The following is a 57,671-nucleotide window of genomic DNA, read 5'->3' on the forward strand; positions in this document are numbered from 1 at the left end:
TGTTACTGAGCTAATGAAGCAGAAACAGTACGCGCCAATGTCTGTAGCTGAAATGGCGATTATGCTATTTGCTGCAAACGAAGGTTATCTAAAAGACGTAGCCGTAGAAAAAATTGCTGCTTTCGAGTCTGCTATTCTTTCTTACGCCCACGCTGAGTTCAAAGACCTAGTTAATCTTATTAACGGTGCCGGTAAATTTGGCGACGACGAGAAGAATGGTCTGAAAGACTTACTTGAGAAATTTAAGGCCACTCAAACCTACTAAGCTTCGGCTTAGTCGGTTCGCCGAGTAGATAATAGGGGCAGTCATATGGCAGTCGGAAAAGAGATTAAGCAGAAAATCGGCAGTATTAACAATACGCGTAAGATTACATCTGCAATGGAAATGGTAGCAGCATCGAAAATGCGTAAAGCGCAGTCTCGTATGTCAGCAGGCCGTCCATATGCGGAAAAAATCCGTGCGGTAGTCGGCCATGTGGCCAGTGCTACCAGTGAATACCGTCATGCCTATCTGCAAGAGCGAGAAGTAAAACGCGTTGGTTACATCGTAATTACTTCTGACCGTGGCCTATGTGGTGGTTTGAACACCAACTTGTTACGTAGCTTGATGAAAGACATGAAACAGTTCCGCAGCGATAAAATCGAAGTGGATATTTGTGCCATTGGCCAAAAAGGTGTTTCGTTCTTCAAGAGCTTCGGTGGCAATGTTGTTGCTGCTAAAACACATTTAGGTGATGCGCCAGCAGTACATGATTTAATCGGTAGCGTTAAGGTGATGCTAGATGCATTTGATAGCGGAGATATTGACCGCTTGTATATAGTGGGTAACGAATTCGTTAACACCATGACGCAAAAACCAACCGTTAGACAACTTTTACCGCTTGAAGCTAAGCAAGACAAAGCATTAAGTGGCCATTGGGATTACATCTACGAACCTGACGCTGAGCTATTGCTTGACGATTTATTGGTTCGTTACATGGAATCACAAGTGTATCAAGCCGTTGTGGAAAACACAGCGTGTGAGATGGCTGCGCGGATGTTGGCGATGAAAGCCGCAACCGATAATGCGGGTGACTTCATTAAAGAGCTGAACTTGTTGTACAACAAAGCTCGTCAAGCGGCAATTACACAAGAGATCTCTGAGATCTGTAGTGGCGCAGCAGCGGTATAGGCTTGCAGATTAAAGGTTTATAAGAGGATTTAACAATGAGTAGCGGAAAGATCGTACAGATCATCGGCGCTGTAATCGACGTGGAATTCCCACGTGATTCAGTACCAAAAGTATATGACGCGCTTAAAGTTGAAGGCGGAGAAATTACGCTAGAAGTTCAACAACAGCTAGGTGATGGTATCGTACGTACCATCGCGATGGGTTCTACAGAAGGCCTAAAGCGCGGTTTAACAGCTGAAAATACTAACGGCCCAATTCAAGTACCAGTTGGTCTTGAAACATTAGGTCGTATCATGGACGTTCTAGGACGTCCAATTGATGAATGTGGCCCTATCGGTGAGAAAGAAGTTGCTTCTATTCACCGTAAGCCGCCTACATTCGCAGAACAATCCATGTCTTCAGATTTGCTAGAGACGGGTATCAAAGTAATCGATCTAGTTTGCCCATTCGCTAAGGGTGGTAAAGTAGGTTTGTTCGGTGGTGCTGGTGTTGGTAAAACTGTAAACATGATGGAATTGATCAACAACATTGCAAAAGCGCACTCAGGTTTATCTGTATTCGCTGGTGTTGGTGAGCGTACTCGTGAAGGTAACGATTTCTACTACGAAATGGCTGAGTCTGGTGTTGTTGATCTAGACGACAAAGTTAAGTCAAAAGTAGCGATGGTTTACGGACAAATGAATGAGCCTCCTGGTAACCGTTTACGCGTTGCGTTGACGGGTCTTACTATGGCTGAGAAATTCCGTGACGAAGGTAAAGACGTTCTACTTTTCGTAGATAACATTTACCGTTACACCCTTGCGGGAACCGAAGTATCTGCACTGTTAGGCCGTATGCCTTCAGCGGTAGGTTACCAGCCAACTCTTGCAGAAGAGATGGGTGTGCTTCAGGAACGTATTACGTCTACTAAGACGGGTTCTATCACCTCTATCCAAGCGGTATACGTACCGGCGGATGATATGACGGATCCAAGCCCAGCGACAACATTCGCTCACTTGGACTCAACGGTATCTCTGTCTCGTGACATCGCTTCTAAAGGTATTTACCCTGCAATCGACCCTCTAGACTCTACCTCTCGTCAGTTAGATCCTCTAGTAATCGGTCAAGAACATTACGACATCGCTCGTGGCGTTCAAACCGTATTGCAGCGTTATAAAGAACTGAAAGATATCATTGCCATTCTAGGTATGGATGAGCTATCTGAAGAAGATAAGCAAACTGTATCTCGTGCACGTAAGATTGAGCGTTTCTTGTCTCAGCCTTTCCACGTGGCAGAAATCTTTACAGGCGCACCTGGTAAGTACGTATCGTTGAAAGAAACGATTCGTGGCTTTAAAGGTATTCTTGAAGGTGAATTTGATTCTCTACCAGAGCAAGCGTTCTACATGGTAGGTACAATCGAAGAAGCAATCGAGAAAGCTAAAACCTTCTAATAGGAGAGTAAGCTATGGCAATGACGGTTCACTGCGATATCGTTAGCGCTGAAGAGGCTATCTTCTCTGGCTTGGTTGAAATTGTGATTGCATCAGGTGCAAACGGCGAGCTAGGTATCTTACCTGGCCACGCGGCTCTGATGACATCACTTGAGCCAGGCCCCGTTCGTGTTAAAAAACAGAACGGTGAAGAAGAAATCTTCTACGTATCAGGTGGCTTCTTAGAAGTTCAGCCTAACTCTGTGACTGTACTAGCAGACACAGCGTTACGTGCTGACAACATCGATGAAGCAGCCGCGCTTGAAGCGAAAAAACACGCTGAGCAAGCACTAGAAAATCAAAGCGGTGATTTTGATTATTCTCGTGCGGCCTCTCAGCTTGCGGAATCCATTGCACAGATTCGCACTCTGCAGCAGATCCGCGAAAAATTGGGTAAGCGTTAATCTTTTAAGGTTAAAGTTTATTTAGATAAGAAACCTGCATTGGCTTTATAGCTAGTGTGGGTTTTTTTTGTGCTTATTAAAAAGTGCTTATGTGCATTAATGAGGGGTAATGTACTAGGTGAAAGTTCTACTGATAAAATAGGCCGTGTTGGAGCGTATGAAATTATAGTCTAATCATGCTTAGGCCAAATACAGCACCTAAGCATAACTATTTATGATTACTAGTTTGAAACGTAGCCGTCTACTTCAATAGTATTATAAACTACCTTCAGTGTAGTCACTTTTGATACAGGTAGAACAACTCCACCTGTGAACGACTCTGATTTAGAGCAGGTCTCTGCGTTTAACTCATATATTTCAGCAGTATTAGTACTAAATACAGTTCCTTTGGCAGCCGTGTACACAGCTGTTTCACCGATGAATAAAAGATTAGAATCAAGTGTATTCGCAACTGTGGTAAACAAAGCTGTATTACCATCACCTGTTCTAATAACATGAACTGGATTTTGGCAATTTGAATCGGAATATTTTACATAAAAACCATCAGTGTCATTTTTGTATATAGGATCGTATGGTGCTAATACATATCTATTATTATACCCTCCTTTGACGGATGTAATACCATAATCAGTTTTTAGCATGATAGCTGGTTTGTAAAATGTGGCTACAACTTCGTTAGTGTAACCAATAAGTTCTCCGTCTCCTCTTACAGGGATTGTAAACTCATCATCAGTCTTAGCGCTTTGATTTTCAAGTGCTGAGACTTTATCTTCCAGCGCTTTTATCAAAGCAGCTTGTGCAATTGTATAAGCTTTAAGGTTAGAAAAGTTTGTATTCACTTCAGCCGCTTTGGCTGGTGTACCCGCTGTAAATGCAGTTAGTTCTGGTGCTTGCGCTTGTACAAAACAGGTGGTTAGAGTAATGACTGATGCAAAAATCAGCTTAGTTCCATTCAATTTCATTCCAGTTTCCTTCGTCCCAATTATTGTTTTTAACGGCTGTTTTAGTTGTCTCTTTTTCTTTTTTGCTGCTATCACTTGAGCCACAGCCAATTAATAAGGCTGAACAAAATATGAATAGTAAAATGTTTTTCATAAATTTAATCTCATGTTTTTATGTGTACTAATACAAAATGAGCGTAATAAAAATGAAACAGAGTGAAAGTAAAAAATCCTCAGTTTCTTTGAAATAGCTAGAGTATTAATTAGGAGTGGAATAACCCTCAATGGTAATTGTTGAATAAGTACTTTTTAATCCATGGCTTTCTTGGCTGACCTTAACAAGCGGAGTAACTAAAGAGCTAGCAGGAATAGCCTGTTGCGAACAGGAATCGTCATAAATATTGTAATTATATAAGTTTTTTTCAGATGTGGTTTTAGTAAAAATTGTACCAGCAGCAATTAAGTATGTTCCTTTGCCGCTATCATGGATGAAGTTATTTTTATCTATGGTGTTTGCGACCTTAGTAAAAACAAGCTGAGGCAAACCGTCATCAGCAATGACTCTAGATGGATTTTCAGTACACATTGCATCGGAGTAATATACATAACCATTAGCGCGGGCGCTTTCTGTTAATTCGTCATAACCGTCGAGGTAATAACTGTTTTTTTCATAGACACCTCTTATGGTTGCCATACCATGAGTTGTTTTGATTTGGATAAAAGGTTTATCTGTATTGTGTAAAACTCGGTTGGTATGACCAATTAGCACTCCATCCCCTTTTACTTCAATTGTAAATTCATCATTAGAATCAGGGGTTGAGTTTTCAAGAGCATTTATTTTTTCTTCTAAGGTTTCAATCAAGGCGGCCTGAGCATCAATTACACTGCTTAACTCATTACCATGGTTCCTAAGGGTAGTAAAGTTGGCATTCACTTCTGCAGCTTTTGCTGGCGTGTTTGCTTTAAACGTGGTTAGCTGAAGTGGCTGAGGGTTTTCAGCTTGAGTTATGCTAGTAGCTAATACGATTGCTGATGCTAAAAGCAGCTTAGTTCCATTCAATTTCATTTCAGTTTCCTTCATTCCAATTATTACTTTTGACAGCTACATCTGGTGTTACTTTTTCACTTTGTGAATTGTCAGTGTTTCCGTCACTTAAGCCACAGTCAGCTAATAAACCTGGGTGAAATATGACCAGTCAAATATTTCTCATAGATATCTATATGTCCGTGCGCGCGCACATCATACAAGGACAATAAATTGCATCAAGATCAAAAAGATATAAGAGAATATAATGATTAAAATTCACACATTATTTTGAATACACATGCCCTTTAGATGTGATTTTTATTACAATGTGTGCAAACCTGAATAATTGAGCTCATCGTGCAAAAACTCAAACATACCCTCTTAACGCTTTTGGCCCTATGGGCATTCGTCATCATGCCGGATGTTATTTACGGCTTGTTCAATCACAACTACTTAGCGGGTTATGACTTCAAAAGCATCGTTATTACCTTGGTGTTGATGGTCTTCATGCTGTTAAGCCGAACGCCTAAACTTAATAAGGCCGTATTACTGATACTGGCTTTGATGCAGGCCACTGAGCTGATGTATTTCCAATACTTTGGCGGCTTTTACAGTGCTTTTGATATGGTGCTGATGATGGGCGAAATGCACGATGCCTTGATTGGTTTTGCTGATGGTTTGAAATTTATGTTGCCAGCGTTCTGTTTATCTATGGCATTTTATGGGTTGGCTTATTTCACCTATAACAAATATCACAAAACCAGTTTTACGGTGCCTTATATCTGGGTGCTGTTTGTATTGCTGCTCACACTACCCTTTTTACAGTCTTTGCGTTCCGATGCTTCTCAAAAATACCAGCCAAATATCGCGCACTCGGCCATGAAAAATGGTTTATACAGCGTGTCATTTTTTACTGCTCGCCAGTTAAAAATTATTGTGGGCTTGCGTAAGGCAATGCCGAGTTATCAGCCTTATGAACTAACAAAGAGCCAGCCAGTAGATGCAAATGTTGTGATCTTGATGGGTGAGAGTTTGAGTTATTTTAATATGGGATTATATGGTTATGAGCGAGATACAACCCCAGATTTAATGCCGTATAAACAGGACTCGAATTTCTTTTTCTTACCAGCAATCTCAAGTGCTGTTTCGACGCGAGTGTCTCTTAGCTTATTTTTTAACACCGTATATGAGCCTAATAATACGGCCCATATCAGTAAAATGGATACAGCTTTATTCCGTTTAGCAAAGCGTCAAGGGTTTGAAACTCACTATATAACCACGCAAAAAAATGCAGGTGGCTTAACCTATGCTTTCTCTTTAGGGGACATTGATACTTGGAAAGAAGATAAGCATCTAGATCAGTTCGATGGAGACTATGACGATCGCCTATTACTCAAGCTTAAGTCCATGAACCTAGATTACGATAAGCCTCAATTTATTACATTACATATGCGCAGTGCTCATGCACCTTATGTGGCTAATTACCCTAAAGACCAAGAAGCGTATCCGGTTGATGGGCAGCCCTATGAAAAGTACATGCTTAATAGTTACGATAACTCAGTACGGTACACACAAAAAGTGATAGCGGACATTTATGAATTCTTTAAAGAGTCAGGTAAGCCTACTTATATATTTTTTACGCCGGACCATGGTGAACTCACAGGCCAAGGTGGTCGCTTTGGACACAATGCGGTTGATCTTGATATGGCCCGTGTACCGTTTATGTTTTATGGCGTTGATATTCCAACCGATGAAATAACCCGACTTAAAAAAGAGTTAGGTTGTATGCCCAACCATTATTTAATCAGTCAGCAAGTGGCTAAAGTATTGGGTTACGACATTCAAAACCCCAATGAAGAAAAGGGTCAGTATTATTTGAACGGCACAGATGTATTTGGGGAGGCTGGCTTTATGCAGTACGACTTAAAGCAAATTCAAGATGAAACGTGTCCTGTGTTTTTAAAATAGATGTAAACTATTTAGCCGCTCAATGAGCGGCTTTTGCGTTTAATAACGGCTTATAATTTGAATATTAGTGAGGTTAAAGCGCTGCCCATAACGTGTCGAACATCATCTGTTGTGTGCCTGCAATGGCATCACTGTCAATGACGACTACAACAGGGTAGTTATTATCTGCGAGGCTTATCATCGCCACCTTTGGCGGGTAAATAGCAATATAAGACGCATCGCCCTTCCCTTTAAGCCATTTGCGCTCAGCCAGCTCGGCCTCATCACCCCCATCACCAATTGCGATTACACGAACCTTGATATTCTTCGCAACGCGCTGCTTAGTGAACGTTGGGAAGGGTCTGTATAGGTGCTCACGCAGTGCTTGTGTGGATATCACGCTGTACTGCTTTTGTTTACTCCTATCCACACTGCTTAGAATATCTCGCAGCACGAGCTCTACCCCATCATCCCCTTCATAGAAGCGCACATTACCGGCCACCATGTCGGTTTTAAGGTGCTTGAGCCCTGGAATAATATCGGTTTTAAGCTCTAGCAATGTTTGCTCTAAGCTTTGTCGCTTTTGTTCAGCCAGATCCAGTAAGCGCTCAGGGTCTTCGGCTTGAAACACGCGACGCTTGCCTTTTGGCAGGTAGTTAACAATGCCCTTGCTGACTAATATCTTGAGTGTTTCGTAAGCAGTGCCACGGTTCAATTGGGCTTTATCGGCCAAATCACGAATGGAGGCTGGTCCAAGTACGAGCAAACTATGATAAACGGCGATCTCGCGTTCCGTTAATCCCAGTTGTTTTAGGCTATTTAATTGCATTGTTGTCATTTATTTTGTGACAAAGTGGATTGTAAATCCTAACAAACTCAATAGACTGAGCAACCTTTTTTATTTAGTGTCAGACAAGATTTGACATTGGCCTAATAGAATGGATTGCCTAGAGTCGTTATTATGACAGCTTTAAGGCACGGCCTTTAACGGAAGATAGAGATACATAGATGATTGATGTAGTGATTTTAGCCGCGGGACAAGGGTCCCGTATGAAATCGGATTTACCGAAAGTGTTACACCCAATTGCTGGTAAGCCTATGTTAGGCCATGTGATTGATAGCGCGCGTAAAGTCAGTGCGAACGCCATGCATGTGGTGGTTGGCCATGGCGCAGAGCAAGTGAAGGCTCAATTTGGCGAAGAAACGGACATACAGTTCGCTCTTCAGAGCGAGCAAAAAGGCACAGGTCATGCGGTTATGATGGCCCTTGATAATCTAGCTGAGACCGGCGTTACCTTGATTTTGTATGGCGATGTCCCCTTGATTCAAAGCGACACTCTAGATGCTCTTATTAAAATTACCGAGCACGGTAATGTGGGTTTACTGACGGTCAATATGGACGATCCAAGCGGTTATGGTCGAATCGTGCGCGATGCCGGCCACAAAGTGAAAGCCATTGTTGAGCATAAAGATGCGAACGAATCTGAGCTTTCCATTGAAGAAGTGAACACGGGCATTTTGTCTGTTCCGACTGAAAAGCTACACGAGTGGTTGCCTAAGCTGTCAAACGACAATGCTCAAGGTGAATACTATTTAACAGACGTGATCGCCATGTCGGTTGCCGCTGGTATTGAGGTCGAAACGTTACAACCGGAGTTTGCCGAGGAAACATTTGGTGTCAATAATCGCGCGCAACAAGCTGAACTTGAGCGTTGGTATCAAGCTCGCTTAGTTCAAGACTTAATGACTCAAGGTGTTACTGTACTCGACCACTGCTCGCTTGGATATTCGCCCTGGGCAAACAATGGGTGTGAGTGTAGGCCGTGATGTGGTGATCGATGCAAACGTTATTCTAGAGGGCCAAGTGGTTTTAGGTTATGGCGTGAAGATAGAAGCCAATTGCATCATTAAAAATTCCTCTATTGCCGCTGGCACCACTGTGAAAGCGTTTAGTCATTTAGAAGATGCGGATGTAAAACAGGGTTGTGATATTGGCCCTTATGCTCGTTTACGCCCTGGTTCTGTTCTAGAAAACGGCGCAAAGGTTGGTAACTTCTGTGAAGTGAAGAAATCCATTATTGGTGAAGGTAGCAAGGTTAATCACCTAACCTATATTGGCGATGCGGTGATTGGCAAGGGTGCAAACATTGGTGCCGGCACTATCACGTGTAATTACGATGGTGTGAATAAGTTTAAAACGGAAATTGGTGATGGTGCATTTATTGGTTCAAACTCATCACTAGTAGCCCCCGTCAAAATAGGTGCCGGTGCAACCGTTGGTGCTGGTTCAACCATTACCAAAGAAGTTGAGGCGGATAAGCTGGCAGTTGCTCGTGGTAAACAAGTGAATTTGAACTGGCAGCATCCAACGAAACGTTAGACGCTGGATGGGAGACGATAGATGCAAAAAACAACTTTGATGCATTAGGCTCCTAACAAATAATTTAGCAAAAGAATAAAAAGGAATACGAGAGAGTAAGGATGACTTTAGAGCGTCTCTCATATCTCGTCTCCCATTAAGCAAGGAATAAAACATGTGCGGAATTGTAGGCGGTATCGCCCAACGTAATGTAAATGAAATATTGTTAGAAGGCCTGCGTCGTCTTGAATATCGTGGCTATGACAGCGCAGGTTTGGCTGTATTAAATGACGCCAACGTGATCGAACGTTGTCGTCGTATGGGTAAAGTGAAAGAGCTAGAAGATGGTATCGAAGCCGCGCCGTTTTTTGGTAAAACCGGTATCGCCCATACTCGCTGGGCAACTCATGGGAAGCCATCAGAAGAAAATTCACATCCGCATATGTCAGGTGAGCGTTTGGCTATTGTGCACAATGGCATCATTGAAAACTATGAAGATTTACGCGACGAATTATGTGATAAAGGTTATGAATTTTTATCGCAAACTGATACAGAAGTCGTCGTGCATATGCTGCATTATAACTTACAAAAAACGTCTTCATTGACCGATGCTGTCAAAGAAACCATTAAGCGATTAGACGGTGCCTATGCACTAGGTGTTATCAGTGCCGATCATCCGGGTAAATTAGTGGCTGCCCGCCAAGGTTCACCACTGGTTATTGGTGTGGGCAGTGGCGAACATTTTATTGCTTCGGATCAGCTTGCGTTATTACAAGTAACCGACCGTTTTATTTTCTTAAACGAAGGTGATGTGGCCGAACTCACCACAGATCATGTACACGTATGGGATAAAGACAACGCCGAAGTGGTACATAATGTGAGCGTGTTTGAACATAAAATGGATGTGGCTGATAAAGGCGAATACCGTCATTACATGATGAAAGAAATCTTTGAGCAACCACAAGTGATTCGCAATTGTCTCGAAGGCCGCATCAGTAAAACCCATTTGCTTGAGCAAGCGTTTGGCATAAAAGCCAAAGACGTATTTGATAAAACCGAAGCGGTTCAAATCATCGCCTGCGGTACTTCTTATCATTCCGGTATGGTTGCTAAGTATTGGATTGAAAGCTTAGTGGGGATTCCATGCCAGATTGAAGTGGCCAGTGAATACCGTTACCGTAAAACCGTGGCACTGCCTAACAGTTTGTTTATTACTATTTCACAATCGGGCGAAACGGCGGATACATTAGCGGCATTACGTAAAGCCAAAGAAATTGGTTTCACGGCAAGCTTAAGCATTTGTAACGTGCCGGGTTCTTCCCTAGTGCGCGAATCAGATCTGGCGATTATGACCAACGCAGGTCCTGAAATTGGCGTGGCATCTACTAAAGCCTTCACTTCTCAGTTGGTTGCATTAATGATGCTAACCATTGCCCTTGGTCGTCGTCACGGTATGGTACGTCAAGTGGAAGAAGAGATTGTGGCAGACTTACTTAAGCTGCCAGAGCTGGTTGAAAAAGCACTGGCAATGGACAGTGACATTGAAATCATGGCGCAAGATTTTGCGGAAAAACATAACGGCTTATTTTTAGGTCGTGGTGTCATGTACCCTATCGCAATGGAAGGTGCATTAAAGCTGAAAGAAATTTCTTACATTCATGCCGAAGCCTATCCTGCCGGTGAATTAAAACATGGTCCATTAGCGCTTGTAGATAAAGACACGCCAATTGTTACCGTCGCGCCGCAAAACGAATTATTGGATAAATTAAAATCTAACCTTGAAGAAGTACGTGCCCGTGGCGGTGAGTTATTTGTTTTTGCCGATGAAAAATCAAAAGTGAAAAGCACAGATAACATGAAGGTACTCAACATGCCGTCGTGCAGTGATTTGATGGAGCCGATTTTATACATCATTCCATTACAGCTATTAAGCTATCACGTCGCGGTTTTAAAAGGTACAGATGTGGATCAACCAAGAAATTTGGCCAAGTCCGTAACAGTAGAATAATGAAAAAATAAAGTTCTGATATTAAGCAATAAAAAAGCCTGACTGTGTCAGGCTTTTTTATTACTTTTTAATCGGTCGATATGAAAACAGTTTTATCGACTCGATTTCCGGTGATAATACCGCTGTTAAAATTAGGATTTAATTGACCAACTTGTGCTTTTACTATTTCAATATTGGTATTGCAGCTGCCACTTGCCCGCCTGGTAAAATCGGTCGCGGGTAAAACATATGAACCTGTATCAGCCAGCCCAATAATATCATGGGTGTCGTTGATACTATTTAAACAGGTGGTAAAAATACTGATATTAACGGAGTGATTATCATCATTAGTCTGCCAGTTTATTTGTAAATCATTGCTTCTACTGTGCGTTTCATTACTCAATGGCGCGGTTATAGAAAAAATATCAGGCAATGTAACATAACTACCCACAGCATCTTGAAAAGAATTCCGTAGTAGTGATACATAATAGGTGTCGTTATTAGAAGTAGGAATAAAGCCTGAATACCAAATATCACCCTGAATTCTAAAACCTAAAAAACTATAAAAAAATGTTCCGCCTTCTTTTACGTTTGTAGAATTATTGGCGACATAACTTAGCTCTGAAAAAAGATCGCCTGAATCCCCAGAAAAATCAGAAGGGTCATAGTTGTATGCCCATAACGTATCGCCATCACTTAGTTTTATGTTCGTTGTAGACGCAGGTCCATCAGGCTTTAGCTCGATATTAATATATGCCTTTCCAGTATTACCGGCTGTAATGTGAATATTGGCATGAGTATTCGTAGTATTTACGATATCTGAATTGACAGTATCATTATCACTGCCGCAGCCCACAAGCGCTAAACCTGTAATTAATACAAAGTATATATACATTTTTTTTAAAATATTTATTTTAAACATCATTTAAAATGCTCTCTGTAAACCAATTGTAAAGTGTTTTAAGTCTTGATCTAAAATATTTTTGGTGACGCCGGCATTGATAGTGAAGCCCCATTTACGTTTTAATGGAAACCATAAGCCAGCACTTAGTCCAAAGGTGGTGTCATGCTTGTCAGAAAATTTGGTACTACCATGGTGAGCACTGGCATCATAATAAACAGCGCTCGCCCCAACCAATAGTTCAGGCCAGCCAAGATCCAAATGACCATTTATAGAAAAACGACCTCCTTTTAATTCTATATAGCTGTTTGAATGGCTTTTAACTTTAAAATCTTCAAAATTTATATACGCTAACTCTAAAGAGATATATTCATAACGTTGGCCAAGCCCGAATATTGAAGTGGTACTTTCCTCATAGTCATTATTAGGGGCTTGAGTTTCACCTAGCTTAATCGATACATAATTTTCTTCTGCATAGGCGGGAGGAAATACAAATAATAAGATGAAGAGTAATGTGAATCGCATTATTAGACCAATTGCTATTAATAGTAAAATGCGCGTATTTGTCTCAAAATACCTATATAAAGAAGGATACAGGATCAAACGGCCGCATTATTTGCACGGATTGTAACATCATATTAGTGGCGACAGATGGTTCTAGATTTTATTTACCCCCCTATTTTTATATCAGTTATAATCGCTTCAAGATAAAACAATGAGTGCCATAAACAGTATGTCCGTCCCTATACCTCAGCATATTGCCTTTTTTCGTTTATCCGCTCTTGGGGATGTGGTATTGGCGATCCCCATGATTCGGGCTTTGCAAAAAGCATGGCCGAGTTGCAAAATCACCTGGATCACAAGTTCTGCAGTTTATCCCTTACTTGAAGGCCTTGATGGTGTTGAGTTTTTAGTGATTCAAAAGCCGCAAAAAATTAAAGACTATCTATCGCTGCGTAAGCTATTTAAGCAATACGAGTTTGATATTTTAATTGCAGCGCAAGCCAGCTTTCGTACCAACCTGATTTATCCTCACATTAACGCCAAGCGTAAAATTGGGTTTGATAATGGCCGAGCCAAAGATTTACATTCATGGTTTGTAAAAGAGCAAATACCAGGAGCTAACGAACATTTAGCAGAAGGTTTTATGGGCTTTGCAAAATACTTAGGGGTTGATACACCAAAAACAAAGCAAGAGTTCGATTGGCAGCTTTACACCAGTGAAGCAGATCAAGCTTGGGCTCGTGCCACTAGAAATAATGGGTCGGATAAAAAACAAAAGTATATTGCAATCAATGCTGCGGCGAGTAAAGCCGAGCGTACTTGGAAAGCAGAGCACTACGCTCAACTCATTGATTTAGCCGTGGCCCAATACAATTGCCAAGTGGTACTAACGGGCGGCCCAGCAGAAAATGAAATCAAATTGGCTAATGATATCGAAGCCTTAGTGAAAACGGATATCGATAATCGAGTGGGTAAAACCAAACATAAACAAATAGCGGCCTTACTGGGCGAAGTAGACTGTTTAATCGCCCCCGATACTGGCCCTGTTCATATTGCCGTAGCCATGAATACGCCTGTGATTGGTTTATATGCAGTGGCTCGCTCTGGTCTATCTGGCCCGTATCAAAGCCCAGATTATACAGTGGATGCTTATCCCCTAGCAGTTGAGGCATATTTAGGTAAGCCCTATGATAAGGCTAGCTGGCATGAACGGGTACATCATCAATATGCTATGGATCTCATTACAGTGGATGATGTTTTAGAGCAGCTTTGCCAGATTTGCATAAAATAAATAGATACTCCATGTGACAAAAAAATGTTTTACAATTTTCTAAAAACCATATAATTGCCGGCCTTTTTTCTGCTAATAAATCAAATGGAGTATGTAGATGTATTTAAAGGCAATTGGATTAGTGGCTATAATTAGTTTAAATGGATGCGGCGGTTCAGGTGGTGGTACACCTAGTGGAGCGTCTGGCACTAAAGAAGTGACTCACAATGTTGTCTTAAGTACCAACGGGGCAGTAATTTCATCAAGTTATAACGATGTTTCTTCAAAATATATTGCTGATGGTGATAGCACAACGTCTAACTTTTGGGCAGGAAATATCCCTGGTGATAACCTAGTAATTGATTTTGGGCAAACAGCTAAGCTTAGTGATGTTTCTGTTTATACAAGCAACACATCTTACAACACATCGAACCCAGCCATTAAAGTAGAGTTGTCTACAGATAAGCAAACGTGGAAACGAACCATGAACCCATACGGTGCTTCAGATGTTTCTTGTTCTACATGGGCGGCGGGAGAGGGAAAATTATTTTGCGTATTTTCAGCTGAAGAAAGTGCTCGATACATGCGTGTGATCACAAATGATGGCAGTGTTCGCATTCATGAAGTAGAAGCGACAGGTACAGTAAAAGTATCGTCTAATTAAGACCATAGCCATCAACCGTAGTTGGGTTGATGGCTACAGCATGCTTATCTTTTTGTTATAAACTGACCTCTGCAAAGAAATATCTTCATTAATGCCTCATAGATACAGCGGCTTGATATTTTTAAAAGAGTGTCATGACGTATTTATCATATTTGACTATTCATATCGCAAAAACCATTCGCTGAAGCTCTGTTGATACGAGTGAGTACATCATGCAGATGCAATGAATTTAATTACAGTTGATGATGTGTGGTGCTAACTGAAGCACATTTTGATTTAAACAACTCTAAAAGCAGCGAATGGTCACATTTAGCTGGCTAAAAATTATTTATAATCACTCTTTGTTGAGCTGTCTCGTTTACATATAGATTCAGATGTTACTGGGAATGGAGAGTGAAATGTATTTAAAATTGATAGGCCTAGCGCTGCTGCTTAGTGTTACTGCATGTGGCGGTGGTGGTGATAATGATGGGTCTCGCTTTAAAAAAAATAATAATACCAAAGAAGTAAGTCAAAATGTCGCACTTGCTTCTAATGGTGCATCAATCCAATCAGCGACTTATGATTCAAACGCAGCTAAATACGCGATTGACGGCGATACAACCACATCAAATTACTGGGCAGGAAACACAGCTAATGAAAATTTTGTCATAGGCTTTCAAGACTCGGCAGAATTAACAAAAGTGGATGTATATACCAATATTTCAACGGGAGATCAAACCAGCCCCCCTATTACCATTGAGATTTCGACAAACCAAAGAACTTGGAGAACGTTGGTTGGTACGGCTAACAATGGTGGTATTCAATGCAGCAATAGTGGGTTTTCAGGTAATAAATTTCTTTGCTTTATTGCAAATGAAAACGCTCGCTATATACGCATCGGTACAAATAGCGGTAATGTGAACATTTATGAAGTAGAAGTAACAGGCACTGTAACCGTTCCTCTTAATTGACTTATTATGCCGTCAATCCATGTTTGATAGACGGCATCCTTTCAGTGTCTATTTTTTTATATATTGTCCCTTCTTTCATTACCAGTTTCAAAACCCTGCAACTCAACAACATTACTTTACAATTAGAACTGGTTAAAATTGATACAGTAGCGCACCATTTTACGGGAGCGTTATATGAAGTATTTAGTTTTAGCAGCCTTATCGGTTTTATTAACGGCCTGTGGCTCAGAGAGTGATAAGACAACAACCTTCTTAGAGGGCTCATGGCGTTCAGAGCAAACAGGATGTGTTGATTATGATGACGACTTCACTGTATTTGGTTATGCGGTATTCAGCTTTAATGGCAACGCAGTACAGATTACTGGATATACATTTGCTGATGAAGATTGTACACAAGCAAGATCAAAGACAGTGTCGAAGGGCACATTAGCCGTATTTAATGATGTAATCCTAGCGTCAGGTGAAACGGTCACTCAGATTCAAACAACCTTAACCAGTTCACAAGAGACCCTTTATTTGGCATCAGCAGTAGAGACATATAATACCGATGAAGAGTGTGGATTTACGAACTGGGAGATAAACGTTAGCAAGGATACTTTGGCTTGCGTATCTACAGAGCTATTTAAGGATATCGCTAAGATAGAAGGTAACCAGTTGATTTTTGGTGATGAGGATTACTTAGGAGAAGACGGGTATCCAACTCAGCTATATAGTGATTCACCATGGTATAAGCAGTAACGCAATATATGTAAATAAATGGCCGATTAATTCGGCCATTTATTTTTTAAGAAGAGTATTACTTAATGCTTGGTATCACTTGGCGGCATAACATCAAATATTTTAATCGCTTGCTCACCTTCATCTCGAATGGCTTTGCCTTCAGGGGTGACCCGAGTTTGTAGCTCCGCCGCTTTGGCATCGGCTACCATTTCTTCTTCGCTTTTCATGATGTCACTGTAGTCGCAGGCTACGCATTCACGCACATCACGGCCGTCTTCGTTTTTATACATTACGAGCTTGTCCATTTCAGCACACTTTGGGCAAACAGCTCCCGCGATAAAACGCTTGGTTGCTTTGAACATGATGGTCTCATTTGAGTAGAAATTACCGGCCATTATAGCGGATTAAGGTTATCACTTATAGGAGTCGAGTGCCCAATGCACTCTCAGCACTCGTGAGGTATACAGCTCAGCTCTCCATATCAAAAATTGTGATACTAAAAGCAGTAAAGGGTGTGTGTCCCCATTGAAGAAACACATCCTTTAATTACTAACTGGTATTTAGAGTGGCGTTAAGCTGCCTTAATCCCAGAGTGACGCAATAGTGGCTCCACGCTTGGTTTACGTCCACGAAAGTTCTCAAACAAAACCGCAGCGTCATCTTCACCGCCACGACTAAGAATTTCATTAAAGAAAGACTGGCCCGTTTCTTTATTAAAGATCCCCTCTTCCTCAAAGCGACTGAAGGCGTCTGCGCTTAATACTTCTGCCCACTTGTAGCTGTAATACCCAGCAGCATAACCGCCGGCAAAGATGTGGCTAAAGCTGTGCTGGAAGCGGTTGAATTCAGGGGCTTGCACCACGGCCACTTTTTCACGAACGGCATTGATAACGTCTTGAATTGGCTGAGGGTTTTCTGGGTTGTATTCAAGGTGCATTTTGAAATCAAACAACGAAAACTCTAACTGGCGCATCATCATCATGGCGTTTTGAAAGTGCTTAGCGGCTAGCATCTTATCCAATAATTCTTTTGGTAATGGCTCGCCCGTTTCAACATGACCAGAGATAAAGGCTAACGCTTCTGGCTCCCAGCACCAGTTCTCTAAGAACTGGCTTGGTAGTTCAACGGCGTCCCAAGCGACACCATTAATGCCACTGACCGCAGCCGTGTTCACCTTAGTAAGCATGTGATGTATCCCATGGCCAAATTCATGGAATAACGTGGTGAGCTCATCGTGCGTCAATAATGCAGGCTGGTCACCCACTGGCGCAGTGAAGTTACACACAAGGTAGGCAACAGGCACTTGTTGTTCGCCATTAGCCTTAGTGCGGCGAACACGGCATTCATCCATCCATGCGCCACCGCGTTTTTTGGCGCGGGCGTATAGGTCGAAATAAAATTGTGCGATAAGGACACCGTCTTTTTTGATGCTAAATAATTGGGCATCTGGGTGATAAAGATCACCGTTTTCGACGCTAGCACTGGTGACCTCTTCGATGGATACACCAAATAAACGGTTAGCCACTTCAAATAACCCAGCCAGTACTTTAGGTGCTGGCAAGTATGGCCTGATTTCTTCTTGGCTGACACTGTAGCGATCTTGTTTTAGCTGTTCGCCATAATAGGTCACATCCCATGGATTTAAATCGTCAGTGCCGCTTTGCTCTTTCGCAAACGTTTTTAGCTCTGCGTATTCTTGTTCGGCTTGTGCTTTTGATTTAACGGCTAGGTCTTCTAAAAAGCCGACCACTTGTTCAGGGGAGTCAGCCATTTTACTGGCCAGTGAATAATGAGCGTAGCTGTCAAAACCTAATAAATGAGCAAGCTCATGACGCAGTTTTAGAATCTCGGCCATGTTGCTTGAGTTATCAAACGCTCCTGCATTAGGACCTTGATCAGATGCACGGGTGGCAAACGCGGTGTACATTTCTTCGCGTAGTTCACGGTTGTCACAGTACGTCATGACAGGCAGGTAGCATGGGAAGTCTAGGGTTAATAGGTAACCGCTTTTATCTTGCGCTTTCGCGGTTTGCTCAAAGCCGGCCAGTGAACTCTCAGGAATACCGGCTAATTCAGTTTTGTTGGTAATCAGTTTTTGCCATTTGCTCGTGGCGTCTAATACATTCTCCCCAAATTTACTGGAAAGCTCACTTAGGCGGGCTTTAATTTCGCCGTAACGCTTTTTCTTCTCGGCGGTTAAGTCAACACCGGCTAAGTGAAAATCGCGTAAAGCATTATTAATGGCTTTTTGCTGGGCACGGTTAAGAGATGTAAATTCAGGGCTGTCTTTAATGGCTTGATAAGCTTGCTGTAAGTCTTTGTTTTGCCCGACCTCAGTGCTGTAAGCCGAAAGCTTAGGCAGGCATGCATTGTAGGCAGCCCGAAGCTCATCATTGTTCATGACACTGTTTAAATGGCTAACAGGGCTCCATGCTTTGCTGAGAGTGTCATCTAGTTCTTCGAGTACCTCGACTAAGCTTGCCCAGCTAGGGTTTGTCTGTTGGCTTAGGGTTTTGATGGCGTCGAGGTTGGCATCTAAATGTTTGGTAATGGCGGCTTCAATCTTATCCACAGGGATTTCATTAAACTTAGGTAACGCTTGGGGATTGTTTAGGGTCTGTGTCATGGTTGCCATCGGTGATTGATTCATTAAAGTGTCTAAGTTACAAGGTTGGGCCGCTTGCCAGTATTTCAAGGTGCTTCAACCTAAATGACGCATAAAGGTCTATGAAGTATAAAAGGAAAGCACATGAGTTCAATTCGCAGCTTTAAAGGCATGACCCCTAAATTGGGCAGAAAAGTATTTATTGATGATAGCGCAGTGGTGATTGGTGATGTGGAACTTGGTCAGGATGTATCTGTTTGGCCAAATACTGTGATTCGTGGCGATATGCACAGCATCAAAATCGGTGAGCGCTGCAGTATTCAAGATGGTTCCATTTTACATATTACCCATGCGAGTGATTATAACCCTGGAGGTTATCCGTTGACGTTAGGTGACGATGTGACTGTGGGTCATATGGCCATGTTACATGGCTGCACCATTGGTAATCAGGTATTAATTGGTATGCAGGCCATGGTGATGGACGGCGCGATTATAGAAGATCAAGTGGTGATTGGGGCTGGTTCACTTGTACCTCCTGGCAAAACCTTGAACAGTGGACACCTTTACGTGGGTAGACCAGCAAAGGCGGTGCGCATTCTTAATGAAAAAGAGCTTAGCTATTTTAAATACACGGCCGCAAATTATGTGAAGCTAAAGGACGAGTATTTAGCCGAGTTGTAATAAGTAGATTAATTGGCATTTTAAATGTGACGCAGTGTTGATAAAGGACAGCTAATACCATCAGCCTATTTAAATCTGCTGCTTGTTTGTTATGGTGGCGCTTCTGGAAGTATCTTCTGTGTTCAGGATGAACGATGTCACAAGCAATAATTATCTTTTGCTTGGTAATGTGTCTGTTATTACCAAGTCTTCTTTATGCAAAAAACCAATTTACCCCTCTTGTTTTAGCTAAGCACTTTAATGGCGCGATGCAGAGCCCTGCTTATTGGAGCAGTGAGAAACTAGACGGAATTCGCTGCTATTGGGATGGTAAACAGCTATTAACTCGTAATGGTAACGCTATACACGCCCCCACTTGGTTTACCCAGTCATTACCTAAGCAGGCGCTTGATGGTGAATTATGGGCGGGTCGTAATGGTTATCAAACGGTTAGCAAAATTGTCTTGGATCAAACACCTGATGATCGCCAATGGCGTAAAATTAGCTACCAAGTCTTCGATTTACCACAAAGTAATGCCCCTTTTGAGTTACGCCAGAAAATGCTAAAAGGATTGCTAGAGAATGAATCGTCTAAGCATGTTTATTGGGTTGAGCAGACTAAGTTAGAAAGTTTGGCCGCTATCGAAAAAGCATTAGCCAAGATAGTTGACCAAGGCGGTGAGGGTTTAATGCTGCGCACACCTGGCAGCTTATATGAAAGTGGGCGAAGCGAGCATTTATTAAAATTAAAGATTCGGCAAGATAGCGAGGCACGGGTTATTGCGTACCAAGCTGGTCGCGGTAAATATGAAAACATGCTCGGTGCGGTTTGGGTTGAGCTAGAGAATGGAAAGATGTTTAAAATTGGCACAGGCTTTAGTGATGCTGAACGTAAAACCCCGCCGCCCATTGGCAGTGACATAACATTTTCCCACCAAGGGTTTACTGAAAAAGGTCTACCAAGGTTTGCAAGCTTTGAGCGTGTTAAAGTAAAAGAATAAATATTTGTATCGGATCAATAAAAAAGTGACTCATGCCACTTTTTATTTTTGTTTAACCTCTTAAGTGAGAGCCCAATCAATACCCGCGGCTTTTCCCATACAGGGCCACTCTTGCCATATTGATGTTGTGTTGCCTTTTTCTTTTTTTACAAAGTCTTTGAATCCAGCACTTTCATAATGCCGCTCTGCAGGCATCATCTTATTGACAGTATTGTAGACTAAAGCATCTAATCGATTACCGAGATCTTCCCCGACTAATTGATGGGCTACTACATTTGCCAACGTCATATCCCAAGGAATAAGCGGCATGCCGACACGGCTAATATAACGGTCGTTTAATTCTTCAAATAAACGGTGTGCCAAATAGGACTCATCCATCATCGCCATTAAGCCAACATGATGATTAGGTAAATTCGGTGGTGAAATAAAATATTTCTCAGCAATGCGTAAAAATGGAAACACATGATCTTCGATGCCGGCTTTTTGTGATGCCTCTTTTAGAGCGTCTAAGAATTCCGGTACGTGATGAATGTACTCCATAGCAAAGTGCTTGAGAGATTCTAGTTCATTGTCTTTTTCGATTTTTAGGCGGTCATGTAAGGTTTCAATATGAAACGTTAAGTGGCGTTCTAGGCTGTGCGTCCGTTCTTCATGATAAAAGGCGTTGCTAATAATGGAGCGTAATGTATCAACTCGCATTGTTGTCTCCTTGCAAACAGGTGGCTTATTTTTAAGGGCCTAATTTGCTCAATTTTTTAATTTTTATTATCGAATATATTCTTTTTATTGTTCTCGATTGACGTGTTTAAGTTACGAAAAATACGAATTATTAACAATGGCAATTACGCCCATTTTTAGAAGATAAATCCATAAGAATATATCTGTCATTCGTTTTTATTGTTAGCACTGAGTTGATGCAGTTAAGCCTAGTACAAGGTGAGTCGAATGCGAGAAAAAAGTGCATGAGTCGATTATTCTGTGAGAAGGTTGGCATTATGTTGCATGATTTTAGGCAGCACGACTAATTGCCAGACAGCACGACCAATCAAGAAGGCAAATAAGGCTGACCATAATCCATGTATTGGCCAGTGATCTAATAGGGCTTGTAGCGGAAGAAACAAACCAAATACTCCAAACAATACGCTGTTGCGCATGGCTTTACCCGCTGCTAAGCCAATAAATATGCCGTCTAACCAATAACAGGCAAAACCAGCGAGCGGTAAAAAGATTAACCAATAATGCAACTGGTTTAATATTACAAGAACATCGCCTTGGCTGGTGAGCAAACCAATAATTAAATCATTGGCTATCCATAATACGAACGAAAACCCAATAGCAAATATAAAAGACCATAATCCACTGGCTGCGATCACTTGTTTAATGCGATGCAGTTTTTTATCGGCCAATGCTTTTCCTACCAACGATTCTGATGCAATTGCAAAGCCATCTAATGCGTTACTAATAAACATGAGTAAATTAATTAAAATAGCATTGGCACTTAATAGCGCCGTACTGTGCTGAGCACCTTTTGTCATAAAAAATGCGAATGTAAATAATAAGAAAAATGTACGAATAAATAATTGAATATTAAGTTGTAAAAATCCACTGAAGAAGGTTTTTACAAACGCAAAAGATGGGCCATTAAATAATTTTGGTTTAATAAAATACGTCGCAAGGGTGAGCTGTACCGTTTCAGCGATATTACTGGCATAGGCAACACCCGCACTATTGAGGTTCAACCCATAAACAAAGCCATAATTTAAACTGCCGTTTAATATATTGGTGATCACTAAGATCACTAATGTTTCACGGGTTCGCCCAAGACCGATTAAATATCCTAGTGCTACGTAATTGAGCAAACTAACCGGTGCAAAGTAAAAACGGATATTTAAATACTGCTCACTTAAGGGCGTGATATCGGCAACCGCGTCTACAATATGGAGCATAAAACCAATTAACGGATTGGCAATGATCATTAGCAATAGACCAATTGAGCAGGCCAGTAACACTGCGCTTTGAAGTACGCCGTTCAATTGCAGTGGATGTTGATAATGTTTGGCCACCATGGCGGTTGTGCCCATGCGTAAAAATGCAAAACTCCAAAAAACGAAGGTAAACAAGCTGGTGCCCATGGCAACCGCCGCTAAATAACGGCTATCGTCTAGATGACCTAATATCGCGGTATCGACTAATCCTAGTAACGGCACGGATATATTCGACAGCATTACTGGAATGGCAAGCTGCCATAATTGTCGATGTATTGGGTGAGAGGAATTCAATAGGATTCACTGTTTCATGAAAGTCGATAAAATTAAGCGATAGAAGTCAGAAACCACTACATATCGGTGACGGTTGTTGGCATTATGTGGCGACTCAACGGAGAACATTATGCGTCAGCACTTATTAATTGTCTTGTGTACCTTATCTTTGGTTTTGGCCGGTTGCAGTGAACCTATGCCAGAAAGTTATCAGCCCCTGCCGCAGAGTATCAAACTGACAGGTGTAAACTTGTATGACCAAAACGGACAAACCATTCATGAGCAAAATTTCGAAGGCAGATGGAGCTTAGTCTTTTTTGGTTACACTTATTGCCCAGATGTTTGCCCAACGACGTTAGCTGAGTTAAATCGAGTGGCGAGCAAGGTCACGAGCCCTGATCTTCAAGTAGCCCTTGTATCAGTTGACCCAGAAAGAGATACGCCCACGCAGCTTAAAAGCTACATCGAATACTTTAATCCTAAGTTCCAAGCGTGGAGCGGTGAGATCAATAACATTGAGATGTTGGCTCGCCAAATGCACATTTTCTTTCAAAAACAGCCCCACGGCGAAAGCTATTTGATGGATCATAGCTCTCAGGTGGTATTGGTAAATCCACAAGGTGAATACGAAGGCTTCTTTACTGCGCCGTTAAATCCTCAAGATATGAGTGATTACTTGAACAGTAAAATTTAATGGCCGCTTTTTATTAAGGCTGTTTTATGAGCCGATAGCCGCTTTGACTTAATAAAAAGAAAAACGCGCTGGTCAGTACAATGCTTGGGCCAGCTGGTGTATCAAAGTAATACGATAATCCTAATCCCATGGCCACGGCCAACATACTGATAATGGTCGCTAAGGCGGCCATTTGTTTTGGCCCTTGGCTTAATGGGCGTGCGGCAGCGGCAGGAATGATCAGCAATGCTGTAATCAGTAATACGCCGACCAATTTCATCGCACCGGCAATCACAACAGCCAATAACACCATAAACAATAAGCGTAAGCGCGCTACTTGATAACCTTCAACCTGTGCTAACTCTTCTGACACACTGGCGGCTAATAAGCCTTTCCACATGCGCGATAACACCAGCAGCACCAAGGCGCTGCCAATGGCTAAGGTGATCAAGTCTTCACGGTTGACGGCCAATAAATCCCCAAATAAATAGGCGTTAATATCAATGCGCACCGTGTCCACAAGGCTCAGCGTGACGAGCCCGGCTGCCAGTGTGGTATGGGCCATTAACCCTAGCAAGGTATCGCTGGGGATAAAGTGCTGGCGCTGTAGGCTGGCTAAAATTAAAGCGACAAACACGGCGCACAATACGATGGCTAAGTTCAATTGCACATCAAACATGAACCCCAGTGTAATGCCCAATAGTGCACTGTGGGCAAGAGTGTCGCCAAAGTAGGCCATACGACGCCAAACGATGAATGAACCAAGTGGCCCGCTCATTAAACTGAGTAACCAGCCTGCTAATAGTGAATCCAGCAACCACATCATGTTAGTGCGCTCCTTTGTCGTCGTGAGCGTGATCATGAGAGCAGTGCTCGTCATGGGTGTGGTCGTGATGATGGGTATAAGGCACTAAATGAGCTGGCATCGAACGCCCAAATAACTCTAAGTAACTTGGGTCGTTTTGCACGGTTTGCGGATGCCCCTCACAACAAATGTGGCCATTTAAGCAAATCACTTTATTGGTGGCGGCCATTACTAGGTGCAAGTCATGGCTAACCATAAGTACGCCGCAGTTAAGCTCATCTTTTAAATCGCTGATAAGGTGATACAGCTCAGCTTGGCCGCTCACGTCTAGCCCTTGTACGGGTTCATCAAGTACTAGTAATTCTGGGTTGGATAATAGCGCACGGGCCAGTAGGACTCGCTGTAACTCCCCACCTGATAATTTTTGCATGGGGCGTTTAAGCAAGTCAGTAATACTGAGGCGTTCACAAACACGCATTAATTGGCTTTTATGATAGCGCTTGGCCAGCTCTAAAAAGTGTTTAACGCTTAATGGGAGAGTGTCAGGCAGGCTCATTTTTTGGGGCATGTAGCCAATTCGCAGGTCGGGCAAACTGATGCGTTGACCGCTGCTGAGGGTCTCTAGGCCAAGTGCGAGTTTCAGTAATGAGCTTTTACCCGCCCCGTTTGGGCCGATTAAGGTGACGATTTCACCGCGGTGAATCTCAAGGTTCACATCTTTGAGAATGGCGCGGCCTTGGCGAACAAAACTGACATTGCGCAGCTTAATTAAATAATCATTCATGCCAGAGGCTTTCCTTCACACTTTTTACGCCAAATAAACGGCCCATAGGGTATCATATCGTCCATTCGAACGCGGTAAAAATATAGGTTAGGGCCATGCAGGGTTTAAAAGGTTGTTTGTTGGTGGTTGTGCTGTTTTACACCTCGCAGGCATGGTCGCAGTCCACACAAGTATTGGTGTCTATTCACCCTGTGGCGTTATTAATTAAGAGTGCGTGGCCTCAGCTACAAGTCGATACTCTAATGAAGGCGAATCAGTCGCCCCATGACTTTGCCTTAAAGCCGAGTCATCGTGGCATAATTGCACAAGCTCAGCATGTGGTTTGGTTAGGTCAAGACATGGAGCCTTACTTAACAAAAACGTTGCTGAATAAAAGCAATGTTCTCGATCTATCCGTCTTATTTGATATGCGTGTTGATGCAGAGGGTCATAGAGATGAGAAAGCCAAGCATGAGCAAGTATCAAACCCTCATGATGAACACGACCATGGCGACCAAGACCCGCATATTTGGCTGAACCCTGCCGCGATTAAAGACATTTTAATTATGGTGCAAAAGCAACTCGCCTTACCAACACCGGATGCATTTTTAGAAAAGTTATCCACATGGCAGTCCCAAGCCCAGTTGAATTTAGCCAAGCGTGAAAACGGGTTTGTGAGCTTTCATGACGCCTTTCATTATTGGATCGAATACTTTGAGCTTAATCAAACGGCTGTATTAGCGATACACCCTGAGCAGCCAATAGGCACACGTCACTTGTTGCAAGTGCGTGAGCTGCTAGAGCAAGGTAATGTGGCCTGTTTATTTGTAGAGCCGCAATTTAAAGCCAGTATTGTGAAAAAACTGCAGCAAGGCACAGATGTGCCAGTGGTACACATTGACCCTCTCGCGTCATCGTTTCCTGTTAAAAGTGGCCAGTTTTTAGATTTTTATGAATATTTACAACAGCAGTTTATAACCTGTTTAAATCCTAAGTAGTTGATTAAAAAGTCTTTTTTAAAATATCACTGAGGTGTGTTCGATCACCTCGTGTTTTTTCGTTTACATACCCGCTTGTCAGACTGTCGCTCAGGTCTTAGTCTGAGTACTTTAGAAAAATAAGCGATTAGTATGTCTGTAGCATTTGATGCACCTCTTACCGCAGATCGACACATCAGCTTGCAGGCCAAGTACCAGCAAGTACGTCAGTATTCTGAGCAATTAATATCGCCTTTATCAGCAGAAGATTGTGCCTTGCAAGCGGCTCCCTTTGTTAGCCCTGCAAAATGGCATCTCGCGCACACCACCTGGTTTTTTGAAACCTTTTTACTGTTAGAGCACAGCAAGGGGTATCAGCCTTTTAATTCGCAATATCAGGTTTTGTTTAATAGCTATTACAATGGTGTTGGTGAGCAGTTTGCTCGACCTAAGCGACACTTATTATCTCGCCCGTCTTTATCGGATGTACTGAATTATAGGCAGCATGTTGATCAACACATGACGGCTTTTTTTGATGCCGCCAGTGATGAACAATTAGCATTAGTCGAGTTAGGTTTAAACCACGAACAGCAGCATCAAGAGTTGTTGCTGATGGATTTAAAGTACAGCTTTTATCAAAACCCCCTCTTTCCTGTTTATGACAACCCAAAGTTAGATGTGCCTGCGCCTTTAATACATCATGATGGATTCGAAAGTTTCTCTGGAGGCTTGTTTGAAATAGGCACCAGTGGCCATGAATTTTGTTTTGACAACGAAACGCCACAGCATCAAACGTTTTTACAGCCGTTTCAGTTGAGCCGTTCGTTGGTAAACAATGCGCAGTATTTGGCTTTTGTAGAAGATGGCGGTTATGAGCAACCTCTTCTGTGGTTAAGTGATGGTTGGGCGTGGCGACAACAGCAGCAGATTGCGCATCCTTTGTATTGGGTAAACCAAAATGGTCATTGGTATGAGTACAGCTTACAAGGCTTAAGACCGTTAAACACAAACCAGGCCGTGAGCCATATTAGTTTTTACGAAGCCCATGCCTTTGCACAGTGGCAAGGCAGTCGTTTGCCTACCGAGGCTGAATGGGAAGTGGCCGCTCAACAGACTTTGTACGGCCCTCATCAAACCAGCTTGGCCCATATGTTTGATCATAATTGGCAGTGGACACAAAGTGCATATCAGCCTTATCCAAAATTCAAAGCACCAGAGGGCGCGGTTGGGGAGTACAACGGCAAGTTCATGTGCAATCAAATGGTATTACGAGGTGGCTGTGATTTAACGCCCGCCAAGCATAGTCGTATTACGTATCGCAATTTTTTCTATCCGCAAGATCAATGGCCCAAAACGGGTATTCGTTTAGCAAAAGACATAAACGAATAACGGCTCAAAGAAAAGGAGAAGCCCCATGGGGAGTCAACGTGAAGCGCAAGATGGTGTGTATTTTTATGATTATAATTTACACGAACACGACCAACGACAAGAAATTCTCCATGGCTTAAGTGAACAGCCCAAGCGCATTTCGGCGAAATACTTTTACGATCAAGTGGGCTCAGAGTTATTCGAAGCCATAACCCAATTAGATGAGTACTACCCCACGCGTACCGAAATTCAATTACTAAAAGATTACCGCCAAAACATTATTGAGCAAGCGGGTGAAAATGCGGTCTTAATTGAGTATGGCAGTGGCGCCAGCACTAAAATTCGATTGTTGTTAGATGCGCTTAAACCTAAAGCGTATGTGCCGTTAGATATCAGTAAAGACTTCTTGTTTGATAGCGCGATTGAATTGCGACAGCAATTTCCATGGTTAGAAATCCATGCTACTTGTTTAGACTATAGGCAGCCTGCCACCTTACCCCACGGGCTATCACCCAATGCCAAAAGAGTCGCGTTTTTTCCAGGTTCTAGTTTAGGTAATTTTGACCCAGACGAGGCATTGTCTTTTTTAAAAGGTGTGCGCAGCACGGTTGGTGATAATGGCGCGATGTTGATTGGTGTTGATTTAGTAAAATCGACGACCATTTTAAACGCTGCATATAATGATAAAAAAGGCATTACGGCGCAGTTTAATTTAAATATATTGCGCCACTTAAATCGTTTAGGTAAAGGTAACTTTAACCTAGATCACTTTGAACATGATGCATTTTTTAATGACGAAAAAAGTCGAATTGAAATGCATTTAAAAAGTAAATATGACCAAGTGGTATCGCTTTTTGGTGAACGTTTAAGTTTTAAAAAAGGTGAGTCAATTACCACAGAGTACAGCTATAAATTCAATCCCGAATCTTTTGCCCAATTTGTACAAGAAGCTGATTTTGAAAGTGAGCACTGTTGGACAGACACAAACAAAAATTTTGCATTATTTTGGCTTAAAGCAAAATAACGATCACAATATCATTAGGTGTTAAAATATAAAAAGCCACAGCCTAACCAAAGGCCGTGGCTTTTTTATATATGGCGAGTTAAGTCGCCATATATCAGGATTAATTCAGGTTTAACAGAAGCGCCTTCATATCATCAGGGTTTTTAACCGTAGTTAATGCGGCGCCTTGCTGATCTGTTTTTGCGATTAAACGCGATACCCAAAAACGCATGACCGCTAAGCGTAAAAAGTCAGGTAGATAACGTTTTTCATCCGAACTTAATGGTCGTACATTTTCATAACCTTTTACAATCGCATCCGCAATGGTTTGATCGATGGTCGCGTCGTCTTTTTTAGCCCAAGCCATAATGCAAATAGCCACATCATAAATACAATAATCATCGCCACCGGCATAAAAATCAATGACACCACTTAATTGACCATTGTCTAAAAATAAACAGTTATCCACAAATAAATCGCCGTGAATAAAACTTTTTACCAGCTGCGGGTTATTGTTCCAGTCTTGCCAAAGGCCTTGCATGGTTTTTAGTTGTTGTTTAAGTAATAGGCGATCATAATCGCTGATCACTAAAGTTTCACATTGAGCTTGTTTTTGTAACCAATAATAACCGCGAGGGTTTGCATGACCTTGCGCAAAGCTGAGTGCATTTTTGTGGATACAGGCCAACTCTTCGCCAATGGTTTGAGCATGGTTTAATGAAATATTATCAAGGTGATGACCATCTAAACACTCAAAAATCACGCCCCATTTTTCACCGACTTGAAATAAAAACTCGCCATTTATATTCGCTTTTGGTGCAGGCAATGCGCAGCCTTCTTTTTTTAAGTGAGCCAAAAACGGAATAAAGAAATTTAACTCCTGTTTATCTAACTGCTCAAAAATGGTTAAAAAATACACCGCTTGATCATTGGCAGTGTTTAGGGTGATTTTATAATTGGTGTTTTCAATGCCCGCCGCGATACCTTCAAAGGTATGCAGGCGGCCTAAGTGGTATTGGCTTAAGATAGAATCGAATTGCTTGCTATCAAGCTGGGTGTAGACAGACATGATGTCACTTCATTAATAAAAAAGAAAAATTACCAGCGGAATAAAACCCACTTAGGAACGACGAGTTTAGATTGAGTCTGACGTTTAAAGTCTTCATTATCTTGACCCACAGGAACCAAATAATAAGTGGCCCCCTCTTTCGGCACGACCTTAATCTCTTGGACTTCGCCATTTACGGTGTATTCATAATAGGTTTTATCGTCACTATGACGAATTACGATAGACGGCTCGATCGCATCAGCAGCAAAGCTAACAGAACTGACCAGTAACAGGCTCATTAATAGCCAAGATAGAATGGGTTTCATGATAAACTCACCAACAAATTGAACATTAATAGCCATTGTACGGCTACCGCCTCATAAAAGAATAGCCCCATGACAGAATCCAACGCACAAAAAGTCATATTGGTTGACGGATCATCCTATTTATTCCGCGCATTTCACGCCATTCGTGAAATGAATACCTCCAGCGGTTTTCCTACTAATGCCATTCGTGGCGTGATCAGCATGATTCGCAAGTTACAAAAAGACTATGCCGACTCAAAAATTGTAGTGGTATTTGACGCCAAAGGAAAAACCTTCCGTAACGACTTATACAGTGAATACAAAGCCAATCGACCACCGATGCCGGATGACTTGCGTGTTCAGATCCAACCTATTCACGACATTATCAAAGCCATGGGTTTACCGTTACTTGTGATCGGCGGAGTAGAGGCCGACGATGTTATCGGCACATTGGCCCTTGAAGCGAGCCAGAAAGGCATAGAGACGATTATCTCAACGGGTGATAAAGACATGGCTCAGCTCGTTACCGACCATGTAACCCTCATGAACACCATGACAGACACGTTTATGGATGTACCCGGCGTGTCTGAAAAATTTGGGGTGCGCCCAGATCAAATCATCGATTACCTCGCGTTAATGGGCGATAAGGTCGATAACATCCCTGGCGTTGAGAAGTGCGGGCCAAAAACTGCGGTTAAATGGCTGGATGCTTACGGCACCTTAAAAGGGGTCGTGGAAAACGCCGATCAAGTGAAAGGCAAAGTAGGCGAAAATCTCCGCTCAGCGTTAGAGCAATTGCCTCTCTCGTACGAACTAGCCACAATTAAATGCGATGTTGAATTAGAACTGGGCTTAGAAGACATACAAGTAAACCCTGTGGATAATGCCGCGCTGATAACGTACTTCACCGAGTATGAATTTAAGACGTGGTCGAAAGAATTATCCACAGGCAAAACAGAGACCATTAAGCCTGTAAAAGCAAATGTGGACAGAAGTTTATACACCATTTTATCCACAGAAGATGAGCTGAATAATTACATCAAAAAACTGCAAGACGCCCCCTACTTTGCCTTCGATACCGAAACCACCAGTTTGAACTATATGCAGGCCAGCATTGTGGGCGTCAGTTTTTCAACGGGCCCAAATGAAGCCGTCTATATACCACTGGCTCACGATTATTTAGATGCGCCAGAGCAGCTTGATCGTAAATGGGCGCTTGAACAACTTAAGCTGCTTTTAGAAGATGAGTCGGTCTTGAAGGTGGGTCAAAACCTGAAATACGATGCCCATGTATTAGCCAATCACGATATTCATTTACGTGGCATTGCTCATGACACCATGCTTGAAAGTTATGTGCTGAATAGCGTTAGCAGTAAACACAACATGGATGCCTTGGCCAAAGAGCACCTAGAGCATGACTGTATTTCGTTTGAGTCACTGGCGGGCAAAGGGGCCAAGCAATTAACCTTCAATCAAATTGAAGTGGAGCAAGCGGCGCAATATGCCGCAGAAGACGCCGACATTACGTTGCGCTTGCACGAAGTGCTTAATCAAAAGCTAAGTGAGAGTGAGTCATTACTATCTTTGTATCAAAATGTTGAGCTGCCACTTGTGCAAGTGCTTACTTACATGGAGAAGCAAGGCGCCTATGTGAATGCGACTAAGCTGCACCAGCAAAGCGAATCCATACGTGTGCGCTTGGCTGAACTGGAAAAACAAGCCTTTGAGTTAGCCGGTGAAGAGTTCAATTTGAACTCACCTAAACAGCTGCAAACCATCTTTTTTGAGAAATTAGAACTGCCAATTATCAAGAAAACCCCTAAAGGCCAGCCGTCTACCGCTGAAGAAGTATTGGTGGAATTAAGCCTTACCTACGAGCTGCCCAAAGTGATTCTAGAGCACCGTGGCCTTGCTAAATTAAAGAATACGTATACTGATAAGTTGCCATTGATGATTCACCCCGCAACCGGTCGTGTGCATACCTCTTACCAACAAGCCGTGACGGCAACGGGCCGTTTATCGTCGACGGATCCTAATCTACAAAACATCCCAATCCGTAACGAAGAAGGCCGAAAAATTCGCCAAGCCTTTGAAGCACCCAAGGGCTCAATCATGGTGGCAGCGGATTATAGTCAAATTGAATTGCGCATTATGGCCCATTTATCTGGGGACAAAGGTTTGCTGGATGCGTTCGCCCAAGGAAAAGATATCCACAAGGCGACCGCCGCTGAAATCATGGGTGTGGATGAAGCCGATGTGACCAGCGAACAGCGTCGCCATGCGAAAGCTGTTAACTTCGGTTTGATCTACGGTATGAGCGCCTTTGGTCTGGCTCGTCAGATTGGTGTTGGCCGTAAAGAGGCACAGGAATACATTGATATTTACTTCGAACGCTACCCTGGGGTGCGTGATTACATGGAGCGCACTCGCGACGTAGCGGCTAAGCAAGGTTATGTCGAAACCCTATTTGGCCGCCGTTTGCACTTGCCTGAAATTAACTCAAGCAACGGTATGCGCCGCCAAGCAGCAGAGCGTACCGCCATTAACGCGCCGATGCAGGGAACCGCCGCCGATATAATTAAGCGTGCCATGGTGAAGATGCATGAATGGGTCGAGCAAGTAAGCGACGTGAAAATGATCTTACAGGTACACGATGAGTTGATCTTTGAAGTGCCGCAAGACAAGTTAGAAGAAAGCTGTGCTCAGATTAAAACCATCATGGAAGCCGCAGCCGACCTAGATGTCCCGCTCTTGGTTGATGTGGGTCACGGTGCTAATTGGGATGAAGCACACTAGTTAAATAAGGGGACATAAGACTGTCCCCAAAAAGCTTTTTGCTTATCGCAGTAAAGCTGGTTATTCTGCGCCACTTTTTGACGCCAATCGCTTAGAGGGTTTCCATGGGTAATGCAGATTTAGTTTTTCAGAGCTACGGTCGTAGCTGTAATAACCCTATCTTTTTTGAAGATTTTTACGCCTCTTTCATGGGTAAATCACAAGAAATTCGTAATATGTTTATTGATACGGATATGTCTGCGCAGGAAGGTTTACTTCGTGGCGGTATACTCTGGTTAGTTATGCATGCACGAGGCATGTCCGATGCTAAAATTCGAGCATTAGGAGAAAGCCATAGCCGACGTCATATGAACATACACCCAAGCCACTACACCCTTTGGTTAGATGCTTTGATGGAAACCCTGCATAAGCACGACCCTGAATTTGATAATGATTTAGAAGAAACTTGGCGCGTTACGATCAAGCCGGGCATTGATTTGATTAAAAGCATGTATGAGGATTAGGCAAAAAAAAGCCTGATCGCCATTGGGGGAGAACGATCAGACTGAATACCTTCGGATTCTTGGGGAGATACCGAAGGACTTGTAAAGCATTTACAACACACATTGGAGAACAAAAACTAAGACACAACGAAACTTAGTAAGTTCATAAGTGAGATTAGAAGAGCTCAGCCAATTTGCCAGCTCTGTTACAAAAAACTTATCCACAATCCAAATCCTAGGGTGGCTGCAAGGTTAGCGAGTGCTAATAAAGGAGCGCTTAATTTTAGTTGGATGAGCACAATTTTTGCACTTTTGTGCCAATACCGAATATTGACAAACCACCTTGTAGCCCGCAGTCTTCGCACTCTAGCCAAATACAATAATAATGATCAGGCCTCACCATGTGGTTACGTTCCTCAACAGCTCTCTCATTGGCTTTACTTAGCCAAGTGTCACTTGCCCAACCGCTTAATTTCCCTGGGGATATGTTAGCGACAGGGCAACAGTACGCCAGCACTAAAATTTCCATGACAGACCATTATGCAGGCGGTAATTATATTGATGACGCCAGCCTAAAAGGGATTGAAAATAACGATCGTGATATATCCGATGCACGGGGCAAAGGTTATGGATTTATTACTGAGCTAACCTACATGACCGGGCTGAACTCTGACCTCAATTTAGGCGTACGGTATGCTTACGCTTATGAAAAAAGTGAGAGCAGCATTGATGCCGAAGCGGGTGATAACGTTGAAGGTGACTGGGTAAATGAAGGCGGCACAGAACTGAGTTTACTGGGTAATATGCGCATCAACCACTTGGCAATTTGGGAAAATGAAATTCAATTACCTATATGCAGCAGTTCCTCTTCCGTGTGTAAGACACGTCTAGCCTCACCCCAAAACAGCAAACAAACAGGGCGTTCAGGTGGGCAAGGACAAGGCTTCTTAGCGTTAAAAACGGGCATTGCCGCGAATTGGGAAACCGAGATGGACACCCATTGGATGGGCCGAGCTTACACATCTGCCGCGTTATCAGACAAAGTGAACGGCGAGAAAGTATCAGCCCCTATTTCGTTTGGCGCAAGCTTTGGCAGCGTGATGCCGCTTCAACTGCACCATCAAATTATGGGTACGTTATCGGTTGATTACATGCTCAGTTATTCGGCTTACTCGACGCAAGTGCAAAATGAAGTGGATTACGGCAGCCAATCAAGAGTCAGCTTTACCGTTGAATATTTATGGGATGTGATGAATCAAATGCAGGTGCGTCCATTTGTTGATGTGGCCATCGTACAACAGCCAACACAGACGTTTACATTGAATGGCCAGCGTTCACGCCTTGAATACACAGCAGGCACCCAGGTGGCCCTAGGCGCCCAGTTGAGCGCATCATTTTAATCAGCGGTGACTTCGCTTGGTTGATTTGGCAATAAGAAGGTACTCACTTGTTTTTGTAGCACATCGTTGCCTTCTTTTTTAAGTGACGAAAAGGTTTGAACCGTTAGCAGGTCACCCATGTAGGCCATCGACTTTTTCACCTGCAAGCGTGTATTTTGTGCCGGCCCCCTTTTTAGCTTGTCAGACTTAGTAAGTAAAATGTGTACCGGCATTTGTGCTTCAACGGCCCAATCGCACATCATGACGTCAAATTCAGTGAGCGGGTGACGAATATCCATTACCAATACCAATGCCTTTAGACTTTGGCGAGCTTCTAAATATTCCGACATGTTTTTCTGCCACTCGCGTTTCATGCGATCGGGCACTTTGGCAAAACCATAACCGGGTAGATCCACAATGCGGATATCCGGTTCGATTTCGAAAAAGTTGATCAATTGCGTACGACCAGGTGTTTTACTGGTACGTGCCAATTTATTTTGTTGAGCTAAAGTATTAAGAGCACTGGACTTGCCAGCATTGGAGCGGCCAGCGAACGCCACTTCAACCCCAGAATCATCTGGACATTGCTTTAAACTAGGGGCGCTGGTGATGAAATGCGCCTTTTGAAAATTGATCTGAACTGGGTTCATGAGGCCTTTACTGCTATGGGTCAAGTTGTAAGTGGGTTAACTTTGGTTATAATGCCACAAATTTTATGTGGACCTGCAAGCCAAACTTAATATTGGCACGGAGAGAGAGAGCCATGAAAAAGATACTAGGATTAACAGCTGCACTTATTTTGTCAGCATCTACCCAAGCGTTTGACGTTGAGGCTAAGTATAACCAAGCTTGCGCCGCTTGCCACGCAGTAGGTGTTGCTGGAGCCCCAAAAGCGTTTGATTCTGCTGCTTGGCAGCCTAGAATGGCGACAGGCATCGATGCGCTCGTGAAAAGTGTCATCCAAGGTAAGGGTGCTATGCCGCCAAAGGGTCTATGTATGGATTGCTCAGCTGAACAATTTAAAGCTTTGATCGTATATATGAGCAAAGCGAAATAAACTAATTTCATTCGTATTTAAGGTAGTGATTCATGAAAAACTTGGCAATTAGCTTGATGTTGTCTTTGGGTTTAGTTGCAGGCGCACAAGCAGGCGATGCCCAAGCGGGTAAAAAAATCGCTGGTGCATGTGCGGCTTGTCACGGCCAAGGCGGCAACAGTGCAGCAGCAAGCTTCCCTAAGATCGCAGGTCTTGGTGAAAAATACATCCTAAAGCAATTAATGGAGTTCAAAAAGCGGAGCGCGTGATAACGCCATCATGAAAGGCCAAGTTGCGGCCCTTAGCGATGAGCAAATGGCGGATTTAGCTGCGTACTTCGCAGGTAACAAGCGCACCGTGGGTTATGCGGCAAAAGATAAAGTCGCACTTGGTGAGAAAATTTACCGTGCAGGCAACCTAGCCACAGGCGTACCGGCTTGTTTAGCGTGTCATGGCCCTAATGGTGATGGTATGGAAGCCGCAGGTTTCCCTGCTCTTGGTGGCCAGCATGGCGACTACATCAAAGCCCAGTTGGTAAGCTTCCAAGAAGATAAGCGTAACAATGATGCAAGTGCGGTTATGCGTGATATTGCCGGCCGTATGTCGAACAAAGAAGTCGCGGCTGTTGCTGCTTACATCCAAGGCCTTCACTAGCCTTAAGATGTAAACAAAAAAGGTGGCCTAGGCCACCTCAGACTGCTGACAAAGTCCTCGCCTTTTTAGGTGAGGATTTTTTATAATAGGGCCATGCTAAATGACCGCCCCCAAACACAGTCGCAACTTGAGTTCGTTTCCATTGACGAGCTTGTGCCTAATGACCATCTTCTGCGCAAGATTGAGCAGAAAGTGGATTTCAGTTTTATTCACGATTTAGTCAAAGACTTTTATAGCCCCAATAACGGCCGACCGGCGTTAGATCCCACTTTGATGTTCAAATTATTATTCATCGGCTATTTATTTGGCGTGCGCAGCGAGCGCCAATTAATCCGCGAGGTTCAGGTTAACGTGGCCTATCGGTGGTTTTTAGGTCTTGGGTTAACCGACAAGATTCCCGATGCCTCCACCTTAAGCCAAAACCGTATTCGACGGTTTAAAGAATCCGATGTCTATCAGCAGATTTTTGATGAAATCGTGCTGCAAGCCATGAAGAAGAAGCTGGTGGGCGGAACCACCCTTTATACCGACTCTACTCATTTGAAAGCCAACGCCAATAAAAACAAGCACATTAAAGTGCAAGCACAAGCTGAACGCCAAGCGTATATGGATGAGCTGGATAAAGCGGTTGAGCAAGACAGGCTAGATCACGGAAAAAAGCCCTTGGCGTCGCGGTCAGAGACGCCCAATAAATCGAGAGACATCAAACAAAGCACCACAGACAAAGACAGTGGCTACATGGTGCGTGATAACAAGCCAAAGGGGTTTTTCTATTTAGACCATCGCACAGTTGATGCACGCTGCAACATCATTACCGACGTACACGTCACAGCGGGTAATGTTCACGACAGTGTCCCGTATCTAGCAAGACTCGACAGACAGGTGCAACGTTTTGGATTTAATCTTCAGCATGTGGGTTTGGATGCTGGGTATTTTACCGCAGCGTTATGCAAAGGCATCGAAGATAGAAACCTTTATGGTGTCATGGGCTACAGACGACCCACGCATAAAAAAGGGTATTTCTACAAAAACCAATACGTTTACGATGAAACACAAGATCTCTACACCTGCCCACAAGGACAGAATGTTTTTTATCGCACCACCACTCGAGAAGGCTATCGCCAATATCATAGCGACGCAAACGCATGCCAACACTGCCCAGACTTAACGCGCTGTATCAACAGTCAAAATCACACAAAAGTGATCACGCGGCATGTTTGGGAAGGCAGCAAGGATAGAATCAACGAACACCGCTTAACAGACAAAGGCAAACTACTTTACGCAAGGCGAAAGGAAACGGTGGAAAGAAGTTTTGCAGATGCCAAACAATTACACGGCTATCGCTACGCGCAATTTCGAGGCAAACACAAAGTGCAAATGCAGTGCTTAATGACGGCCGCTGCGCAAAATATGAAAAAGATCGCATTAATGGCAGCGTAAAGCGCTTTGCATTAAAAATGCCTGTCAGAAAAGCCTTATCAGGCCAAACTAAAGCTCGATAAGTGTGGGTGGAATATTAAATTGAGATATATGAGGTGAGAATAAATTGAGCAAGGAGGCGCTTAAATTGCCCTGAAATGAATAAACCCCAGTGAAAACACTGGGGTTTATCAGCAGTCTGAGGTGGCCTAGGCCACCTTTTTTTATGCCTAAAAAATATTTATTGCACTCACTTAACGTTTTTATACGAAATAGCTTACTGAAGCGCTCTTAACCTCGCAGTGTTTCCTTTTTACATTCTATTTTGCATCCCAAATCGATCTCTTTTGTACTTCTCATGCAGTTACTATAAATAGCGTCTAGTCTTACCTTTAAGGAATTAGCCGATAGCCTACGTTTGTCATTCCAGTATTTGATCCACGCCTGAGAATCGGATCATAAGTAAATTGATGCTTATCTCGACCATTTGAGCCTGTATGCACATAACGATTGCTCCTAAAGTAATATTCACAGCACTCCTCCTAATGGCCTTGGGTTATGCCGGTAACTACCTAGCGTTACCCATTGCTTATGGCGTCGCCTTTATCTTTGGTAGTATTTTCAGCCTTATTGCTATTGTGATTTTAGGCAGTGGTTGGGGGTTGTTGGTATCGATCATTGTTGCCAGTTATACATTCTTTTTATGGAACCACCCTTATGCAATTATTATTTTTGCCATAGAAGCGGTTTGGGTTGGTGTCGCTTTACGCCGAGGGCATACTAATTTAGTCATGATAGATGCCTTTTATTGGCTTTCATTAGGTTCTATTTTAGTGGTCATTTTTTATGGTGTCGTTATGGGTTTAGGCGCCCAATCGGTCTTGGTGATCGTACTCAAACAATCGATTAATGGTTTATTCAATACCTTAATTGCAAGCTTAATTTTATATATTCCTGCCATTCGCAAACAGAGCAAACATATATCCTGCGTTTATAATTATAAAAATATGATCTTCAATGTTATTGCCGCTTTTTTGATGATTCCTACCCTTTCCTTACTGCTGTTTCATAATTACCGAGAAAACGTAGTGCTTAATCAGCAGGCTGTTGTGAATGTGCAGGCAGAAGCGCGACAGCTTGAAAATGAAATATCGCTTTGGGTGAATCGTTATTTAAGAGCGGTAACCACAATTGCACAACTGCCAGATAGTTTTGGTCTGCAGCCTTCACAAGATACCCAAGAAGAACTGGCTCGAATCAAAAATTTGTTTCCAGATTTTATTAATGTCTATATTGCCAATGAAGAAGCCATCACTGTTGCATTTTATCCAAATATTAATTCACGTGGTGAATCCACAATAGGACTTAATTTTTCCGACCGCCCATATTTTAAAACGTTAGCCGCCTATGGTGAACCTGTTGTCAGCGATGTGTTTATGGGACGTGGTGGAACATATGAACCCATTATTACTGTTTCTGCACCAGTTATGAAAGGCAACACGCTTTCTCACTTTGCACTTGGTGCAGTTAATTTACAGCAGGTAAAAAAGAACTTAAGCGTGTATGGCTCTAAAGATTTATTATTAATTACATTGCTCGATAGTAATGACAACATAATTATTTCGAATGACCCCAATCGAAAATCATTACAAAAATCCACATTATTTACCGGCAGTAAAATAAATACAGATTTAGAAAATGTCTACCTGCATGTACCTGGGGCGGCGAGTAATATTTCTATCATGAAAATTTGGAAAAATTCGTCGTACTTTTCTAGTCGACCTATTGCAAAAACCAATTGGTCGCTACACGTGGAATATCCGTTAGCGCCTATGCAGGCAGCGCTTTATACTTCGGCCATTAACGGATTAATCGCCGTTGCGATTTTATTTATACCAATGTTGTTCATTGCGTTTGCATTAAGTAGAACACTTACGAAACCTCTTCAAATATTGGCCCGTATTTCAGCCGATTTACCTAATCAAATTGAAAATGATAAAAAAATTATTTGGCCACAAACAAACATAGAAGAAGTGGCAAAGCTAGTTGCTAATTTTCAAAGCGCTTCTCATGCATTAGGCAACAAAATAGGCATATTAAATAATCGTTTATCATTAGCAACGGATTCTGCAGGCATTGGGGTTTGGGATTACTACATCAAAGAAAACACACTTATTTGGGATAAATGGATGTATACCTTGTACGGCACAAGTGAAGATCAATTTAACGGCGCATATGACGCTTGGCAGAATGGTTTACACCCTGATGATTTAGAATATTGTGATACGGCTATTCAATTGGCATTAAACAATGAGAAAGATTTTGATATTGATTTTAGAGTGATATGGCCCTCTGGTGACGTTCGCTATATTAAAGCCAATGCTCAAGTGCAACGAGATAAAAATGGCCAAGCCGTGCGAATGATTGGGATTAATTACGACATTACTGATCGTAAGCAATCCATTGAAAAATTAGAGTATGCGGTTAAAAAAGCAGAAGTGGCTAACGAAGCAAAAAGCGAATTCCTTGCAAATATGAGCCATGAAATTCGCACACCTATGAATGGCGTCATTGGTATGACTAATCTCCTGTTGCGCACCCAATTAAACAAACAGCAACATAATTTTGCGAAAACGGTTAAGTCCAGTGCAGAATCTTTATTAAGTATCATTAATGGCATATTAGACTTTTCTAAAGTAGAAGCGGGTAAGCTCGAATTGGAACCTTTGGATTTTGATGTTAATCAATTAATGAATGACTTAATGGCCGTAATGAGATTTCGCACAGAAGAAAAAGGGTTGTTATTAACATGCCCAGAGCATGGCGATGATCAATATTGGTTACATGCTGATGCAGGACGAATCCGTCAGATACTGATTAATCTTATCGGTAATGCCATTAAATTTACTGCGGAAGGTGAAATTAAGGTCTCATATAACCTGCAACCAAAAGAGAATGATCAGGTTTTGTTATCAATTGAAATTAGCGATAGCGGGATCGGCTTAAGTGAAGAGCAACAGCGCACACTGTTTGATCGATTCAGCCAAGCCGACGGATCAACCACCCGCCGCTATGGCGGCACAGGACTTGGGTTAGCCATTAGCAAGCAATTGGTCGAATTAATGGGTGGAGGCATTGGTGTGAACAGCACCCTAGGTCAAGGCTCCACGTTCTGGTTTACCTTGAGTTTAGCGAATAGTAAGCCCCCTAAACCATTATTAAGCGCAGAAAATAGCCAGTTGAGAGAAGGCAATGCTACCAGTAACCGTGATTTTGATGTCCAAGCATTACCACAGTTCTCAGGTAAAGTGCTGGTGGTAGAGGACAATGCGATCAACCAAATGGTGGCTCAGTGTCAGTTAGAAGATTTCGGTGTCGACGTTGAATTAGCTGACAATGGCAAAATTTCGTTAGATAAGCTTGAGAGCACAGTTTATGACCTTGTTCTTATGGATTGCCAAATGCCAGTAATGGGGGGCTTTGAAGCCTGTGGTTTGATCCGTGATCCTAATTCGAAGGTACTTAATCACGGTATTCCGATTATTGCCATGACGGCTAACGTGATTAAGGGGGATCGAGAAAAATGCATAGCGGCCGGCATGAATGACTATATATCTAAACCGGTGGACCCAGAGCAGTTAGCCCACATACTGAACAAGTGGCTTCCTAAAGCATAACGCTTTTGACAATAAAATTAGTCTCTTACCCTGTCATAACCTTGAGTTCGATTCGATTACGCCTTATCCAAAATGATGGCGCAACAGTGGGTTTATGCCGCATTTTGTGACTTATAAAAAAGAAATCAGCGGAACTTAACCTCAAGCTCTTGTTCAAAACCCTCTCTCCTATTAGGCTTAGCGCCAGATACCTATAACTCGAATTTAACACCACCAAGGACTTGTATATGAAATTGCGCAACCTTGCCCTTACAGCTTTGCTTATGGCGACAGCGGTATTTAGTCAGGCAGACCAATATGTAGCGGGCAAACATTATAATGTGTTGGCTAACACTACGTTGCCTCGTAACCCAGAAAAAATAGAAGTAGTTGAAGTATTCTGGTATGGCTGTGGCCACTGTAACCACTTCGAACCAACGGTTAATGCATGGAAAAAATTTATCCAAGCGGATGTTGATTTTTACCAAGTGCCTGCGCAATTTAGCCGTCAGTGGAAAATTCACGCAGAATTGTTTTACCTAACGCATGCACTAAAAGTAAATGAAAAAGTACACCAGCCAATTTTTGATGCCATTCATAAGCAGCGTAATCCTCTGCTAGATAAAGACGATCAAAAAGCGCTGCTTGCTAAATATGGCGTAAGCGAAGCAGATTTTGACAAATACGATGACTCTTTTGGTGTGCGTCGTCAGTTGAAAAAGGCCGATGAAATGGTACGCACATGGGCCATTAGCGGTGTGCCAGCTGTCATTGTGAATGGCAAATATATGGTCAATGCGAGCTCGGCGGGTGGCGAAGAAAAAGTCTTTGATGTTGTGAACTTTTTAATCGAACAAGAACGTAAAGCATTGAAAAAATAACCATGATAAAACAGGGTTCAGCGGCAAAACCTTTGTGTTGTTTACAACTATCAGATTTTGAAACAACGAACCCTAGCTGCTTAAAGCTGCTGAGTTTTAATATCCAAGTCGGTATTGAAACCGGCAGTTATCATCACTACCTCACCAAAAGCTGGCAGCACTTTTTACCCATTAATAAACGAAAGTTAGCGTTGATGCGAATGGCACAAACCATGTCGTATTTTGACTTTGTGGCCATTCAAGAAGCAGATGGCGGCAGTTTTCGCTCTGGCTTTATTAATCAAATTGAATTTCTGGCGCGCAAAGCAGGATTCCCGTTTTGGTTTCAGCAACTTAATCGAAATTTAGGGCCAGTCGCCCAACACAGCAATGGTGTACTTTGTCGTAGCAAACCCACCAAAGTTGAACGCCACAAACTACCGGGCATTTTGCCTGGGCGTGGGGCGATCTTTTTATATTTCGGAGAAGGGCCAAATTGCTTACTTGTCGTGGTGATGCACCTTGCGTTAAGCAATGGCGCACAAAACCGTCAATTGAGGCACATTTGCAACTTAATAGGGGCTCACCAGCATGTGGTGCTGATGGGCGATATGAATACGCATGCTGAGCGGCTGTTAAACGTAAGCCCATTAAAAGACTTACCATTGCAGCCCGTGGTTGAAGGCCTACAAACTTTCCCTAGCTGGAAACCCTTACGTGGTTTAGACCATATATTGGTCAGTGACAGCGTAAACGTTAGGCAGGTGGGTGTATTAGATATCCCTGTGTCTGATCACCTCCCCATTGCGATGGAAATCGAATACCCCAGCTAATATTCAGTAGTCCACTCCCCACTTTGTTGTCGTGATATTACCAGTTTAAACATACAATTGATGATTGCGCATCTTCAATGCAGCAAGCTTGAAATCCTCCCCTATACTAATCAAATAAGGGGGAAGCTATGAGCACAGATAGCGATCGTTGGAAGAATAAATACCTTAATCTCATTGATGAAAATGAAAAACTCGAGCAGAGCTTTGAAGACAGCATAGGCCAGCTGCGTCGGGCCATTATTCGCTTATCGATCACGGCCGAGGGTCGAGATGCGGACATGGACAGTCAGCTAGAGTCCATACGAGACCTATTGCGTACCGATCAGCTGTCAGGCTTGTCGCGTATTCTTGAGCAAATAGAGTCCGGTTTTGAACGCTGGCAAGCGCGCCAAGAAAGCTTTCAAGGCCAAATTACCCAAACCCTAATTGATATCGAAACCACCCACCAACTGCCCAAGCAGCTTATGGGTGAGCTGACGAAAGTGCGTAAACAAGTTCGTCAAACGGATAAAGTAGATTTACTACTCGCCTTTACCAGTGTTATTGCTCAATGGGCTGAGGCACTTGCCAACACTGGCTCGACTCAAGACATGAGCCAAACCAGTGGCTTTTTTAGCCGTTTATTTAATAAAGAGCAAAGCACACCCATCGTTGATCGTGATGATACTCATGACAATAACGATGATGAATCGTCATACCATATTCCAGAAGCCGCCGAAAAAGGCCTGCTCAGCATCACCTCCGAAACCAGCAAAGTACTCGAAAGCCTCATTCCTAAGTTAACGCTGCCCAATACCGAACAACCAAGAGCCATACACTTATTAGGCAAGGTACAAGAAGGGTTAAACCTTTATGAAATTGTGCCTGCCCTAGAGGTATTAGCTGAACTGGTTATTAGTGCCCTAGGCACAGAGCAAGAAGAATTTGATACCTTCTTAAAAAGCTTAAACGAGCGCTTAAGCGAGCTACAAAATTGGTTGTCTCAGGGGCAAAGTTTAGAGCAAGGTTTTAAATCCGCGTCAAAAGACTTTGACGACAAAATGCGCGGACACCTTGATGACTTAAAACAAGTCCTCAAAGAGGGCACAGACAGTCCCCAAAACTTAAAAGGTTCGGTCAGCCAGCAATTAGACCGTGTGTTTGCTACGTTGGACATATTTAAGCATGAACAACAAAATCGTGAAAAAACGTTTGAGCAACACATCAATGAGTTAAGCGATCGCTTAATGAAAATGGAAGGCGAGCTTGAGACGGCAAAAACGCAGCTCAACAAAAGCCAAGCAAAAGCCATGGTCGATAGCCTGACCAAATTACCTAATCGAGGTGCGTACGATGCGTATATTGTAAAAGAGCATCAACGATTTGTGCGTTACGGTGGTGAGCTTAGCTTGATTGTGTGTGATGTGGATAAATTCAAAAATATTAATGACAGCTACGGCCACCAAGCGGGAGATAAAGTGCTGCAATTGATAAGTCGCCAAGTGAAAAAAGGCACCCGTCAAACCGACTTATTAGCACGTTACGGTGGTGAAGAGTTTGTGGTGATTTTGCCGAACACCGATATAAAATCAGCTTATCAAGTATCTGAAAAAATTCGACAACAAGTCGAAAATTGTCCGTTTCATTTTAAAGGGGAAAGAGTTCAAATTACGCTGTCATGTGGTGTTGCGAGTTTTAGTGAAGGTATGACTCATGAGCAAGTATTTGAACGGGCTGATAAAGCACTTTATCAAGCAAAAGAAAATGGTCGAAATAAAAGTGTGATTGGTGATTAGTCTATGCTTTCTTTTATAAATTTATCAAAGGTATGACCATTCCATCTTTTAAACGCTTTAGAAAATGAACTTAAGTTAGAGTAACCAAGCTCTTCACTAATTTTTGTTGCTGTGAGTTTATACTTAGCTAATCGCTTCGACTCTTGTTTTAAATAGGTGTCAATTATTTCGTTGTATGAAGTCCCCTCTAATGCAAGCCGTCTCCTTAACTTACTGCTGCTTATTTCAAAGTAATCACATGCAACTGAAATTTTTAATCTTCTAGGTTTTTCAGTCTTTGAAAGAAGATGTGATAATTGTTCGGAATAACGGCCATTTTTTATTTCATTCATTCTATTTTTTGCAAGATATATACTGTAGTTCAGTAATTCTGGGTCAGGGTTGTTCGTTTTTAACGACAGTATTGATGTCGGAATAATAAGTGCATTATTAGAGCAATTGAATTCTATATTGGTATTTAACAAGTTGCACATTGCAACTTGATCTTCTTTTGTTGGAACAAATTTAAGTTCAATTTTTGAAATTTCAATTTTGTCATGATCAAATGAGTTTAAAACATATCTACAAATACTAATAAAACCAGAAATATATTTTAATAAAATAGGCAGGATCTCTTTTTGACTAAATTGCTTATTATCATTAATAATAATTTTACAATATCGTTCGCCTACTTCGGTTGATATCAGTATTAGGTCCGTCATAAGAAGTTCGTATCTTATTGCTCGTGACAGAGATTCCCCAAGGGTATAGCAATTACTCAATATTGATCCAATAACGCCATAATCAGAAATATGAGTGTGTAAACCAATTTTACAGGGAAGTAGTATTGACTCATTCTTGTTTAGTATTGATTCCCATGCATGTATTAATGTCGAGGCTGGAATGTATTTCAGATTTGTATCGATATATGGGTATTTAATGCCTTTTTCATCAAAATAGCGTTTCATTAATTTGAATTCGTTAACAGTTATATAGTTCTTTTTAGGCCTGTTATCGAGATCATTCTCATTTCTATTCATGCATGTATCAACTTCATTGCTGTTAACAGTAAAATACTCTGTTTTATTTTGAACGTTCAATGATATAGAGAAAATTATCTTTCTTGTTGTCTTTTCGTGTATTTAAGGTTGTTTTTTGGTGCTAAAAAAATGGGACATTGTTGTCAGTTGGTGCCAAGCGTTTGTTATTTGAGCCAAATGGGGTTTGGAATCACATTATCTTGAAAATTCAAGATTTATAGTCCCGACAGGTGGTGAGATAAAAGACTATTTTTAGTCAAATTTTGCTAAATATTAAACGACTTAATAAGTAAAGCTTACACAATGAAAATATTAATAAAAAATGTATGCCTAATTGCAATAATTGCAATAATTGCACTAACAGGGTGCGGAGGATCAGATGAGACGTCTAACGAATCACCAAAGATAATAAACGAAAACGATATTATTGAAGAAACACTAGAAGATGAGATTATAGATGAGTCAATCCAAGATGAGATTGAGGATAATCCAGCCGAAGATAATCCAGCCGAAGATAATCCAGTCGAAGATAATCCAGTTGAAGATAATCCAGTTGAAGATAATCCAGTCGAAGATAATCCAGTCGAAGATAATTTACCTGAAGATGATCCAATTGAAATGGCTATGGCAAGGGCATATAAAAAAGATGGTAGCCCTATCTTTTATAAATCATTAAAAAGAAAGCAAGATGATGATATATCTGCTTCAAATCATATTAAAATGAACTCGTCTCGTATTAAATATGAAACAGTCAATAAAATATCCAGTTCAAACATTAATATAACCCACAGTGATAGATATAATGTTAATGATGTAAGGGTGTCTTACGATAAATCTGGGGATTTTGTTTTAGAGAACTATACGAATAGATATTTTAAATCTATTTTAGTGAGACAAAGTAGTGGTAACTATTATAAATTAAAATTTTTATCTCCAATATCACCTTATACAAAAAATATACTTGATGTATCAAAAAATAATATTACTGAATATGTTGAGACATCTATTTTATTCTCTCCAAATTTGTCTTTTTCTCGTTCAACATGGGGTAAGTCATGTGCAGATGCTAAATCAGATAATCCTAATAAATGGAGCTGTACCGATTATCCAACAAAAACAGAAAGTAAAATATTAGGTGCGCTTTTAGCAAATATTAAATATTTTATGAATTCTAAGCATTTTCTTCCAACGCTTACAGATTATGCATATGGACAAAGATATTTAAATAGAGTGGTTTTACCAAACGGAAAAGGTTGCGTTAATTCACTTTCATGCAAACCTTCATCTGAAATGAACCATCATTTACTTAAGTATTTCTTTGTTATAACTCAGCAAGGCCGTGATTTTAATATGGGAAGACTTAAAAACAAAGCAATAGGTTGGCAGGGTGTTGGTGCTGGGACGTGGTCTGCGCCTACAAATAGCAGTACAACTGTTAATGGCTATGTCGGCATACGAGCGTTAGATCATATAGATAACTTTAAGGCGGGTTTATATAATACTGCTTTACATGAAATAGGTCATGCTCATGGCTATGCTCATGGTGGTCATTTTACGTATGGTTATCCTGATTATTATAATAAACATATTTACAGCTTGATGTTGGAAGATAGTTATAACAAAGAAGAATTACCCGCATTAATATTTGATATTAAGCAAATAAATGGCAGGCTTTATGAAATCGATCTTTTTAATACAAATAAAGAAGTTGATAATAATGTAAAAGTAGAAATAGTTGGTTTAGGTAATATTGATGCTAGAATTAGCTATAAAGAATCAGAATCAAAAGCGTTTGTTAAGTTCAAGTCCGAACCTGATAGTAGGGTATTCATTAGGGTATCTAATTCGTTAAATGATCAAGTGCAATCTAAAGAAATAAAATTAGCATCCTTTTATACCAATGATACATTGGTAAAAAGAGACAGCAAAACGTTTTATACTAACGCAACTTCATTGGCAAGTGAAACCGCACAATTCAATGTTATAGATAGCGAAGGCTTAAAAACCATAAGTGATTCAGTAACTAAATATGGTGGGGATTTTAAAAATAATTATCTGAATTTATCGAAATTATGCCAAGATTTAGATGATAATATGCAGATCGTAAATTTAGCGGATATTCAAAATCATTTACTTGCAGAGGGTGATTTAAAGTTAAAGAATAAGGGCAGCGGGAAATACTTGGTAGGAACGGGTATTTATAATATCGATACCCATGTGTTAAAAAGAGTGTCTACTAGAGATATTTTAGATTTAGATTTTGGGTTAGTTTGTAAGCAATCCAACTAAAAAACTAAAAAGAGCCCAATTGGGCTCTTTTTAGTTTGATTACCCTGCGTAGCGCTGCTTTAACGCAGCAATACGCTTATCTAGCGGAGGGTGACTCATGAATAAGCCGCCTAATGCATTCTTTAATTCACCACTGATACCAAACGCCACCATTTCATCTGGCATGTCACTTGGCTGATTGTATTCATCTTGCAAGCGAGCAAGTGCGCTTACCATGGCCGCAGGGCTGACCAGCTCGGCACCGGCAATGTCGGCACGGTATTCACGGCGGCGACTGAACCAATACACAATCGTACTGGCTAAAATGCCCAAAATCATTTCCGCTACAAAGGTTGCGATATAAAACCCAAAGCCAGGGCGTCCACTGTCATTTTTGAGTACGGCTTTATCTACAAAGTTACCAATGATGCGAGCAAAGAACATAACAAAGGCGTTCACGACACCTTGGATCAGTGTAAGCGTAATCATGTCGCCGTTGGCAACGTGGCCAATCTCGTGCCCCAAAACGGCTTTTACTTCTTCACGGCTCATTTTATTTAACAAACCAGTGCTCACCGCCACAAGGGCATTATTACGGTTCCAGCCGGTGGCAAATGCGTTGGCCTGTGGGCTAGCAAAAATACCCACTTCAGGCATGCCAATACGGGCTTTTTGTGCAAGCTCTTTTACTGTACTAAGCAACCATTGTTCATCAGCGTTGCTGGCTTGCTCGATTACTTGAACCCTCATGCTGCGCTTTGCCATCCACTTAGAAATAAGCAGAGACACCACAGAACCCGCCATACCAAACACTAGGCAGAAAATAAACAGGTTGCTGTAATCCAACCCTTGGCTGGTCATATAGCCGCCGACGCCTAACAAGCTTAAGGTGACACTGGCGACCAGTATCACTGCAAGGTTAGTGGCTAAAAATAAAAGTATGCGCATCATCGTTAAGTTGTCCTTTGTGAACTTGAAGACAATATGCGGCCAAGGCGCCCGAACTTCAATGGCAAATAGATGAAATTATGGCGTATAAGTTCCAAGATATCCCTCAATAATAATAGGAATACATTTCATTTGTATTGCTAGTCTAATACTAATTGATTATGATTCTCTTTACAGTTCTTAACACGATCAAACAGGTATCGAAATGAAATTAATTAAAGGTGCTGCGCTTGTAACCGCGATGGGTATGCTGGCTGCTTGTGGCAGTAGTTCCGATTCAGATGATAAGACTTCTGATACTTATACCTTCCCTAGTAAATTAAACAGCGGAGAGTCGTCCGTTAGCTATACAGGCCAACAAGCTCGTCAGCTTTTGATTGGTGAACTAAAAAGCTTTATCGCGTCTGATGCTTTGCAGGTTAATAACGTAGGCACGAAAGCAGAAGCGCTAGCAAACCTTAACCGTATTTACACAACCGGTGTAAGCGATAGTGGTGAAAGCCTCGCTGAATCAAACATATATGGCGCAGGTGTTGTAACAGATATCAGTATTTCTGTTGATGCCCCATTAGCCCTTGTACAAGCCAATTACAGCGATGTGTTTGACGCGGCAGGTGAAAAGAATTTAAAAGGCAAAATAGCGGGCACGGATAACGATTTATCTATGAGTGCGTTTATTGGTTGGGATGTCGTCGCAGACGAGCAAGCTAAACCGGATGCGCTTATCCAAGCATGGTTTGATGAGATAGCCACTTTAGCAACCGACGGCAATGCAGCGACAACTTATGTCAATGCTGATGGTCATGATTTAAACCAGCTTGTTCAAAAATTCCTATTTGGTGCGGTAACGTATTCTCAAGCGGCGCGTGATTACTTGAAAGCAGACAAAGGCTTGTTAAAGCAAAACACCACAGCGGATAAAGAAGGCAAAGCCTACACGTCTTTAGAACATCAATGGGATGAAGGTTTTGGCTACTTTGGTGCCGCCACTCATTATTTGTCTAAAACAGATGCTGAGATTAAAGCAAATGCTGTGATTGACGCCAATGGCGATAATCAAGTTGATCTATTTGCAGGTGAATACAACTTTGGTTTAGCGGTTTATGCAAGCAAGATGGACCTAAAAACAGGTTCGACCGATTACAGCAAGCAAGCAATGGATGCGTTCATTGAAGGTCGCAAATTGATACAAGCTAACTTGGGTACAGACCCTGTTGCGGGTGAAGGCTATCATGTTGAATTGGTTAAAATTGCAGAGCGTGCACTTGCGGCCATGGAAAATGTGATCGCAACAGCGACTATTCACTACATCAACTCAACCATTTCAGATGTTGAAGCGTATACAGGTGATATTAGTACCGTCGCTAAGCACTGGTCAGAAATGAAAGGCTTTGCATTGAGCTTGCAGTTCAGCCCGATTGCTAAAATCTCAGAAGCTGATTTGATTGCAGTACACGATTTAATCGGTACTGCACCAAAAACAGCTGTAGATGCAGACACGGATGCTTACATTGTTCAATTAAAAGCGGCCCGTACTAAGCTGCAAACGGCTTATGGCTTTGATGCCGAAGCGGTTAAAGCTTGGTAATAACCTAGCCAATTAAGTGTTAAAATTTAAAGGCCGTCTTGTACGGCCTTTTCATGTTTAAGGTGATATCGATGTTTAAAAGCGTATTGGTAGTGAGCAGTGCATTATTATTAACGGCCTGCGGTGGTGGGAGCGGTTCAGGATCGTCTGCGCAATCGGATGCTTGTGTGGGTCGGAACTCAGCTGCGTTTAATTGCTCAACCATGTTAACCGACTTGGTGGTGAAAGGCGTAAGACCGTTAGTGGCTGACTTAAAAACACAACTTACCCAGTTGGATACAGACACGATTGCTTATTGTGCTGACATCGATAGCGCAGCTAATTTAACAACGGCACAAAATTCTTGGCTGGCGGCTATGGCAACGGTTGAGCAGTTACAGGCGATGGAATTTGGCCCCAGTGCCAATACTGAAAGTGGCTTAAGCTCTTTTTATACATGGCAAGAAGCCAGCCCATTAAGTATTGATTTAGCGATTGCGGCTAACGCACAAACTTCTGCGGGTTTATCGAGCATTAATAATCGTAAAGAATTGACCGCTATTGAATATATTTTATTCTCACCAAGTACGATTACTAACACCACGTCTACTAATCAAAATATGCAAGACTGGATTGCAGCAACGGGTAATGTCGATGCAAATATTCAAGGTGATCGCTGCGATTACGCAAAACTGGTGACGGCGAATTTGGCTGCAAAATCTGTGACGTTTGAAAATAGCTGGAATGCTTATCAATTGAGTTCAGAAGCTGACACATTACAGTTGGCGGCTAACGAAGTGACGGATGCTATGTTTTTTGCAGACAAGCAAATTAAAGATGCAAAAGTAAAGGCTGCGTTACCTCAATCAACCACGGGCGTATTTGATGCCTCGAAATTAGAATCTCAATTTGCAAACGTATCAAAAGAGCATTTAATAAATAACCTGAAGGGTTTGAAGCGAATCTTTACAGCGGATAATGGTCAAGGTTTAGATGATTATTTGGTTGCACTAAGTGAAGCAGGTTTAGCCACTGATATGCTTACGCAAATAGATGACGCTATCGCAAACCTAAATGCAATTGAAGGCACGCTAAATACTGCGGTGACCGCTGGAACATCTTTTTCAGATTGCAGTACGCTCGCGAATAATGCCAGTAGTACTACTGGATTGTCTGATATTGAAGAGCTATGTAAATTTCAATACACGATCAAACAATTCACCGATACGTTAAAAGGAGTTTTTATTCAGGCCACACGATTTGTCACACCAGCATCGGCAAGCGGCGATAACGACTAAGACTTTTTAAATATTTGAAGATGAAAAAAATCGGCCTTGGCCGATTTTTTTATGAGTCGCCTTTCCACTTTAATGGCTTTAAGAGCAATTGATGAGACAGGCTTTGCGGCAAATTAGGTAATGTGTTTGTGGTCTTGCCCGTTAACCAGCTTCTGTTCAGTTGATCCCATAAGGCTAAAAAGGAACCATAGTTTTTATTCATGGTTTTAAGGCCATGATGTAATTGGTGTTGGGCTGGGCTGATCAATATTTTTTCAAGCCAACCATAACGCAGCGGTATGTGACTGTGACGTAAATTTGCCCCCAGAGTATTAAAGACGATCACCCAAAGGCTCGCTCCCCAAATCTCTAAGCCACTTAATTGAAATCCCAGTGTGTAAAAAGCGCCCCCCGCACAAAGGCCGTGTACAAGGCTTGCGCGTAATTGATACAACAATGACTCAAGCGGATGCAAGCGATAGGTCGTAAATGGCGTGAGTGACGTGGCACTGTGATGCACTTGGTGCAAACGCCATAACCATTTAAATTGATGCATGCTTTTATGTAATAAAAACCGGGTTCCGTCATCTAAGATAAATAAAATTAAGGTATAAGTGATTAACAAACCAAGTGAATATTGAGCCGCTTGCGGCTCATTGGCTGGTGCAAATAACGTTAAACCTTGGTAGGTAACTTGGGCCACATCAATGGCAAATGCGAACCAAGCAATGCCGATGGCTAAAAACAGTAACCGATTAAAAACAAGAAAAAAGTAATCTTGTTGAGTTGAGTGATTCCACCAATAGGATGTGTTGAAGAACTCTTTCACCTGAGCTTGGCGCGCGTGCCACTTAAAGCTTGCCCACACCAAGATGATGAGAATCGTACTCACCCAATAGCCATAAAACGTGCGCATGGCGGGGTCGAATAGCCAGTCAAAAAGGTTATCCATTTCAACAGCCTTTCATAAAATAGAATGAGTGAATTTTAACCTAAAACCAATGTAGATTCATTCGTATTTGTGTTTAAATTGCGCCTTGTCATTTTAGTTGTAAGTGGTTGTTCTAATGAATAAATGGGCCGCGGTATTATTGAGTTATCCCCTGTGTGTATCCGCTGACGATGCCGTTAAGCTTGATCAAGTTTATATAACGGGTGGTGCCAACAAGATTCAAACTCAACCAGGCAGTGCAACGTTAATTGATGATGTCGCATTGGAGCAGTTCGAGTACACGGATATCCATCGTATTCTTAATGAAGTGCCTGGTGTCAATATTCAAGAAGAAGACGGCTATGGTTTGCGCCCTAATATTGGTATGCGTGGCAGTAGCGCTGAGCGCAGTAAAAAAATCACGATCATGGAAGACGGCGTATTAACCGGCCCAGCGCCCTATTCTGCCCCTGCCGCTTATTATTTTCCGAATGTGTCGCGCATGAGTGCGGTTGAAGTATTCAAAGGCCCCTCTGCTATTCAATATGGCCCAGCCACTGTAGCGGGTGCGCTCAATATGGTCAGCCGGCCGATTCCTTACATTAATAGTGGCGAAGTGGATGCCCAATTAGGCAGCTTTGGCTATCAGCGCTTAAATGCCTATTACGGTGGCCAACAAGGTGATGTGGGCTTTTTGATCGAAGGTTTAACGTTGTCAGCGGACGGCTTTAAGGACTTAGATTCTCAAGGCACCAGTGATGGACCTTTTGATGGCGATACTGGTTTTGAGCGTAACGACGTGAATATAAAAAGCAGTTACGACTTTAATGATCAATACCGTCAGCGAATCACCCTGAAACTAGGTTATGCCGATGAAACCAGTCATGAAACCTACGTGGGTTTAAGCCGTGATGATTTTGATGCAGACCCTTATCGCCGATATGCGGCCAGTGCACTGGACAACATGCAGTGGGAGCACACACAGTTTCAACTTACTCATGTGATAGAACCTACGACCACCAGCCAAGTCACAACCGATGTGTATCGCAATGCATTTAGCCGTGATTGGTTTAAGTTAAACAGTTTTAATGGCAGTAATGTGGCCAGTATTGAAGAGATTTTACGTAACCCTAATACAGGTAATCATTTAGGTTTCTATGAAGTGTTAACGGGTAAGAGCTTAAGTAATACGGCCGCTGAGCAATTGCTTATTGGCAACAACGGCCGCGACTTTGTTTCTCAAGGTATTCAAACCCGTTACAACCTTGATAGCCAATTATTCGGCATCCCTCAACAAGTTGAAGTGGGTTTTCGTGTGCATCAAGACGAAATTGAGCGTAATCACACACAACAAGCTTACGATATGACGGTTAATGGTTTAGTGACTGCAAGTGGATCAAGTTTACAAACCAGCACAAAAAATACGGGAGAAGCGACCGCAATTGCTGCGTATATCAAAAATGACATGTCGCTTGGCGACACCACTTTAAGTGTGGGCTTACGCAGCGAAACTATCGAAACCACGTTGACGAACCATTTAACCAATGACGTTAAAAAAGCCACTGAAAGTGTATTAGTACCAGGTGCGGGCATTTTTACCCAACTAAGTGAAAACTTTGGTGTGTTGGCTGGTGTGCATAAAGGCTATGTGGCCACGGCACCAGGGCAAGAAGGTGATATTGATCCAGAAGAAAGCATCAACTATGAATTTGGTTTTCGTGTTAGTGGGCAAAACAACATTGAAGTCGTGGCGTATGTGAATGATTACAGTAATTTAAAAGAATCGTGTAACGCCAGTAATGGTTGTAGCACCGCGCAGCTAGACAGCGAATTTAACGGCGGTGAAGTGTTTGTGTACGGTGTTGAGAGTCATTGGAAAACGGCGTTTCAGTTAAACGACGCAATGCGCACACCGCTTACCGTTACTTATACCTTTACTCAAACAGAATTTGAAAACAGCTTTCAAGATGTGTCCGGTGTTTTTAAACAAAAAGGCGCAACGGTCGAAAAAGGCGATGAACTGGCTTACGTACCGGCTCATCGACTCAATATTAAAACAGGTATCGAAGCTGAAAAATGGCAGCTATTAGTATCGGCACTTTATCAAAGTGACATGCGCGGTAATGCGGGCCAAGGGTCTATTGCAGCGGAAGATAAAATAGATGCATATGCGGTATTTGATTTAGCCGCGAATTATAAGTTACGTCCAGAACTAACCTTATACAGCACCATTGATAACGTCTTTGACGACGACTACGTGGTCGCGGGCCAGCCAATGGGCTTTCGTCCGGGCAAACCTCGGTCTGCTCATGTTGGTGTGAAGTATCAGTTTTGATTAAGTAATTCGACTTGGGTTTACCATTAAACGGCTTTAACACTTTTGTGTTAAAGCCGTTTTTTTTGCATGGTTTATAGCACCATGGCCGCAACCCAACCCGCTGCTAATAACGGTAAATTAAAATGAATAAACGTGGGGATAACCGTATCGCTAATGTGATTGTGTTGGCCATCTGCGTTTAAACCTGCGGTTGGCCCTAAGGTGGAATCTGAGGCGGGTGAGCCAGCATCTCCTAATGCACCCGCTGTCCCAACTAACGCAACGATAGCTAAAGGGCTAAAGCCTAACTGAATACACAAAGGCACATAAATAGCGGCGATAATAGGAATCGTCGAAAACGACGAACCAATCCCCATGGTCAACACCAAGCCGACTAACAATAATAATAGCGCAGCGAGCGCTTGGTTGTTACCAAGCCAATCAGCGGTGCCGTTTACTAAACTGTCGATGTGACCTGTGGTTTTAATGACTTCTGAAAAACCAGATGCTGCGATCATAATAAATCCGATCGATGCCATCATTTTCATACCATCTACTAACACACCATCGGATTCACGCCAGTGGATCACACCCGTAGCCGAGAACAATAAAAATCCCGCCATCGCGCCCAATACCATTGAGCCCACAGATAACTGAACGACAAATGCCAACACAATAGCGGCACCAGCGACCCATAATGATTTAGGGTTAAATGTTTGTTCGTCCTTGGTGGTTATGTTTTGTTGACTGATTTCGTAACGGCGCGGTTTACGGTAACTAAATAAAGCGGCAATCAGTAATCCAACTAACATACCAAGAGCCGGAATAATCATCGCACTGACAACAGAAACGCCCTGCGTATCAAGACCAGCGCTATTGACTTTTGCCAGTAAAATTTCGTTTAAATAGATGTTGCCAAACCCTATGGGTAAAAACATATAAGGTGTCACCAAACCAAACGTTAATACACAAGCCACTAAGCGACGGTCTAGATTTAAACGCGTCATAACCAATAATAAAGGAGGTACAAGAATCGGAATAAATGCGATATGAATGGGCACAATGTTTTGTGAGCTAACAGCGATTAACATCAAGCCAATCAATAACCCATTGCGTAGCCAAAATGTATTTCGCTCAGATGCGTTTTGCTTGCGATCAACAAGAGACAAAATCTTTTTTGCCAATATGTGCGGCAAACCAGACAAAGAAATCGCAACAGCAAAACCACCCAACAAGGCATAACTTAAAGCGATGCCTGCACCGCCGCCAATACCTGCATTGAAGGCTTTAAGGGTAGAATCCACATCCATACCGGCGACCCAGCCACCCACAAAAGCCGCGACAATCATCGACAGCATGACATGCAATCGCGCCACGCTTAAAGCAAGCATTAAAATTACAGCCACTAACACAGCGTTCATATCGTACCTTTAAAAATTGAGATGAGGTCAAGTAATCGACCAAGTTGTTAATACACACACAATAACTTAACCGGTTTAAGCCAAAGGCCGTGTACCGTTGTGCGATAGGCTTTAATCAATACTTAAACACTATTATCGTTTCTCCAACGCTCAGGGGCATAACTAAACGTTGGTAGCTGCCAGTGCCAGCGTAACGCACACATGCGCAGTAATAGGCCCACGCTAAATGCAGCCAACATAATAATGTCTTCGCTAATATCTAAGGTTTGCAGTTGTAAATACATCAAGGCGACGATCAGAGCCACGCTTGCGTATAACTCTCTGTGTAATACCTCTGGTGGGCGATTACACAATAAATCACGCAAGATACCGCCAAAGATACCGGTGATAATACCTGCCATAACCACAATAGGAGGCTCATACCCTAGGCCTTGGGCCACATTGCAACCGATTAGCGTAAATGCGACCAGACCGATGGCATCCAAAACTAAAAACAATTGCTGCAGTTTATGCACGAACTTAGCAATCACAATGGTGAACAAGCCAGCGCCAATGGTCAGATAAATGTATTGCGGGTGCTGGGTCCAATTAACGGGGAAATTGCCCAATAAAATATCCCGCACCGTACCGCCACCTAAAGCTGTCAGAAAGGCAATTAAAGAAACGCCAAATAAGTCCATATCACGTCGGCCCGCAGCAAGGGCGCCGGTCATGGCTTCAGCCGTAATAGCAATAAGATAAGCAAGGGATAGCATACAGAATACTCATGTCTGCAATGCCCTCCCCCTGTCCGGTTACCTGAGAGTTTAGCCATCACACCTGAGTGATGATTTGCTCCGTCGGTGGATTACCAAAACCATAATCGGTTTGAGTAATCGCTCTCCAGTTAGCGATTTCAGATTCTGCAGTCCGGGTGCCTGAGCGTTTATGGGAGTTTGCGCCTTCGGCGGGCTCATAAAAGAGCCTCTCTCCTGCAGATGGCGCGCATTGTAAAGATAGCGCTATCAACACACAAGGGCTCAGTTAGGACGCTTGATGTTGTCAGCCTTAATATAAACGGGTTAGAAGCGGTCTAATACAGCGTATGACCTAATGTATGTAATCTGTTAAGCCTATGATATTACTCACGCGGATACCTAATTTCACGTATTAAGCAAATCAACGCAGTGGAAAAACAATGAAACCGATTTAATTGAATAAATGCTGATATTTGCATCATTAATCGCATGATGAGTCGCGTAAAATGG

General features: G+C 42.3%; 49 protein-coding genes, 2 pseudogenes and 1 riboswitch (1 of these 52 running past the window's edge). Of the genes and pseudogenes, 31 read left to right on the forward strand and 20 right to left on the reverse strand.

The annotated features are described in order from the left end of the window. The 4 genes in view from atpA to ACU6U9_RS06465 are tightly spaced (at most 45 nt apart) and all read left to right on the forward strand, a layout consistent with a single transcriptional unit that may run on beyond the window. Positions 1 to 265 carry the final stretch of a F0F1 ATP synthase subunit alpha gene (gene atpA / locus ACU6U9_RS06450; RefSeq protein WP_446734229.1) on the forward strand. The gene continues 1,280 nt to the left of window position 1, outside the view, so the window shows 265 of its 1,545 coding nt (coding positions 1,281-1,545); its start codon lies off the left edge, out of view; it ends in the stop codon at positions 263 to 265. 45 nt (positions 266 to 310) lie between these two features. Beyond that, positions 311 to 1,171 (forward strand): F0F1 ATP synthase subunit gamma, encoded by an 861-nt coding sequence (gene atpG / locus ACU6U9_RS06455; protein WP_446734230.1) that lies wholly within the window; start codon positions 311 to 313, stop codon positions 1,169 to 1,171. A 35-nt stretch (positions 1,172 to 1,206) separates the two neighbouring features. Then, positions 1,207 to 2,604: a F0F1 ATP synthase subunit beta gene (gene atpD / locus ACU6U9_RS06460; protein ID WP_446734231.1), complete on the forward strand. Its 1,398-nt coding sequence runs from the start codon at positions 1,207 to 1,209 to the stop codon at positions 2,602 to 2,604. Positions 2,605 to 2,618: 14 nt separating this feature from the next. Beyond that, the gene (locus ACU6U9_RS06465) at positions 2,619 to 3,047 is read left to right on the forward strand and encodes a F0F1 ATP synthase subunit epsilon (RefSeq protein WP_446734232.1); all 429 of its coding nucleotides are present in this window, start codon (positions 2,619 to 2,621) and stop codon (positions 3,045 to 3,047) included. A gap of 221 nt (positions 3,048 to 3,268) precedes the next feature. Here ACU6U9_RS06465 and ACU6U9_RS06470 read toward each other — a convergent pair whose 3' ends face one another. The 3 genes from ACU6U9_RS06470 to ACU6U9_RS06480 all read right to left on the reverse strand — a co-directional run bounded on the left by ACU6U9_RS06470 (position 3,269) and on the right by ACU6U9_RS06480 (position 5,054). Beyond that, a complete protein-coding gene (locus ACU6U9_RS06470) occupies positions 3,269 to 4,009 on the reverse strand; it encodes a hypothetical protein (RefSeq protein ID WP_446734233.1) in 741 nt (246 codons plus the stop codon). Continuing rightward, complete coding sequence (locus ACU6U9_RS06475; protein WP_446734234.1) at positions 3,990 to 4,142, reverse strand: hypothetical protein; 153 nt, start codon at positions 4,140 to 4,142, stop codon at positions 3,990 to 3,992. Before ACU6U9_RS06475 ends, ACU6U9_RS06470 begins: the two co-directional genes overlap by 20 nt. 105 nt (positions 4,143 to 4,247) lie before the next feature. Continuing rightward, a complete protein-coding gene (locus ACU6U9_RS06480; RefSeq protein WP_446734235.1) occupies positions 4,248 to 5,054 on the reverse strand; it encodes a hypothetical protein in 807 nt (268 codons plus the stop codon). Positions 5,055 to 5,372: 318 nt separating this feature from the next. Here ACU6U9_RS06480 and ACU6U9_RS06485 point away from each other — a divergent pair, with 318 nt between their 5' ends. Beyond that, a complete protein-coding gene (locus ACU6U9_RS06485) occupies positions 5,373 to 6,983 on the forward strand; it encodes a phosphoethanolamine transferase (RefSeq protein WP_446734236.1) in 1,611 nt (536 codons plus the stop codon). Positions 6,984 to 7,056: 73 nt separating this feature from the next. Here the strand turns inward: ACU6U9_RS06485 and ACU6U9_RS06490 are convergent, their stop codons facing one another. After that, the gene (locus tag ACU6U9_RS06490; RefSeq protein WP_446734237.1) at positions 7,057 to 7,791 is read right to left on the reverse strand and encodes a TrmB family transcriptional regulator; all 735 of its coding nucleotides are present in this window, start codon (positions 7,789 to 7,791) and stop codon (positions 7,057 to 7,059) included. A gap of 179 nt (positions 7,792 to 7,970) precedes the next feature. Here ACU6U9_RS06490 and glmU point away from each other — a divergent pair. Further along, positions 7,971 to 9,342 (forward strand): annotated as a pseudogene (gene glmU, locus ACU6U9_RS06495) (bifunctional UDP-N-acetylglucosamine diphosphorylase/glucosamine-1-phosphate N-acetyltransferase GlmU). 154 nt (positions 9,343 to 9,496) lie between these two features. Next, on the forward strand, positions 9,497 to 11,329 hold the full coding sequence (gene glmS, locus ACU6U9_RS06500; protein WP_446734238.1) for a glutamine--fructose-6-phosphate transaminase (isomerizing): 1,833 nt from the start codon (positions 9,497 to 9,499) through the stop codon (positions 11,327 to 11,329). Positions 11,330 to 11,396: 67 nt separating this feature from the next. On the opposite strand, the gene ACU6U9_RS06505 is transcribed toward glmS, so the two are convergent. Together ACU6U9_RS06505 and ACU6U9_RS06510 are read right to left on the reverse strand one after the other, a co-directional pair. Continuing rightward, positions 11,397 to 12,233: a hypothetical protein gene (locus ACU6U9_RS06505; protein ID WP_446734239.1), complete on the reverse strand. Its 837-nt coding sequence runs from the start codon at positions 12,231 to 12,233 to the stop codon at positions 11,397 to 11,399. Next, positions 12,234 to 12,734, reverse strand: a complete 501-nt coding sequence (locus tag ACU6U9_RS06510; protein WP_446734240.1) for a hypothetical protein — start codon at positions 12,732 to 12,734, stop codon at positions 12,234 to 12,236. A 190-nt stretch (positions 12,735 to 12,924) separates the two neighbouring features. Here ACU6U9_RS06510 and ACU6U9_RS06515 point away from each other — a divergent pair, with 190 nt between their 5' ends. From ACU6U9_RS06515 to ACU6U9_RS06530, 4 genes are all read left to right on the forward strand, one after another. Then, the gene (locus ACU6U9_RS06515) at positions 12,925 to 14,004 is read left to right on the forward strand and encodes a glycosyltransferase family 9 protein (protein WP_446734241.1); all 1,080 of its coding nucleotides are present in this window, start codon (positions 12,925 to 12,927) and stop codon (positions 14,002 to 14,004) included. 97 nt (positions 14,005 to 14,101) lie between these two features. After that, positions 14,102 to 14,647: a discoidin domain-containing protein gene (locus tag ACU6U9_RS06520; RefSeq protein WP_446734242.1), complete on the forward strand. Its 546-nt coding sequence runs from the start codon at positions 14,102 to 14,104 to the stop codon at positions 14,645 to 14,647. Between the two features lie 398 nt (positions 14,648 to 15,045). After that, complete coding sequence (locus ACU6U9_RS06525; protein WP_446734243.1) at positions 15,046 to 15,600, forward strand: discoidin domain-containing protein; 555 nt, start codon at positions 15,046 to 15,048, stop codon at positions 15,598 to 15,600. A 174-nt stretch (positions 15,601 to 15,774) separates the two neighbouring features. Beyond that, complete coding sequence (locus ACU6U9_RS06530) at positions 15,775 to 16,338, forward strand: hypothetical protein (RefSeq protein ID WP_446734244.1); 564 nt, start codon at positions 15,775 to 15,777, stop codon at positions 16,336 to 16,338. Between the two features lie 62 nt (positions 16,339 to 16,400). Here ACU6U9_RS06530 and ACU6U9_RS06535 read toward each other — a convergent pair whose 3' ends face one another. Together ACU6U9_RS06535 and prlC are read right to left on the reverse strand one after the other, a co-directional pair. Next, positions 16,401 to 16,682, reverse strand: coding sequence for a YheV family putative zinc ribbon protein (locus tag ACU6U9_RS06535; RefSeq protein ID WP_446734245.1), 282 nt, complete (start codon positions 16,680 to 16,682; stop codon positions 16,401 to 16,403). A gap of 209 nt (positions 16,683 to 16,891) precedes the next feature. Beyond that, the gene (gene prlC, locus ACU6U9_RS06540) at positions 16,892 to 18,946 is read right to left on the reverse strand and encodes an oligopeptidase A (RefSeq protein WP_446735065.1); all 2,055 of its coding nucleotides are present in this window, start codon (positions 18,944 to 18,946) and stop codon (positions 16,892 to 16,894) included. Positions 18,947 to 19,069: 123 nt separating this feature from the next. Between prlC and ACU6U9_RS06545 the strand changes: the two genes are divergently transcribed. Next, positions 19,070 to 19,606: a gamma carbonic anhydrase family protein gene (locus tag ACU6U9_RS06545; protein WP_446734246.1), complete on the forward strand. Its 537-nt coding sequence runs from the start codon at positions 19,070 to 19,072 to the stop codon at positions 19,604 to 19,606. A 134-nt stretch (positions 19,607 to 19,740) separates the two neighbouring features. Beyond that, a complete protein-coding gene (locus ACU6U9_RS06550; RefSeq protein WP_446734247.1) occupies positions 19,741 to 20,586 on the forward strand; it encodes a DNA ligase in 846 nt (281 codons plus the stop codon). Positions 20,587 to 20,646: 60 nt separating this feature from the next. Here ACU6U9_RS06550 and ACU6U9_RS06555 read toward each other — a convergent pair whose 3' ends face one another. Beyond that, entirely contained in the window at positions 20,647 to 21,285 is a 639-nt protein-coding gene (locus tag ACU6U9_RS06555) for a hypothetical protein (protein WP_446734248.1), read from the reverse strand. A 272-nt stretch (positions 21,286 to 21,557) separates the two neighbouring features. After that, positions 21,558 to 22,865, reverse strand: coding sequence for an MATE family efflux transporter (locus ACU6U9_RS06560; RefSeq protein WP_446734249.1), 1,308 nt, complete (start codon positions 22,863 to 22,865; stop codon positions 21,558 to 21,560). Between the two features lie 109 nt (positions 22,866 to 22,974). Here ACU6U9_RS06560 and ACU6U9_RS06565 point away from each other — a divergent pair, with 109 nt between their 5' ends. After that, positions 22,975 to 23,538 (forward strand): SCO family protein, encoded by a 564-nt coding sequence (locus ACU6U9_RS06565; RefSeq protein ID WP_446734250.1) that lies wholly within the window; start codon positions 22,975 to 22,977, stop codon positions 23,536 to 23,538. 13 nt (positions 23,539 to 23,551) lie between these two features. Here the strand turns inward: ACU6U9_RS06565 and ACU6U9_RS06570 are convergent, their stop codons facing one another. Then, positions 23,552 to 24,343 carry an iron chelate uptake ABC transporter family permease subunit gene (locus ACU6U9_RS06570; RefSeq protein ID WP_446734251.1) on the reverse strand — a complete coding sequence of 264 codons (792 nt, stop codon included), beginning with the start codon at positions 24,341 to 24,343 and terminating at the stop codon, positions 23,552 to 23,554. Between the two features lies 1 nt (position 24,344). After that, complete coding sequence (locus tag ACU6U9_RS06575; protein ID WP_446734252.1) at positions 24,345 to 25,106, reverse strand: ATP-binding cassette domain-containing protein; 762 nt, start codon at positions 25,104 to 25,106, stop codon at positions 24,345 to 24,347. Positions 25,107 to 25,201: 95 nt separating this feature from the next. Here ACU6U9_RS06575 and ACU6U9_RS06580 point away from each other — a divergent pair, with 95 nt between their 5' ends. The 3 genes from ACU6U9_RS06580 to egtD all read left to right on the forward strand — a co-directional run bounded on the left by ACU6U9_RS06580 (position 25,202) and on the right by egtD (position 28,454). Continuing rightward, a complete protein-coding gene (locus ACU6U9_RS06580; RefSeq protein ID WP_446734253.1) occupies positions 25,202 to 26,083 on the forward strand; it encodes a metal ABC transporter solute-binding protein, Zn/Mn family in 882 nt (293 codons plus the stop codon). 132 nt (positions 26,084 to 26,215) lie between these two features. Further along, complete coding sequence (gene egtB, locus ACU6U9_RS06585) at positions 26,216 to 27,451, forward strand: ergothioneine biosynthesis protein EgtB (protein ID WP_446734254.1); 1,236 nt, start codon at positions 26,216 to 26,218, stop codon at positions 27,449 to 27,451. 25 nt (positions 27,452 to 27,476) lie between these two features. Then, entirely contained in the window at positions 27,477 to 28,454 is a 978-nt protein-coding gene (gene egtD / locus ACU6U9_RS06590) for an L-histidine N(alpha)-methyltransferase (RefSeq protein ID WP_446734255.1), read from the forward strand. A 100-nt stretch (positions 28,455 to 28,554) separates the two neighbouring features. Here egtD and ACU6U9_RS06595 read toward each other — a convergent pair whose 3' ends face one another. Both ACU6U9_RS06595 and ACU6U9_RS06600 read right to left on the reverse strand, forming a co-directional pair. Further along, positions 28,555 to 29,502, reverse strand: coding sequence for a homoserine kinase (locus ACU6U9_RS06595; protein WP_446734256.1), 948 nt, complete (start codon positions 29,500 to 29,502; stop codon positions 28,555 to 28,557). A 29-nt stretch (positions 29,503 to 29,531) separates the two neighbouring features. Next, a complete protein-coding gene (locus tag ACU6U9_RS06600) occupies positions 29,532 to 29,843 on the reverse strand; it encodes a DUF2782 domain-containing protein (RefSeq protein ID WP_446734257.1) in 312 nt (103 codons plus the stop codon). 33 nt (positions 29,844 to 29,876) lie between these two features. Between ACU6U9_RS06600 and polA the strand changes: the two genes are divergently transcribed. From polA to ACU6U9_RS06615, 3 genes are all read left to right on the forward strand, one after another. Continuing rightward, positions 29,877 to 32,582, forward strand: coding sequence for a DNA polymerase I (polA, locus tag ACU6U9_RS06605; RefSeq protein WP_446734258.1), 2,706 nt, complete (start codon positions 29,877 to 29,879; stop codon positions 32,580 to 32,582). A 104-nt stretch (positions 32,583 to 32,686) separates the two neighbouring features. Further along, complete coding sequence (locus ACU6U9_RS06610; RefSeq protein ID WP_446734259.1) at positions 32,687 to 33,085, forward strand: globin; 399 nt, start codon at positions 32,687 to 32,689, stop codon at positions 33,083 to 33,085. 380 nt (positions 33,086 to 33,465) lie between these two features. Next, complete coding sequence (locus ACU6U9_RS06615; RefSeq protein WP_446734260.1) at positions 33,466 to 34,464, forward strand: hypothetical protein; 999 nt, start codon at positions 33,466 to 33,468, stop codon at positions 34,462 to 34,464. Here ACU6U9_RS06615 and yihA read toward each other — a convergent pair. Further along, entirely contained in the window at positions 34,461 to 35,093 is a 633-nt protein-coding gene (yihA, locus tag ACU6U9_RS06620; protein ID WP_446734261.1) for a ribosome biogenesis GTP-binding protein YihA/YsxC, read from the reverse strand. The genes ACU6U9_RS06615 and yihA overlap by 4 nt on opposite strands. 113 nt (positions 35,094 to 35,206) lie before the next feature. Between yihA and ACU6U9_RS06625 the strand changes: the two genes are divergently transcribed. The 7 genes and pseudogenes from ACU6U9_RS06625 (at position 35,207) to ACU6U9_RS06655 (ending at position 44,676) form a co-directional block, all read left to right on the forward strand. Beyond that, positions 35,207 to 35,500 (forward strand): c-type cytochrome, encoded by a 294-nt coding sequence (locus tag ACU6U9_RS06625; protein WP_446734262.1) that lies wholly within the window; start codon positions 35,207 to 35,209, stop codon positions 35,498 to 35,500. Positions 35,501 to 35,532: 32 nt separating this feature from the next. Continuing rightward, positions 35,533 to 36,133 (forward strand): annotated as a pseudogene (locus ACU6U9_RS06630) (c-type cytochrome). A gap of 93 nt (positions 36,134 to 36,226) precedes the next feature. Then, a complete protein-coding gene (locus ACU6U9_RS06635; RefSeq protein ID WP_446734001.1) occupies positions 36,227 to 37,573 on the forward strand; it encodes an IS1182 family transposase in 1,347 nt (448 codons plus the stop codon). Between the two features lie 476 nt (positions 37,574 to 38,049). Beyond that, the gene (locus tag ACU6U9_RS06640) at positions 38,050 to 41,229 is read left to right on the forward strand and encodes an ATP-binding protein (RefSeq protein WP_446734263.1); all 3,180 of its coding nucleotides are present in this window, start codon (positions 38,050 to 38,052) and stop codon (positions 41,227 to 41,229) included. A gap of 227 nt (positions 41,230 to 41,456) precedes the next feature. Next, positions 41,457 to 42,089 (forward strand): thiol:disulfide interchange protein DsbA/DsbL, encoded by a 633-nt coding sequence (locus ACU6U9_RS06645; RefSeq protein ID WP_446734264.1) that lies wholly within the window; start codon positions 41,457 to 41,459, stop codon positions 42,087 to 42,089. 2 nt (positions 42,090 to 42,091) lie between these two features. Continuing rightward, positions 42,092 to 42,901 (forward strand): endonuclease/exonuclease/phosphatase family protein, encoded by an 810-nt coding sequence (locus ACU6U9_RS06650; RefSeq protein WP_446734265.1) that lies wholly within the window; start codon positions 42,092 to 42,094, stop codon positions 42,899 to 42,901. 128 nt (positions 42,902 to 43,029) lie between these two features. Then, complete coding sequence (locus tag ACU6U9_RS06655; RefSeq protein WP_446734266.1) at positions 43,030 to 44,676, forward strand: GGDEF domain-containing protein; 1,647 nt, start codon at positions 43,030 to 43,032, stop codon at positions 44,674 to 44,676. Here ACU6U9_RS06655 and ACU6U9_RS06660 read toward each other — a convergent pair. Further along, complete coding sequence (locus ACU6U9_RS06660; protein WP_446734267.1) at positions 44,673 to 45,695, reverse strand: AraC family transcriptional regulator ligand-binding domain-containing protein; 1,023 nt, start codon at positions 45,693 to 45,695, stop codon at positions 44,673 to 44,675. The two genes, ACU6U9_RS06655 and ACU6U9_RS06660, sit on opposite strands and share 4 nt — an antisense overlap. Positions 45,696 to 45,998: 303 nt before the next feature. On the opposite strand from ACU6U9_RS06660, the gene ACU6U9_RS06665 reads away from it, so the two are divergent. Then, entirely contained in the window at positions 45,999 to 47,984 is a 1,986-nt protein-coding gene (locus tag ACU6U9_RS06665) for a hypothetical protein (protein WP_446734268.1), read from the forward strand. A 39-nt stretch (positions 47,985 to 48,023) separates the two neighbouring features. On the opposite strand, the gene htpX is transcribed toward ACU6U9_RS06665, so the two are convergent. After that, a complete protein-coding gene (gene htpX, locus ACU6U9_RS06670) occupies positions 48,024 to 48,914 on the reverse strand; it encodes a protease HtpX (protein WP_446734269.1) in 891 nt (296 codons plus the stop codon). A 202-nt stretch (positions 48,915 to 49,116) separates the two neighbouring features. Between htpX and ACU6U9_RS06675 the strand changes: the two genes are divergently transcribed. Continuing rightward, on the forward strand, positions 49,117 to 50,499 hold the full coding sequence (locus tag ACU6U9_RS06675; protein WP_446734270.1) for a DUF4856 domain-containing protein: 1,383 nt from the start codon (positions 49,117 to 49,119) through the stop codon (positions 50,497 to 50,499). A 71-nt stretch (positions 50,500 to 50,570) separates the two neighbouring features. After that, complete coding sequence (locus ACU6U9_RS06680; RefSeq protein ID WP_446734271.1) at positions 50,571 to 51,776, forward strand: imelysin family protein; 1,206 nt, start codon at positions 50,571 to 50,573, stop codon at positions 51,774 to 51,776. 49 nt (positions 51,777 to 51,825) lie between these two features. On the opposite strand, the gene ACU6U9_RS06685 is transcribed toward ACU6U9_RS06680, so the two are convergent. After that, a complete protein-coding gene (locus ACU6U9_RS06685) occupies positions 51,826 to 52,707 on the reverse strand; it encodes a sterol desaturase family protein (RefSeq protein WP_446734272.1) in 882 nt (293 codons plus the stop codon). A 115-nt stretch (positions 52,708 to 52,822) separates the two neighbouring features. On the opposite strand from ACU6U9_RS06685, the gene ACU6U9_RS06690 reads away from it, so the two are divergent. Beyond that, positions 52,823 to 55,021, forward strand: coding sequence for a TonB-dependent receptor family protein (locus ACU6U9_RS06690; RefSeq protein ID WP_446734273.1), 2,199 nt, complete (start codon positions 52,823 to 52,825; stop codon positions 55,019 to 55,021). A gap of 74 nt (positions 55,022 to 55,095) precedes the next feature. Here ACU6U9_RS06690 and ACU6U9_RS06695 read toward each other — a convergent pair whose 3' ends face one another. Both ACU6U9_RS06695 and ACU6U9_RS06700 read right to left on the reverse strand, forming a co-directional pair. After that, entirely contained in the window at positions 55,096 to 56,424 is a 1,329-nt protein-coding gene (locus ACU6U9_RS06695; RefSeq protein WP_446734274.1) for a Na+/H+ antiporter family protein, read from the reverse strand. A 122-nt stretch (positions 56,425 to 56,546) separates the two neighbouring features. Continuing rightward, a complete protein-coding gene (locus ACU6U9_RS06700; RefSeq protein WP_446734275.1) occupies positions 56,547 to 57,179 on the reverse strand; it encodes a trimeric intracellular cation channel family protein in 633 nt (210 codons plus the stop codon). A 140-nt stretch (positions 57,180 to 57,319) separates the two neighbouring features. Continuing rightward, positions 57,320 to 57,408: riboswitch (glycine riboswitch) on the reverse strand. Positions 57,409 to 57,671 lie beyond the last annotated feature (263 nt).

The organism is Pseudomonas sp. HK3 (assembly GCF_052920985.1).

Coding starts and splice junctions, on each gene's coding strand:
- atpG (WP_446734230.1), top strand. CDS start 311: ATGGCAGTCGGAAAAGAGATTAAGCAGAAAATCGGCAGTATTAACAAT.
- atpD (WP_446734231.1), top strand. CDS start 1,207: ATGAGTAGCGGAAAGATCGTACAGATCATCGGCGCTGTAATCGACGTG.
- ACU6U9_RS06465 (WP_446734232.1), top strand. CDS start 2,619: ATGGCAATGACGGTTCACTGCGATATCGTTAGCGCTGAAGAGGCTATC.
- ACU6U9_RS06470 (WP_446734233.1), bottom strand. CDS start 4,009: ATGAAATTGAATGGAACTAAGCTGATTTTTGCATCAGTCATTACTCTA.
- ACU6U9_RS06475 (WP_446734234.1), bottom strand. CDS start 4,142: ATGAAAAACATTTTACTATTCATATTTTGTTCAGCCTTATTAATTGGC.
- ACU6U9_RS06480 (WP_446734235.1), bottom strand. CDS start 5,054: ATGAAATTGAATGGAACTAAGCTGCTTTTAGCATCAGCAATCGTATTA.
- ACU6U9_RS06490 (WP_446734237.1), bottom strand. CDS start 7,791: ATGCAATTAAATAGCCTAAAACAACTGGGATTAACGGAACGCGAGATC.
- glmS (WP_446734238.1), top strand. CDS start 9,497: ATGTGCGGAATTGTAGGCGGTATCGCCCAACGTAATGTAAATGAAATA.
- ACU6U9_RS06505 (WP_446734239.1), bottom strand. CDS start 12,233: ATGATGTTTAAAATAAATATTTTAAAAAAAATGTATATATACTTTGTA.
- ACU6U9_RS06510 (WP_446734240.1), bottom strand. CDS start 12,734: ATGCGATTCACATTACTCTTCATCTTATTATTTGTATTTCCTCCCGCC.
- ACU6U9_RS06515 (WP_446734241.1), top strand. CDS start 12,925: ATGAGTGCCATAAACAGTATGTCCGTCCCTATACCTCAGCATATTGCC.
- ACU6U9_RS06520 (WP_446734242.1), top strand. CDS start 14,102: ATGTATTTAAAGGCAATTGGATTAGTGGCTATAATTAGTTTAAATGGA.
- ACU6U9_RS06525 (WP_446734243.1), top strand. CDS start 15,046: ATGTATTTAAAATTGATAGGCCTAGCGCTGCTGCTTAGTGTTACTGCA.
- ACU6U9_RS06530 (WP_446734244.1), top strand. CDS start 15,775: ATGAAGTATTTAGTTTTAGCAGCCTTATCGGTTTTATTAACGGCCTGT.
- ACU6U9_RS06535 (WP_446734245.1), bottom strand. CDS start 16,682: ATGTTCAAAGCAACCAAGCGTTTTATCGCGGGAGCTGTTTGCCCAAAG.
- prlC (WP_446735065.1), bottom strand. CDS start 18,946: ATGACACAGACCCTAAACAATCCCCAAGCGTTACCTAAGTTTAATGAA.
- ACU6U9_RS06545 (WP_446734246.1), top strand. CDS start 19,070: ATGAGTTCAATTCGCAGCTTTAAAGGCATGACCCCTAAATTGGGCAGA.
- ACU6U9_RS06550 (WP_446734247.1), top strand. CDS start 19,741: ATGTCACAAGCAATAATTATCTTTTGCTTGGTAATGTGTCTGTTATTA.
- ACU6U9_RS06555 (WP_446734248.1), bottom strand. CDS start 21,285: ATGCGAGTTGATACATTACGCTCCATTATTAGCAACGCCTTTTATCAT.
- ACU6U9_RS06565 (WP_446734250.1), top strand. CDS start 22,975: ATGCGTCAGCACTTATTAATTGTCTTGTGTACCTTATCTTTGGTTTTG.
- ACU6U9_RS06570 (WP_446734251.1), bottom strand. CDS start 24,343: ATGATGTGGTTGCTGGATTCACTATTAGCAGGCTGGTTACTCAGTTTA.
- ACU6U9_RS06575 (WP_446734252.1), bottom strand. CDS start 25,106: ATGAATGATTATTTAATTAAGCTGCGCAATGTCAGTTTTGTTCGCCAA.
- ACU6U9_RS06580 (WP_446734253.1), top strand. CDS start 25,202: ATGCAGGGTTTAAAAGGTTGTTTGTTGGTGGTTGTGCTGTTTTACACC.
- egtB (WP_446734254.1), top strand. CDS start 26,216: ATGTCTGTAGCATTTGATGCACCTCTTACCGCAGATCGACACATCAGC.
- egtD (WP_446734255.1), top strand. CDS start 27,477: ATGGGGAGTCAACGTGAAGCGCAAGATGGTGTGTATTTTTATGATTAT.
- ACU6U9_RS06595 (WP_446734256.1), bottom strand. CDS start 29,502: ATGTCTGTCTACACCCAGCTTGATAGCAAGCAATTCGATTCTATCTTA.
- ACU6U9_RS06600 (WP_446734257.1), bottom strand. CDS start 29,843: ATGGCTATTAATGTTCAATTTGTTGGTGAGTTTATCATGAAACCCATT.
- polA (WP_446734258.1), top strand. CDS start 29,877: ATGACAGAATCCAACGCACAAAAAGTCATATTGGTTGACGGATCATCC.
- ACU6U9_RS06610 (WP_446734259.1), top strand. CDS start 32,687: ATGGGTAATGCAGATTTAGTTTTTCAGAGCTACGGTCGTAGCTGTAAT.
- ACU6U9_RS06615 (WP_446734260.1), top strand. CDS start 33,466: ATGTGGTTACGTTCCTCAACAGCTCTCTCATTGGCTTTACTTAGCCAA.
- yihA (WP_446734261.1), bottom strand. CDS start 35,093: ATGAACCCAGTTCAGATCAATTTTCAAAAGGCGCATTTCATCACCAGC.
- ACU6U9_RS06625 (WP_446734262.1), top strand. CDS start 35,207: ATGAAAAAGATACTAGGATTAACAGCTGCACTTATTTTGTCAGCATCT.
- ACU6U9_RS06635 (WP_446734001.1), top strand. CDS start 36,227: ATGCTAAATGACCGCCCCCAAACACAGTCGCAACTTGAGTTCGTTTCC.
- ACU6U9_RS06640 (WP_446734263.1), top strand. CDS start 38,050: ATGCACATAACGATTGCTCCTAAAGTAATATTCACAGCACTCCTCCTA.
- ACU6U9_RS06645 (WP_446734264.1), top strand. CDS start 41,457: ATGAAATTGCGCAACCTTGCCCTTACAGCTTTGCTTATGGCGACAGCG.
- ACU6U9_RS06650 (WP_446734265.1), top strand. CDS start 42,092: ATGATAAAACAGGGTTCAGCGGCAAAACCTTTGTGTTGTTTACAACTA.
- ACU6U9_RS06655 (WP_446734266.1), top strand. CDS start 43,030: ATGAGCACAGATAGCGATCGTTGGAAGAATAAATACCTTAATCTCATT.
- ACU6U9_RS06660 (WP_446734267.1), bottom strand. CDS start 45,695: ATGAATAGAAATGAGAATGATCTCGATAACAGGCCTAAAAAGAACTAT.
- ACU6U9_RS06665 (WP_446734268.1), top strand. CDS start 45,999: ATGAAAATATTAATAAAAAATGTATGCCTAATTGCAATAATTGCAATA.
- htpX (WP_446734269.1), bottom strand. CDS start 48,914: ATGATGCGCATACTTTTATTTTTAGCCACTAACCTTGCAGTGATACTG.
- ACU6U9_RS06675 (WP_446734270.1), top strand. CDS start 49,117: ATGAAATTAATTAAAGGTGCTGCGCTTGTAACCGCGATGGGTATGCTG.
- ACU6U9_RS06680 (WP_446734271.1), top strand. CDS start 50,571: ATGTTTAAAAGCGTATTGGTAGTGAGCAGTGCATTATTATTAACGGCC.
- ACU6U9_RS06685 (WP_446734272.1), bottom strand. CDS start 52,707: ATGGATAACCTTTTTGACTGGCTATTCGACCCCGCCATGCGCACGTTT.
- ACU6U9_RS06690 (WP_446734273.1), top strand. CDS start 52,823: ATGAATAAATGGGCCGCGGTATTATTGAGTTATCCCCTGTGTGTATCC.
- ACU6U9_RS06695 (WP_446734274.1), bottom strand. CDS start 56,424: ATGAACGCTGTGTTAGTGGCTGTAATTTTAATGCTTGCTTTAAGCGTG.
- ACU6U9_RS06700 (WP_446734275.1), bottom strand. CDS start 57,179: ATGCTATCCCTTGCTTATCTTATTGCTATTACGGCTGAAGCCATGACC.